This is a genomic window from Streptomyces sp. NPDC002144, from assembly GCF_053593695.1.
The window spans coordinates 1-56,811 of record NZ_JBSFDB010000041.1 but is presented as its reverse complement, the minus strand read 5'-3'; the positions used below and the strand labels follow the sequence as shown (position 1 = coordinate 56,811).

The 56,811-nt window shown below is 69.3% G+C and carries 50 protein-coding genes and 5 pseudogenes (1 of these 55 only partly in view); 29 read left to right on the top strand and 26 right to left on the bottom strand.

Features of this window, described 5'->3' with window-relative positions; all coding sequences use genetic code 11:
• Positions 1–833, bottom strand: the beginning of a protein-coding gene (locus ACWCQ1_RS40265; RefSeq protein WP_451028644.1) for a BTAD domain-containing putative transcriptional regulator. Its footprint begins 2,569 nt before the window's first position; only the first 833 of its 3,402 coding nucleotides appear in the window; its start codon is at positions 831–833; its stop codon lies beyond the left edge, outside the window.
• A gap of 19 nt (positions 834–852) precedes the next feature.
• Entirely contained in the window at positions 853–1,245 is a 393-nt protein-coding gene (locus tag ACWCQ1_RS40260; RefSeq protein WP_451028643.1) for a DUF6424 family protein, read from the bottom strand.
• Positions 1,246–1,283: 38 nt separating this feature from the next.
• Here ACWCQ1_RS40260 and ACWCQ1_RS40255 point away from each other — a divergent pair, with 38 nt between their 5' ends.
• From ACWCQ1_RS40255 to ACWCQ1_RS40240, 4 genes are all read left to right on the top strand, one after another.
• Entirely contained in the window at positions 1,284–1,535 is a 252-nt protein-coding gene (locus ACWCQ1_RS40255) for a lamin tail domain-containing protein (protein WP_451028650.1), read from the top strand.
• A gap of 210 nt (positions 1,536–1,745) precedes the next feature.
• Positions 1,746–2,219 carry a MarR family winged helix-turn-helix transcriptional regulator gene (locus ACWCQ1_RS40250; protein ID WP_451028642.1) on the top strand — a complete coding sequence of 158 codons (474 nt, stop codon included), beginning with the start codon at positions 1,746–1,748 and terminating at the stop codon, positions 2,217–2,219.
• Between the two features lie 49 nt (positions 2,220–2,268).
• Complete coding sequence (locus tag ACWCQ1_RS40245) at positions 2,269–3,690, top strand: MFS transporter (protein ID WP_451028641.1); 1,422 nt, start codon at positions 2,269–2,271, stop codon at positions 3,688–3,690.
• Positions 3,691–3,780: 90 nt separating this feature from the next.
• Positions 3,781–4,236 (top strand): cysteine hydrolase family protein, encoded by a 456-nt coding sequence (locus ACWCQ1_RS40240; RefSeq protein WP_451028640.1) that lies wholly within the window; start codon positions 3,781–3,783, stop codon positions 4,234–4,236.
• Between the two features lie 114 nt (positions 4,237–4,350).
• Here ACWCQ1_RS40240 and ACWCQ1_RS40235 read toward each other — a convergent pair whose 3' ends face one another.
• From ACWCQ1_RS40235 to ACWCQ1_RS40225, 3 genes are all read right to left on the bottom strand, one after another.
• On the bottom strand, positions 4,351–4,542 hold the full coding sequence (locus tag ACWCQ1_RS40235; protein WP_451028639.1) for a hypothetical protein: 192 nt from the start codon (positions 4,540–4,542) through the stop codon (positions 4,351–4,353).
• A 430-nt stretch (positions 4,543–4,972) separates the two neighbouring features.
• Positions 4,973–5,152 carry a hypothetical protein gene (locus ACWCQ1_RS40230; RefSeq protein WP_451028638.1) on the bottom strand — a complete coding sequence of 60 codons (180 nt, stop codon included), beginning with the start codon at positions 5,150–5,152 and terminating at the stop codon, positions 4,973–4,975.
• 96 nt (positions 5,153–5,248) lie between these two features.
• Positions 5,249–6,310, bottom strand: coding sequence for a YihY/virulence factor BrkB family protein (locus ACWCQ1_RS40225; protein ID WP_451028637.1), 1,062 nt, complete (start codon positions 6,308–6,310; stop codon positions 5,249–5,251).
• 658 nt (positions 6,311–6,968) lie between these two features.
• Here ACWCQ1_RS40225 and ACWCQ1_RS40220 point away from each other — a divergent pair.
• Positions 6,969–7,220: an antitoxin MazE7 gene (locus tag ACWCQ1_RS40220; RefSeq protein WP_358610569.1), complete on the top strand. Its 252-nt coding sequence runs from the start codon at positions 6,969–6,971 to the stop codon at positions 7,218–7,220.
• Positions 7,221–7,222: 2 nt separating this feature from the next.
• Positions 7,223–7,603: a toxin Doc gene (locus ACWCQ1_RS40215; protein WP_358610566.1), complete on the top strand. Its 381-nt coding sequence runs from the start codon at positions 7,223–7,225 to the stop codon at positions 7,601–7,603.
• A 186-nt stretch (positions 7,604–7,789) separates the two neighbouring features.
• On the opposite strand, the gene mscL is transcribed toward ACWCQ1_RS40215, so the two are convergent.
• From mscL to ACWCQ1_RS40185, 6 genes are all read right to left on the bottom strand, one after another.
• A complete protein-coding gene (gene mscL / locus ACWCQ1_RS40210; RefSeq protein ID WP_133042266.1) occupies positions 7,790–8,233 on the bottom strand; it encodes a large conductance mechanosensitive channel protein MscL in 444 nt (147 codons plus the stop codon).
• 555 nt (positions 8,234–8,788) lie between these two features.
• Complete coding sequence (locus ACWCQ1_RS40205) at positions 8,789–9,256, bottom strand: phosphatase PAP2 family protein (RefSeq protein ID WP_451028636.1); 468 nt, start codon at positions 9,254–9,256, stop codon at positions 8,789–8,791.
• 374 nt (positions 9,257–9,630) lie between these two features.
• A complete protein-coding gene (locus ACWCQ1_RS40200) occupies positions 9,631–10,635 on the bottom strand; it encodes a response regulator transcription factor (RefSeq protein ID WP_451028635.1) in 1,005 nt (334 codons plus the stop codon).
• A gap of 58 nt (positions 10,636–10,693) precedes the next feature.
• Positions 10,694–14,335, bottom strand: coding sequence for a S8 family peptidase (locus ACWCQ1_RS40195; protein ID WP_451028634.1), 3,642 nt, complete (start codon positions 14,333–14,335; stop codon positions 10,694–10,696).
• 968 nt (positions 14,336–15,303) lie between these two features.
• Entirely contained in the window at positions 15,304–15,426 is a 123-nt protein-coding gene (locus ACWCQ1_RS40190) for a hypothetical protein (protein WP_451028633.1), read from the bottom strand.
• Between the two features lie 85 nt (positions 15,427–15,511).
• Positions 15,512–16,180 (bottom strand): winged helix-turn-helix transcriptional regulator, encoded by a 669-nt coding sequence (locus ACWCQ1_RS40185; RefSeq protein ID WP_358607059.1) that lies wholly within the window; start codon positions 16,178–16,180, stop codon positions 15,512–15,514.
• A gap of 77 nt (positions 16,181–16,257) precedes the next feature.
• Here ACWCQ1_RS40185 and ACWCQ1_RS40180 point away from each other — a divergent pair, with 77 nt between their 5' ends.
• Both ACWCQ1_RS40180 and ACWCQ1_RS40175 read left to right on the top strand, forming a co-directional pair.
• A complete protein-coding gene (locus tag ACWCQ1_RS40180) occupies positions 16,258–17,853 on the top strand; it encodes a DHA2 family efflux MFS transporter permease subunit (RefSeq protein WP_451028632.1) in 1,596 nt (531 codons plus the stop codon).
• Positions 17,854–18,064: 211 nt separating this feature from the next.
• On the top strand, positions 18,065–18,652 hold the full coding sequence (locus tag ACWCQ1_RS40175; RefSeq protein WP_451028631.1) for a hypothetical protein: 588 nt from the start codon (positions 18,065–18,067) through the stop codon (positions 18,650–18,652).
• Positions 18,653–18,788: 136 nt separating this feature from the next.
• Here the strand turns inward: ACWCQ1_RS40175 and ACWCQ1_RS40170 are convergent, their stop codons facing one another.
• Both ACWCQ1_RS40170 and ACWCQ1_RS40165 read right to left on the bottom strand, forming a co-directional pair.
• On the bottom strand, positions 18,789–21,095 hold the full coding sequence (locus ACWCQ1_RS40170) for a beta-xylosidase/alpha-l-arabinosidase (protein WP_451028630.1): 2,307 nt from the start codon (positions 21,093–21,095) through the stop codon (positions 18,789–18,791).
• A gap of 64 nt (positions 21,096–21,159) precedes the next feature.
• Positions 21,160–22,185, bottom strand: coding sequence for a LacI family DNA-binding transcriptional regulator (locus ACWCQ1_RS40165; protein ID WP_451028629.1), 1,026 nt, complete (start codon positions 22,183–22,185; stop codon positions 21,160–21,162).
• Between the two features lie 241 nt (positions 22,186–22,426).
• Here ACWCQ1_RS40165 and ACWCQ1_RS40160 point away from each other — a divergent pair, with 241 nt between their 5' ends.
• The 10 genes and pseudogenes from ACWCQ1_RS40160 to ACWCQ1_RS40115 all read left to right on the top strand — a co-directional run bounded on the left by ACWCQ1_RS40160 (position 22,427) and on the right by ACWCQ1_RS40115 (position 32,687).
• Positions 22,427–23,746, top strand: a complete 1,320-nt coding sequence (locus ACWCQ1_RS40160) for an extracellular solute-binding protein (RefSeq protein WP_451028628.1) — start codon at positions 22,427–22,429, stop codon at positions 23,744–23,746.
• Positions 23,743–24,642 carry a carbohydrate ABC transporter permease gene (locus ACWCQ1_RS40155; RefSeq protein ID WP_451028627.1) on the top strand — a complete coding sequence of 300 codons (900 nt, stop codon included), beginning with the start codon at positions 23,743–23,745 and terminating at the stop codon, positions 24,640–24,642. The genes ACWCQ1_RS40160 and ACWCQ1_RS40155 overlap by 4 nt, the downstream gene beginning before the upstream one ends.
• Positions 24,642–25,544: a carbohydrate ABC transporter permease gene (locus tag ACWCQ1_RS40150; RefSeq protein ID WP_451028626.1), complete on the top strand. Its 903-nt coding sequence runs from the start codon at positions 24,642–24,644 to the stop codon at positions 25,542–25,544. Before ACWCQ1_RS40155 ends, ACWCQ1_RS40150 begins: the two co-directional genes overlap by 1 nt.
• A gap of 406 nt (positions 25,545–25,950) precedes the next feature.
• Positions 25,951–26,328 (top strand): YciI family protein, encoded by a 378-nt coding sequence (locus ACWCQ1_RS40145; protein ID WP_133042258.1) that lies wholly within the window; start codon positions 25,951–25,953, stop codon positions 26,326–26,328.
• A complete protein-coding gene (locus tag ACWCQ1_RS40140) occupies positions 26,265–27,602 on the top strand; it encodes an RNA polymerase sigma factor (protein ID WP_451028625.1) in 1,338 nt (445 codons plus the stop codon). The genes ACWCQ1_RS40145 and ACWCQ1_RS40140 overlap by 64 nt, the downstream gene beginning before the upstream one ends.
• Before the next feature lie 71 nt (positions 27,603–27,673).
• Positions 27,674–29,170, top strand: a complete 1,497-nt coding sequence (locus tag ACWCQ1_RS40135; protein WP_451028624.1) for an MFS transporter — start codon at positions 27,674–27,676, stop codon at positions 29,168–29,170.
• Positions 29,171–29,227: 57 nt separating this feature from the next.
• Positions 29,228–29,761 (top strand): dihydrofolate reductase family protein, encoded by a 534-nt coding sequence (locus ACWCQ1_RS40130; protein WP_451028623.1) that lies wholly within the window; start codon positions 29,228–29,230, stop codon positions 29,759–29,761.
• A gap of 187 nt (positions 29,762–29,948) precedes the next feature.
• Positions 29,949–31,502 (top strand): COG1470 family protein, encoded by a 1,554-nt coding sequence (locus ACWCQ1_RS40125; protein WP_451028622.1) that lies wholly within the window; start codon positions 29,949–29,951, stop codon positions 31,500–31,502.
• Between the two features lie 76 nt (positions 31,503–31,578).
• Positions 31,579–31,761 (top strand): annotated as a pseudogene (locus ACWCQ1_RS40120) (hypothetical protein); the annotation flags it as partial.
• Between the two features lie 110 nt (positions 31,762–31,871).
• Positions 31,872–32,687: a hypothetical protein gene (locus ACWCQ1_RS40115; RefSeq protein WP_451028621.1), complete on the top strand. Its 816-nt coding sequence runs from the start codon at positions 31,872–31,874 to the stop codon at positions 32,685–32,687.
• 11 nt (positions 32,688–32,698) lie between these two features.
• On the opposite strand, the pseudogene ACWCQ1_RS40110 reads toward ACWCQ1_RS40115, so the two are convergent.
• Together ACWCQ1_RS40110 and ACWCQ1_RS40105 are read right to left on the bottom strand one after the other, a co-directional pair.
• A pseudogene (locus tag ACWCQ1_RS40110) lies at positions 32,699–32,800 on the bottom strand (methyltransferase); the annotation flags it as partial.
• Positions 32,797–33,005, bottom strand: a pseudogene (locus ACWCQ1_RS40105) (IS5/IS1182 family transposase); the annotation flags it as partial. The pseudogenes ACWCQ1_RS40105 and ACWCQ1_RS40110, both read right to left, overlap by 4 nt.
• Before the next feature lie 74 nt (positions 33,006–33,079).
• On the opposite strand from ACWCQ1_RS40105, the gene ACWCQ1_RS40100 reads away from it, so the two are divergent.
• Both ACWCQ1_RS40100 and ACWCQ1_RS40095 read left to right on the top strand, forming a co-directional pair.
• Positions 33,080–33,439, top strand: coding sequence for a hypothetical protein (locus ACWCQ1_RS40100; RefSeq protein ID WP_451028620.1), 360 nt, complete (start codon positions 33,080–33,082; stop codon positions 33,437–33,439).
• A gap of 48 nt (positions 33,440–33,487) precedes the next feature.
• Positions 33,488–33,577, top strand: a pseudogene (locus ACWCQ1_RS40095) (IS5/IS1182 family transposase); the annotation flags it as partial.
• A gap of 110 nt (positions 33,578–33,687) precedes the next feature.
• Here the strand turns inward: ACWCQ1_RS40095 and ACWCQ1_RS40090 are convergent.
• The 5 genes from ACWCQ1_RS40090 to ACWCQ1_RS40070 all read right to left on the bottom strand — a co-directional run bounded on the left by ACWCQ1_RS40090 (position 33,688) and on the right by ACWCQ1_RS40070 (position 39,198).
• Positions 33,688–34,776: a catalase family protein gene (locus tag ACWCQ1_RS40090; RefSeq protein WP_451028619.1), complete on the bottom strand. Its 1,089-nt coding sequence runs from the start codon at positions 34,774–34,776 to the stop codon at positions 33,688–33,690.
• 25 nt (positions 34,777–34,801) lie between these two features.
• Positions 34,802–36,142: a Dyp-type peroxidase gene (locus ACWCQ1_RS40085; protein WP_451028618.1), complete on the bottom strand. Its 1,341-nt coding sequence runs from the start codon at positions 36,140–36,142 to the stop codon at positions 34,802–34,804.
• Between the two features lie 13 nt (positions 36,143–36,155).
• Positions 36,156–36,764, bottom strand: coding sequence for a hypothetical protein (locus ACWCQ1_RS40080; protein ID WP_451028617.1), 609 nt, complete (start codon positions 36,762–36,764; stop codon positions 36,156–36,158).
• A 768-nt stretch (positions 36,765–37,532) separates the two neighbouring features.
• A complete protein-coding gene (locus ACWCQ1_RS40075; protein WP_451028616.1) occupies positions 37,533–38,525 on the bottom strand; it encodes a 4,5-dihydroxyphthalate decarboxylase in 993 nt (330 codons plus the stop codon).
• A gap of 64 nt (positions 38,526–38,589) precedes the next feature.
• Positions 38,590–39,198, bottom strand: coding sequence for a TetR/AcrR family transcriptional regulator (locus ACWCQ1_RS40070; RefSeq protein ID WP_451028615.1), 609 nt, complete (start codon positions 39,196–39,198; stop codon positions 38,590–38,592).
• A 106-nt stretch (positions 39,199–39,304) separates the two neighbouring features.
• Here ACWCQ1_RS40070 and ACWCQ1_RS40065 point away from each other — a divergent pair, with 106 nt between their 5' ends.
• Positions 39,305–40,126 (top strand): SDR family NAD(P)-dependent oxidoreductase, encoded by an 822-nt coding sequence (locus ACWCQ1_RS40065; protein WP_451028614.1) that lies wholly within the window; start codon positions 39,305–39,307, stop codon positions 40,124–40,126.
• Between the two features lie 40 nt (positions 40,127–40,166).
• Here ACWCQ1_RS40065 and ACWCQ1_RS40060 read toward each other — a convergent pair whose 3' ends face one another.
• Genes ACWCQ1_RS40060 through ACWCQ1_RS40050 form a run of 3 tightly spaced genes read right to left on the bottom strand, consistent with a single transcriptional unit; the run spans position 40,167 to position 40,948 of the window.
• Positions 40,167–40,472 (bottom strand): hypothetical protein, encoded by a 306-nt coding sequence (locus ACWCQ1_RS40060; protein ID WP_451028613.1) that lies wholly within the window; start codon positions 40,470–40,472, stop codon positions 40,167–40,169.
• Positions 40,473–40,478: 6 nt separating this feature from the next.
• Complete coding sequence (locus tag ACWCQ1_RS40055) at positions 40,479–40,805, bottom strand: MFS transporter (protein ID WP_451028612.1); 327 nt, start codon at positions 40,803–40,805, stop codon at positions 40,479–40,481.
• Positions 40,802–40,948 (bottom strand): hypothetical protein, encoded by a 147-nt coding sequence (locus ACWCQ1_RS40050; protein WP_358606964.1) that lies wholly within the window; start codon positions 40,946–40,948, stop codon positions 40,802–40,804. Before ACWCQ1_RS40050 ends, ACWCQ1_RS40055 begins: the two co-directional genes overlap by 4 nt.
• Before the next feature lie 211 nt (positions 40,949–41,159).
• On the opposite strand from ACWCQ1_RS40050, the gene ACWCQ1_RS40045 reads away from it, so the two are divergent.
• From ACWCQ1_RS40045 to ACWCQ1_RS40030, 4 genes are all read left to right on the top strand, one after another.
• Positions 41,160–44,387 (top strand): ATP-binding protein, encoded by a 3,228-nt coding sequence (locus ACWCQ1_RS40045; protein ID WP_451028611.1) that lies wholly within the window; start codon positions 41,160–41,162, stop codon positions 44,385–44,387.
• Positions 44,388–44,601: 214 nt separating this feature from the next.
• A complete protein-coding gene (locus tag ACWCQ1_RS40040) occupies positions 44,602–45,393 on the top strand; it encodes an alpha/beta hydrolase (protein ID WP_451028610.1) in 792 nt (263 codons plus the stop codon).
• Between the two features lie 229 nt (positions 45,394–45,622).
• On the top strand, positions 45,623–45,985 hold the full coding sequence (locus tag ACWCQ1_RS40035; protein ID WP_451028609.1) for a hypothetical protein: 363 nt from the start codon (positions 45,623–45,625) through the stop codon (positions 45,983–45,985).
• Between the two features lie 71 nt (positions 45,986–46,056).
• Complete coding sequence (locus tag ACWCQ1_RS40030) at positions 46,057–46,881, top strand: alpha/beta fold hydrolase (protein ID WP_451028608.1); 825 nt, start codon at positions 46,057–46,059, stop codon at positions 46,879–46,881.
• Positions 46,882–47,031: 150 nt separating this feature from the next.
• Here ACWCQ1_RS40030 and ACWCQ1_RS40025 read toward each other — a convergent pair whose 3' ends face one another.
• Positions 47,032–48,810, bottom strand: coding sequence for a sigma-70 family RNA polymerase sigma factor (locus ACWCQ1_RS40025; RefSeq protein WP_451028607.1), 1,779 nt, complete (start codon positions 48,808–48,810; stop codon positions 47,032–47,034).
• 175 nt (positions 48,811–48,985) lie between these two features.
• Entirely contained in the window at positions 48,986–50,923 is a 1,938-nt protein-coding gene (locus tag ACWCQ1_RS40020) for an autotransporter (protein WP_451028606.1), read from the bottom strand.
• Positions 50,924–51,150: 227 nt separating this feature from the next.
• Here ACWCQ1_RS40020 and ACWCQ1_RS40015 point away from each other — a divergent pair.
• A pseudogene (locus tag ACWCQ1_RS40015) lies at positions 51,151–51,279 on the top strand (4-hydroxy-2-oxovalerate aldolase); the annotation flags it as partial.
• 581 nt (positions 51,280–51,860) lie between these two features.
• Here ACWCQ1_RS40015 and ACWCQ1_RS40010 read toward each other — a convergent pair.
• Positions 51,861–52,628 carry a hypothetical protein gene (locus ACWCQ1_RS40010; protein ID WP_451028605.1) on the bottom strand — a complete coding sequence of 256 codons (768 nt, stop codon included), beginning with the start codon at positions 52,626–52,628 and terminating at the stop codon, positions 51,861–51,863.
• Positions 52,629–53,033: 405 nt separating this feature from the next.
• Between ACWCQ1_RS40010 and ACWCQ1_RS40005 the strand changes: the two genes are divergently transcribed.
• From ACWCQ1_RS40005 to ACWCQ1_RS39995, 3 genes are all read left to right on the top strand, one after another.
• The gene (locus ACWCQ1_RS40005; RefSeq protein ID WP_451028604.1) at positions 53,034–53,408 is read left to right on the top strand and encodes an nSTAND1 domain-containing NTPase; all 375 of its coding nucleotides are present in this window, start codon (positions 53,034–53,036) and stop codon (positions 53,406–53,408) included.
• A gap of 14 nt (positions 53,409–53,422) precedes the next feature.
• Positions 53,423–53,944 (top strand): nSTAND1 domain-containing NTPase, encoded by a 522-nt coding sequence (locus tag ACWCQ1_RS40000; protein ID WP_451028603.1) that lies wholly within the window; start codon positions 53,423–53,425, stop codon positions 53,942–53,944.
• 384 nt (positions 53,945–54,328) lie between these two features.
• The gene (locus ACWCQ1_RS39995) at positions 54,329–56,479 is read left to right on the top strand and encodes an MMPL family transporter (protein ID WP_451028602.1); all 2,151 of its coding nucleotides are present in this window, start codon (positions 54,329–54,331) and stop codon (positions 56,477–56,479) included.
• Positions 56,480–56,811 lie beyond the last annotated feature (332 nt).

Below are 56,811 nucleotides of genomic sequence, written 5' to 3'. Positions count from 1 at the left end.
ACGGCCGGGCTCGGGGCATGGGACAGGATCTCGGCTTCCAGGCGTCGCAGGGCGGGGCCTGGATCTATGCCCAGTTCGTCGGCGAGTGTGCGGCGGGCGCGGCGCAGTACGGAGAGAGCCTGGGCGTGGTCGTGCGCCTGGTGGCGGGCGAGGGCCAGCAGCAACCAACGTTCCTCGCGGAGGGGTCGTTCGGCGACGAGTTCCTCGGCCTCGTGGAGCAGTGACTCGCCCTGTTCGCCTTGTTCCAGGCGGGCTGCCAGCAGCCGTTCTCGTACCACTTCACGCAGCTCCGCCAGGCGTGCCGCCTCTGACCGTGCCCAGGGCTGGCCCTCGAACCCGGCCAGAGCCGGGCCCCGCCAGAGGCCCAGTGCCTCGGTGAGCAGGGCTGCCTTGTCCGGAGCCGACGGCACGTCCTGGCCGGCCGCCTCGATGAGCGCTTCGAACTGCCAGGCGTCGACCTCCTGACGCGTGAGGCAGATCGCGTAACCGGCGCCCTCCCGCACGAGAATGCTGCTGCGGGCGTCGGCCGTCAGAGCCGGTCGCAGTTCCCGCCGCAGCCGCGAGACGTACGCCTGCAGAGCACCGACCGCGCTCGGCGGCGGCTCCTCGCCCCACACGGCGTCGATCAACCGGTCGCAGGTGACCACAGCGCCCCGGGCCAGGACCAGCAGTGCGAACAGTGCACGGGGCCGGGGCCCGCCAAGGTGCAAGGGCCGTCCGTCGTGTGTCACGGTCAGCTCACCGAGAACCCCGACCCGCAGCCCGGCGGCGCTCTCACGGGGGTCGGATCCCGGGGCGCTCGGTCTCTGCCCCGCTTTGTCGGCGTGCTGCATGCGCCTCATAGTGCCCGGCTCATGCCCTGCCGACCAGAACGGTACGCACTGGCGCCGGGCTCGACGACCGCGAAGTCCCGGGCGGTGGCGCTGATCCGCTCGGTGGTGCCTCCTCGCCGCCGTCGTGGCGCGCGCACACGCTCGCCAGCCGCTTCGCGGGATTCCCGCAACTGATCACCTGTCGCACTCGATCCCCCCGTTGCCCCCTGCCCGGGGCACAGCGGGGATGCAGCCGGGGAGGGCGGACAGGGGGTGAGACGCGACCGGCAGGCGGTTCGGCAACCTGTCGTCGCGAGTGGTGGGCCTGGGCATGGTCACCGCGGACGGCACTGCTCCACTCGATGCCGACGCGGGCCCGGTACATGCGCCAGCACCCGGACCCCTTGACCCACAGGCTGCCCCCGTGGTGCATCTCCCAGTGCTCGGGAGCGCCCGAGCGAAACCGTCACCCTGATCAACACCTCCCGCACCCCCGTCAGTCTCACGAACTGGCAGCTCGCGGATCAGGAGAAGTGCAGGCTCCCCCTGCCCGACGTCAGCCTTGAGCCGGGCGAGACCCTGACCGTCCCCGGTTCCGGTGACTTCCACCTGGGCGACGCCGGAGGGGCCATCACCCTGCTCGGCCCTGACGGCCTCAAGGTCCACGGCGTTTCCTACACCGCCGAGCGAGCCGAGCCGAAGGGTGAAGCGGTCACCTTCTGACGGGGGACCGGCGGCCGTCTGCAGCCGCCTGGCACCGAACACAAGCCGACCGGCGGACCCGGCAGGTGGCTGACCGCACGTCAGCGGCCCGCCGAGAAATCGGACTCGGCATCATGAGCGGGATCCTCGCTGTGCGGCAGAAGCCTGCGCTCCACCACATATTGGAAGGCTAGCCTTGCAAACCAAAATTTGCAAGGCTAGCATTCTGACATGACTTCACGGGCGTCGGACGACCGCGCCGAAAACCTTGAGCCGGACCCCGCGCTGATCGGGGTGGCAACGCGGCTGCGGATCAGCATCGGCGCGTTCAGGCGCCGCAGTCATGAAGCATTGAGCGAGGGCGACTTGACGGGCCCGCAGCTGACGGCACTCTCGCGGCTCGAACGGCTGGGTGCGGTCACCACCGCGGAACTGGCCAGGCGTGAGCAGATCACGCCCCAGGCGATGGGCGCCACCGTCGCGGTCCTGGAAGGCCGTGGGCTGGTGGCCCGTACCGCCGATCCCTCTGACGGGCGCCGTCAGCTGCTCACGGTCACCGAGGGCGGCCGGGCCGTGCTGAGTTCCGAGCGCAGCGTCGTCGCCGCCACGATGGCCGCGGCGATGGCGACGTCCTTCACTGCCGAGGAGATCGCGACTCTCGACGCGGCGGCGCTGCTGATCGAGCGGCTGGCCGACCTGTTCTGACCGGCGACCGTGATCATCGAGCCCTACCCCGAGGAACGGAGGGCGTGCCGTGAATGAGCCGGAGTCCGAGGTCGTCGCAAGCGCCCGGAGCGAGGCGGGCGGGGCCACGCGTCCGTTCTCCTGGCGGTTCACCGCGCCGTTGTTGATCGGCTCGGCGCTGAATCCGATCAACAGCTCACTGATCGCTACCGCGCTGGTGCCGATCGCCGCCGGCCTGCACGTCCGGGTCGGGCAGACCGCAGCCCTGGTGACCGCACTGTATCTGGCCAGCGCCATCGCCCAGCCCACGGCCGGCAAGGCCGCCCAGGTGTTCGGTCCGCGACGGGTCTTTCTGACCGGGAGCGTGCTGGTGGCAGTGGGCGGCACGGTGGGCGGCCTCGCGCAGGATCTGATCACCCTGCTCATCAGCAGAGTCCTGATCGGTCTCGGCACCTCCTGCGCCTACCCGACCGCGATGCTGCTGATCCGCCGTCGAGCCCACGACGCCGGCCTCGACGAACCGCCAGGCAACGTCCTGGGCGCACTGCAGATAGCCGGCACCGCCACGGCGTCGCTGGGACTGCCCGTCGGCGGTCTCCTGGTCGGCGCCCTGACCTGGCGGTCGGTGTTCTTCCTCAACGTGCCGGTAGCACTGATCGCCCTGGCCGCGACACTGGCCTGGATCCCCCGTGACAGCCCCACCGGCCGCGACCACACCCTGCGTGGCGTCGCCTCCGCCCTCGACGTGCCGGGCATCCTCGGTTTCGGCGCGACGATGACCGCACTGCTGGTGTTCCTGTACGACCTGCCCGCCGCGCACTGGTATCTGCTGGGCATCGCGGTGGCAGCGGGAGCCGCGCTCGCGCTCTGGGAGTTGCGTGCCGCCAACCCGTTCCTCGACGTGCGCCTGCTCGCGGCCGACCGGGCTCTGACCCGGACCTATCTGCGTTTCGGCCTGGCGATGCTGTGCGTGTACATCGTGCTCTACGGGCTCACGCAATGGGCCGAGGCCGTACGTGGCCTGTCCGAGAGCGCGGCCGGGCTGCTCCTGCTGCCCATGACCCTGGTGTCCGCGGTGGTCATCTCGCCGGTGTCGCGACGCAATCTCATACGAGGACCGCTGATCGCCGCCGCGCTGATGTGCGCGGCGGGGTCGGCGGGCGTTCTTCTGCTGACCTCCTCCACCTGGATCGGCCTGTTCGTTGCCATCACCGTTGCGTTCGGCATCTCGATGGGCGCCGCATCAGCCGGCAACCAGACCGCCCTGTACGACCAGGCTCCCGCTCAACAACTCGGCAGCGCCTCGGGTCTGCTGCGCACCTTTGCCTACATGGGCTCGATCGCCTCCTCGGCCATCACCGGCATCGTGTTCCACACGCACGTCACCGACCACGGCCTCCACCAGATCGCCTGGATCATGGTCGGCATCAGTGCCGCCCTGATCGTCATGACGATTGCCGATCGCTCGCTGTCCCCGCGCCCCCGACGCTGACAGCGGTCACGTACAACGCCCGCCTCACGGAATCCAGCAAATCGCGGAGAACCAGTGCCTGTCACGGTCCATGACCCCACCACCGCACTCATGGTCGTCGACCTGCAAGCAGGGCTGACCGGCCTGCCGACCGTGCATCCGCTCGGCGACGTCGTCGCGAACACCGTGGCGCTGGCCGACGCCTTCCGTGCCAAGGGACTGCCGATTGTGCTGGTCAACGTCGCCGGCACCGCCCCCGGCCGCACCGAGCAAGGCGACGACGCCCGCGACCTGCCCGACGGCTTCAGCGACCTGCTCCCCATGCTCAACCAGCAGTCCGGCGACAAGACCGTCACCAAATACACCTGGGGCGCATTCCACAACACCGACCCTGCCGACCATCTCGACGGGCTCGGCGTCACTCAGGTCGTCATCGCGGGCGTCGCAACCAGCTTCGGCGTCGACTCTGCGGTTGCGCCTGCTCGCCGTGGCCGGACGTCTCATCGGCATCGGCCGCCGCCGCAGCGGGGTTCTACGGCCGGGCGATGCCGCTCAGGACGAGCATGAGCATCCAGGCCAGCGCCTGACCGCTCTTGCCGACTGCGACCGACACCATCCCTCCGTCTGGCTGACCTCGAGTTCCTTGTGGCAGCTCGCCCGCATGCCGTCCTCGCCCTTGTGTCAGTGCTCCCACGCCAGCGGGCCCGGGCCGGTCCATTCGATCAGGGGTGAGGCGGCGATCTCGTCTTCCTCGCCCAGGTTCAGTCCGGCCCGCCGCAGGAAGACGATCATGTCCCACAGGCCGTAGGCGCGGCCGACGGGGACCCCGTGGATGCAGACCAGTCGGCCGCCCTCGGTATCGGGCGGCCCCACTCTCACGGGACACCAACTCGGCACGCGTGAACGGGTACCCCCGTGCGCCCGGAACATGGCCGCGGTGGCCTGTTCATCCGGCCAGGTCGTGGTGGGTGCGGAGCGGGCCCGGTTGATGTTGATGTGGGCGCCCTGGGGCCTGCCTCTGGGGCATTCTCGTCTTCCTCGTGACCGGTTGTGCCGCTCAGGGGCTGGCTAGAGCCGGTGGCGCGGCGGCGGGGCGGGGTGGCGTGTGAGTCAGGCGCTGGCCAGGTTGATGGCGGCGTCGGCGGTGGGGTCGCTGGGGGAGTGGGCGCCGGACTCGTTCGACGGTCGCCATGGCGGCCGGCACCGCACACAGCGCGCCGGGCCGCGGCCGGCCAGGTGGCGGTGAAGGCGGCCGCGGCCGCGGTGGGCCCGGAAGGGAACGTGGACGAGTGGGGGCGGTCGGTCACCTCGGCGTGGGGATCGACTCCGTAGGCGGCCGGGGGCGTCCGGAGATCTGCTCGCACACGCCGTTCGACGTCGGCTGCGCCACCGGCAGGGCGTCCACACCGGCGGTGGCCGCGGTGCCGTCCCGCCGCGCCGTGACGGCGGCGGCGCCGCACCCGGTTCCGTGTTCTGCGCACACTCCTGCACCGCCGGCAGCACCCTGGCCCAAGCCGACGGGATACGGGAAGCTGCCCGCTGCGTCACACGCCGGTCGGCTTCCTACAGGTCCGTCAGCTCACGACCTGTCCAGGCGGCGCAGGTCCTCCTCGGTCCATTTCCGGGTGTCGCGGGGCTGGGTGTAGGGCTCCTTGTGGGGCGGCATGCCCCCGGCGATCGCCCGTTGCCGTACGGTCTCCGCGTCGAACTCGAGGCCGAGCAGGATCGCGAGGTTGCTGATCCACAGCCAGATGAGGAAGACGATGACGCCGGCCATGGTGCCGTAGGTCTTGTTGTAGGAGGCGAAGTTGGCGACGTAGAACGCGAAGCCGGCGGAGGCGAGCAGCCAGATCAGCAGGGCCAGGAAGCTGCCCGGAGTGATCCACTTGAACCCCTTCACCCGCGCGTTCGGGGTGGCCCAGTACAACAGCGCGATCATGACCGAGACGAGGACCGCCAGCACGGGCCACTTGGCGATCGACCACACCGTCAGGGCGGTGTCGCCGACCCCGAGCGCTGTGCCCGCCTTGCGGGCCAGCGCGCCGGTGAAGACCACGATCAGGGCGCTGATCACGGCGAGCACCATCAGGACTGCTGTCAGTGCGACCCGCACCGGCAGGATCTTCCACACCGGGCGGCCTTCGGGCATGTCGTACACGGCGTTGGCCGCGCGGATGAACGCGGCGATGTATCCGGAAGCCGACCACACAGCCAGGACGATGCCGACGATCGCCATGACCGATCCGAGACCGGCGTTGTTCTGCAGCTGCGAGACGGCCCCGGTGATGACGGTGCGGGCGGAGCCCGGGGTGAACTGCTGCATATTCTTCAGCACCGCGTCCGTCGCCGACTTGCCGGCCAGGCCGAGCAGCGACACCAGGACCAGCAGAGCCGGGAACAGGGACAGCAGACCGTAGTACGTCAGCGCCGCGGCCCGGTCGGTCAGCTCGTCGTCCTTGAACTCCCGCAGGCTTCCCTTCAGCACTGCACCCCAGGCCGTCCTCGGCAGCTGTGTCGGCGCGTTCGGCGCGCGCTGCTCCACCGCGGGCCCGGGGCCGGCCTCCTCCGGCGGTGGGGCCTCACGCTCGGGAGCGTCATCGTGTGCGTAATGTTCTTTCCGTCCTGGAATATGCAATTTCATGCCCAGTGGGTACCCCCGCAGGCCCACCTAATCGGGGCGTGGTCCCCGGTTCGGCGAGGGGTGTAGGTGGGGGTGAGGTGGGGGGGCGCGGCTGAGCACGTTGATGGGTGGGGCGCGGCCCGGTTGGTGTGCGCGGCGTTGGTGCCGGCCGCAGCCGCAGCCGCCTCGGCGGCCGTCCCCACCCTGCTCGCCGTCCTCCCGGCCACAGGTCTGCGTGCCGCTCTTCGGAGTTCCGGTCTTTTCATCGACAGCCTCGATCCGGGTATCGATTTCATTCCCCAGTGGGCCGTGGAACCTGGGTCGTCCGAACTCGTAATTTTCGAGGCGGCAGCTTTTCCGACCTGCGGAGGGGAGTAATGGATATGCCCGGTTGGCCGTCTGTGCGCAGGAGATGAACGGCCTTTCGGGCATCGTGGCCATGGGGGAAGTTGCCCCACGGGGCGGCATCGAGGTCCAAGTCCTGCCGGGATTCGGGCAGGATGCCGGCCACCACCGCCCGCACGTCGAATGGGCCGCCCGAGAACAAGGCCAGGTCCGCTCCGTCCGCTATTTCGCGGCACATCGAAAACGTCGGATCGGTCCGCCAGTATCTAGAGCGCTCAGTCGCACTTCACCTGAGAGGTATTCGCAAAGGTATCCACAGGTGTATACTCGGGGTATGGCTGACACCACCGTAAAGGTCGACTCCGAGACCAGGGACCGGTTCGCTGCGGTCGCCGCAGCCCGCGGGCAGAGCGTGCGCGCCTACCTGGCCGAGCTGGCCATACAGGAAGAGAACCAGATCAAGCTGAGCAAGGCGACCGCCGTGTTCCGCGAGATCATCGCGCAGCCCGGGCTGGCCGAGGCCTTCGACGACGCCTTCCCCGGTGACGCTCCGCCCCGTCGGGACGCCGCGGGCCGGGCGGCCTGACCTTGGACCTGCACATCGACATCCGGTGGCTTCTGGACCGGCAGGAGGAGCTACTCGGCAAGGAACTCGGGGTTCGGGATTACTCGGGGCTGGTAGCCGCCGTGGCCCGGCACCGGGTGAACACCCCGCAGTTGGACGTGGGCACGCCCGACGCCTACTGGCGTGCCGCCGCACTGCTGGAACAGCTGGTGCTGTTGCGCCCGCTGCCGGCCCGCAACGCGTACTTCGCGTACGGCGTCGCGGTGGCATACATCCGGGCTTCTGGGGAGGAGGTCGACGACTCCTTCGAGCTGTGGCGGGACCTGATCACCGACATCCGCGCGCTGCGGCTCACCGTCTACGACATCGCCGACCGCCTGCGCTCCTGGAGCGGCAACGGCTGATCCGATCCCGTCCGGCCAGAACACTCGCGCCCCGAGAGGGCGCTCGTCAGTTCTGGCCGGACGGTGTCTCTTCCCAGAACCAGGCGACGAGAGGAAAGCGGTCGCTACGAGTCGGCTGCAGGGACAATCCGGTCAAGCGTCGAGTACCGAGGTTGTCCGACTGTCACTGGTCGATCAGGGGCCCGGTCACCCGGCCCGCTGGGTTGTCTCCCCGGCCTGAGCGGGTACGGCGGGCAGGGGGACGGTGCAGGAGGCGCAGCGGCGGGCCTGGGCCGGGACGGGGCTGAGGCACTCGGGGCAGTCCCGCTTGGGGGCTTGGACGTCGTTGTGGGGTGCGAGGCGCTCGTGCAGCTTGTTGATCGGAAGTACGACGAGGAAGTACAGGGCGCTGGCGAGGAGGAGGAAGCTGATCGCCGCGTTGATGAAGGCTCCGTAGGGGAACTTGGTGGCGCCTACTGTGAAGGTCTTGTGGGTCATGTCGCCGGTGGCACCGGTGGCCAGCCCCACGAGCGGGGTCAAGAAGGCGCTGACGAAGCCGTTGACGACGGCGGTGAACGCCGCTCCGATGACGATGCCGACCGCCAGGTCGACCACATTGCCGCGCAGGATGAAGCTGCGGAAGCCCTTCACCTTTTCACTCCTTCAAGGCCCATGACATCGACGGGCGGCACCACGGCCCCTCACCGCGGATGCCCTGCCACGCCTCACTCATACCTACTGGGCGGCGGCACCACGGCTCGCCGCCGCCTCGCCGAGGCCATGGTCAGGTGGCCACGCTGGCTATCTCTTGGTCTCGCTCCGGTCATTCGGGCGGGTCCGACCCGTGTTTGGAGTTGCTGCCAGCAGTGGCGGACGTGCTGCTCAGCTTCTCGTACGGCGGGGGAGGTGTCGTCGGGAAGCGCGGCTGGAGACGATGGGGCCTGGTACTTGTCGGCGTGGGGTGCGCTGCGGCGACGCGGCCGTTGAACAGCGCGAGCGCCTTGTGTTCGGCCGTCCTGGGGGAGGACCGCTGCTCAGGCGACCAGGAATGCGGCGATCACTGCTGCGGCTGTCAGCGCGACAGCTGCTTGCTGATCGGACATGGCTGTGAGCGTCCTTCGTACGGGTACTGGTCCGGTAGGGCCGGTACCCGTGTCGTACCGACCCTCCCGTCTCTTTGTCCGCGTCAGGCCGGGCCAGGTTCCGTTAAGGCGGCGAACGACGGTGGCGCGGCGCGGTCGACGGCCGCCTTGACGACGAGGCGCATGCTGGCGCGCTTTCTGATGGCCGTCTGCTGATCGTGGCAAGGCGGCCGCTCCCGTCAGCTTTCAGAGCCAGTAGCGCATGATCAGGCGTGAGGTGTGCCAGGTGAGCCAGGCGCCGGCCTGCCAGGCCGATGGCGGCGCCGGCAGCGACGTCGCTGGGGTGGTGAGCGCCGCTTTGCACGAGCTCGAGCGCCACCATGGCGGCGGGTACTGCGCACGCCGCTCCTGCGGCCGGCCACGTGGGTGCGAAAGCGGCGGTGAATGCAACCGCGGCGGCGGTGTGTCCGGAGGGGAATGAGGAGGGGCCGGGGCGGGCGTCGACCTCGTCGCGGGGGAACCACCCTTTCGGTGGCCGAGGCTGGTCAGCAAAATCCTGGCCTCGATCGGCCGCCAGCTGCGGCTGGACCACTCGACCGTACGGCGCTTCGCCCCGCCCGGAGTCTCGACGAACTGCTGGTCAAAGGCCACCAACCGGGCACCGATCCTGGACGAACACAAGCCCTGCCTGCGCAGGCGCCGGCGCTGCCACGACATCCCGCAACTGCACCGCGAACCGCGCGCACGTGGGTTCACCGGAGGCATCCAGTGCGTCCGCCGCTGCTTTCCCCGCTTCAAAAGGCCGCACAGCCCCAAGCCGAAGAACCCACCCGCGCCTTATCCGAAGCCTGCAGACGGAAGTCGTCACAAGATCACCGACAGAGCCGAATTGGCTGACCGTCGACAGGAGTGGGGGCCGCGCTCCCGGCCAGGGCGCGGCCCGTCGCCTCACACGGTTCGCAACGGCTACACCCAGCCGCGTTGAGAAGCCCGCATCCCCAGCTGGAACCGGCTCGCCGCTCCCAGCCGTTCCTGCAACTCGCTGACCCGCCGCCGCACGGTCCGCAGACTCACCCCCAGATGGCGAGCCACCGCCTCGTCCTTCATTCCGGCCGCCAGCAGCCGGGTCAACGTCCTCTCGCTCTCGGAGAGTTCACTGTCGCCGGCCGCCTGGCCCAGTGGAGTCGCCTGCTGCCAGGCCAGCTCGAAGAGCTTCTGCAGGGCCTCGGTCACCGCCGAGTGCCACACCACGACGGCACAGTAGCCGCCGGCCGCGGTGGCGGTCAGCGGCAGCAGCGCCCGGCAGCCGTCGACCACCAGCAGCTTGAGCGGCACGGTCGGCAATACCCGTGCCTGTTCGCCGAGTGCGACCATCCTCAAGGCGCGGGACAGGACCTTCGGATCCTCCAGGCCGGTGGCCGCGTAGATCCCGCGGGAGACGATGCCGCGGCTGAGCAGATCGGCCTGGAGATCCACCTGCGGAGCAGGCGGGGCGAGATACGGCGGTGTGTCGAAAAGGCACACCTCGTGTTCCGCGCGCGCGTACATCTCCTCCAGGCGTGCCGCGATGGCGCCCTCGCCGGAGGCCACTTCGACCAGCCGGGAGGGCTCCTCGCGCAGCAGCCCCGCCTCGTACGCGGTCGCCATCTCCTCGGCGGTGGAGGCCAGCAGTTCGGACTCCGTCTCGCGCCGTCGGATCAGAGCGCGGATCGCCACCCGAGGGTCGACCGCCCGTAACCCGCCCATGGAGTCCGGTGGTTGCAGCAGCCCGACCTGGAGGAGCCGGTTGCAGGCCTCGCGGACGCGGGCCGGGGAGGCGCCGGTCAGCAGCGCCCAGCCGGCCGCGCCGGCGTCGGGCTGGTTGAGGATGGCCTTGTACAGCAGTTCGTCGAACGCGGAGACCCCCACCGCGGCCCAGGGGCTCGGGGCAGGGGTCTCCTCCCTAGCCGTGTCGTGTGCCGTGTTCACCATGGCCCGGCACGGTAGACGATCTTTGTTAAGGATTTTCGCAACGTTTGACTGCGGTCGTCTACTTCAGGCCGAACGCCCGTACGATCGTCTGGTCGACGATGTTGCCGCCCGCGTCGGCGGCCCGCACGCGCAGCGACACGAACCGGGCGGCCTTCTTCGGGTGCTTCAGCTCCGCCTCGCCGTGCTTGACCTTCACCTCCTTCCAGGAGGCACCGTCGTCGTACGAGACCCAGGCCTTCAGGGAAGTGGCGGTGACGCCGCCGGACTGGTTCCGGACGGAGAGATGGAGCTTCGACGTGTGGCCGGCCTCAGCACGGTTGAGAGGGCTGAGCCCGGTCACGTCGTAGTCGACCGAGAGCAGTCCGAGCGCCGTCTGTTGGTCCGTGTGCGCCGAGGCGAAGGACCATTCGGTGTGGGTGGCGGTGGAGTACGCCGCCCAGTCGGCCTTGCGCTGTGCGTCGAGCACGAGGCGGTACGAGGACTTCGCCGCCGGGACGGTGAAGGTGCCGTAGCCGCCGAGCGCGGTGTCGCCGACCAGTTGCCCGTCCGCGTACAGCTTGCCCTTCGCGGTGTCCAGGACGTTGTCCACGGATCCATAGTGGCCCGGCGTGGAATCGCTCAACTCCGGTACGCGGAAGGTGAGTTTGTCGCCGGTGCGCTGGGAGAGGCCGTACTGCTGAGCGGTCGCCGGGCGGACGACCTGGCCCAGCCAGTCCTCGGCGGGCTGCTTGCCCGCCTTGTCGAAGGTCCGCAGGGGACCCCACTGAGGCCGGTTCGCCTGCCAGTTGGGATAGACGGCATGCCAGATCCGGCTGTCGGAGACGTTGTAGTACTCGGTGCGCTCGGTGGCGAGCTGCACATTGGTGGTGGTCGCGATGTCGGTCTTCTGCCAGGGGCGGTACCAGTACACGGCGTCCTTGCCGACGTCACCGGCCTGGGCCCCGCGGTAGCGAACCTTCTGCTTCACGGTGTTGGAGCTGTCCAGGTTGTATGTCTGGTTGGCTGAGACGGCTCCGACCTGCGGGAACATCACGTTGTACACATACGGACTGACCGGAGTGCCGGCCAGCTTCAGCTTGACCTTCTTCCCGCTCTTGAGCAGTGTCCCGAGCTTCGCGCCGTCCTCGCCGGTCGCGACCATCAGAGGGATGGTCGTGCTCTTCGCCCAGGCGATCCAGTACCCGGGCGTCTCGCGGTAGGCGAGGACGTAACCGGCCCCGGCCGCGGTTGCGTTGGCCAGTGCCTCGTCCGGCGCCCCATTGGCGCCCACCCGGACGACCGCCACCTTGCCCTTGACGTCGAGTCCCGCGAAGTCGGCCGCTGTTCCGGTGCCCGCGTCCACCGCGCGCACCGTGTGGTCGCCGCTGATCTTCACCGGGAGACCGCTGTCGGTCTGCGCGTAATCAAGGGGCAGGGCGTAATTCTCCGGGCCGGTGACTCTCGCCGTCAGCTCCTTGGCGTAGAGACGGAACTTCGGGGAGAACTCGAACGTGCCCTGGGTGACCTTCTCGGTGGGCGCCACATAGACGTGGTCGGTCCACCACCCCTGGCTGTAGACCACCCCGAAGTCGGTGCCGGGGCCTTCCCGGTGCCAGCTGGTGGTGAAGCCCTGGAACTCGGAGTCCTCCTTGGTCTTCGGCTTGATCTCCACCGCCTTGCGGGCGTCGAGCACGACCTCGGTGTCCTTGTCGACCTTGATCTCCGGATCACCGACGACCGAGGTGGTGGCCTCGAGTCCGGCCGCGTCCCGCTGCGAGATCCAGGACGCCGTGGAGTACGTACCCGCCGGCACCTTGAAGGTGTAAGTATTGCCGATGAACCCGTAGGTGTCCGGGTAGGCGCCGTTCAGTTCCTGCAGCACGAAGATCGACGACCAGGTGGTCGGCTTGCCGTCGCGGCCCAGCAGCGACACCTTCAGGTCGTAGGTCTTCGGCAGCTTCTCGAAGCCGACGGCCGTGGTGACGAGGACGCCGTCGGCGCTGGCGGTGATGTGGCCGGAGTACCGGCCCGTCGCCGCCTTCGCCGGGTCGACCGTGACGGCGACGGTGGCGGTGCCCTTCGCCGGGACGGTGACCGTGTCCGCGTTCAGTGTGGCGACGCGAAGCGACGAGGACACCTTCAACTCCACCGCTTTGTCCGTGGTGTTGGTGTACGTGATGTCCTTGTCGGCGGCCGCGGTGTCGGTCTCCTCGTACTTGCCGAAGCTCAGTGTCGGGGTCGCGAAGACGCCCTGATTGACGGCTCGAACGGCGTCGACCCGGCCGTCGCCCTGTTCGAAGACGTCGGCGTCCGGCATGGTCTTCGCCGTGGTCGCCAGCGCCTGCTTGATCTGCTGGCCCGTCCAGTCGGGGTGGGCCTGCGCGACCAGCGCCGCGGCGCCCGCGACATGCGGGGTCGCCATCGACGTACCGCTCGCCGTCGCGTAGTAGTCGTCGACCGGCGTGCTGCCGGCCATGCTGGTGCCCGCGGCGCGGGCCGCGGTGATTCCCACGCCCGGCGCGGTGATCTCCGGCTTGACCGCGTAGTCGCCGGCGCGCGGACCGCGGCTGGAGAACGAGGCCAGCTTGTCGGACTTGTCCACGGCGCCCACTGTCAGCGCGGAGTCGGCGATGCCCGGGGTGCCGACGGTCTGCTCGGACGGCCCGGAGTTGCCCGCCGCGATCACGAAGAGGGTGCCGGTGGAGGCGGACAGCTCGTCGACGGTCTCGCTCAGGATGTCCGAGGAACCGGTGGCGTCACCGCCGAGCGACATCGACACGATCTTCGCGCCGGATGTGGCCGCCCACTCCATGCCCGCGATGATCCAGGAGTCCTGGCCCTGGCCGGTGTTGTCGAGCACCTTGCCCACGAAGAGGTCAGCGCCCGGTGCCACGCCCTTGCGCCTGCCGTCCGAGGCCGCGCCCGAGCCGACGATCGTGGACGCCACATGGGTGCCGTGACCATGGCCGTCCTGCACGGTCTCGTCGGGTACGAAGCTCTGCGTCTTGGCGATCTTCCCCGCCAGATCCGGGTGTCCGGTGTCCACGCCGGTGTCCAGGACCGCGACATCGACGCCCTTGCCGTCGTAGCCCGCCTTCCACACCTCGGGCGCGCCGATCTGCGGCACGCTGACGTCGAGGGACGCCTGTACCTTGCCGTCGAGCCAGATCTTGTCGATGCCGTCGCCGAGCTGCCTTGCGGCCTTGGAGGTCGGTTCGGTGCCGAGTGCGGGGGCGATGTCGCTCCAGAAGGCGGTCGACTTCTTCGCGCTCAGCGCGGCCCCGTCTATCGCGGGCAGCTTGAGCGTCCGGCGAGCGCCGTCGGGAGTCGCGCTGCCGCTCGTGTACGTCGCGATCACCGGGGTGGTCCCGGTCTTGGAGTCCGCGTACCCCTGCTTCACGAGCTGGGTGACGTTGAACAGGGCCGGGTCGAGACGGCCCGCCTTCACCAGTGGGATCGCGTCCACCGGCATGACACTGACCTCGCCGTCGCGCTCCGTCGACAGAAAGGTGGCGGCCGCACGGCCCTTGCCGCGCTCGATGTCGACGGCGGACTTGCCGTCGGGCCCGGTGGTGACCGAAACCGTGTCGCCCGTGATGAGGGTGACGGTCTGGGTGTCAGTGTGTGGTGCCTGTGTGGTGCCCGGCTGGTCGAGCGGAGACGCGGGACCGGCCGCCGCAGGCGTGACCGCCCCGGCGAGCAGCCCGGCAGCTCCTGCCACGGCCCAAAGGGCGTGGAGTCTTCGCATGTGTGGACGTCCTCCCCTGAACGCTGAAACGCCTCCGCCCTTGGAGCGGAAGCCAGTACTCAGAGTGGGTGCCGCGTGCAAAGCGACTCAAGGAATTGCTGTGGCCGGGGAGTGCCAATGCCTTTCTCGGCCACGAGGGTTGACGGGGCGACAGGGCGTCGGTGGGGCTCGTCCTGTGAGGGTGACGCGGTGCGTGACGCCGAAGGTGGTCCCGGTCCACGGGGCGTTCGCCGACTCCTCCAGCTGGAACGGCGAGATCAGCTACCTGCGGGGGCACCGCTACCAGGCTCGTCGTGCCTGGTTCGTCGCCGTGCTCCTGAGCTCGCTCTTCGCCGTAATCCGCGGCTTCCGCTACGGCGGCCTCGCCGTCCTTCGGCACTGGACGATCCGCGCGGTCCTGGGCTTACCGGGGCTACACCCCCTACCCCTACCGGAGCTTCCTGCACCGCGCCGAAAGGCACGTCCTGTTCCTGCGAACCGACAGCGGGTTCTTCTTCCCCCACCGTCTGCTCCAGCTGAACGTGAACAGCACACAGGGCGTACTGATGTCCCGCCTAGTGCCGGATGAGGCGGCTGCGTGATCACCGCTGGACATGTGTGAGTAGAGTGCAGGCAACTCAGTCAGCATCCAAGCGTCTACTCGTCCACGGCGTCCAGCCTGCCCATCGTGTTCGAGCTGGCCGTCGACCGTGCCACGCCCGGCCGGGCCTCCGTCGTCGCTCTGGTGGTGAACATCTGACGGGAGTCCCTCGAGCGGGCCTACGACGATGACGGCACCGAGATCGACCACTACCCGCCGACGGGCTGCGCGCAGACCGCTGCCTTCCTGCGCGCACGGGGCATGGAGTTCGCCGAACTCGCCCGCGACTCCGACCCTAACGTGCGCCTGGCCGCGATCCCCGGGCTGGGGCCGTTCCTTGCCTGCTGCGCTGGAGATCGCCTCACTCCAAGCCCAGGCGCGACAGGAACAACGCCGAGTGCAGGCTCACGATCGCCTGGGCGCTGACGCAGCGGCCCGTCGGCAGGCTGGTCTGGATGAGTGGCGGGAAGACCTGCCACGACACGATCGCGAGCCTCCCGGGCTGAGGAACCGTGGGCGGGGCTTGCGGGGTCGTGCGCGGGCTTGCCGTCAGGCTCGGGCCTTGCTCGTCACGCGTTGGCCTGCTGGCCCGCGCGCGTGGTGTCCCGGCCCTCGGGCCGGAGGCGGTTCAGCAGGTCGGTCCTGCCGGTGGCTGTGAGGCCGATCCGGGTGGCGCGGTCGAGATCGATCAGGCCGTTGACCAGTCCGAGGACGGCGCGCGGCGGCCCTTCGAGGAGGAGGTCCGGATCCGCGACGCGGCCGAGCCGGGTGTGTACCCGGCCGTCGCCCAGTTCGACGACGGCCGACTCGCCGTCGGCGACGAGCTGGATGACTGCCGCAGGGGCGTCGGGGTCGGCGTCGGTGGTGAACCACTGAGGGGCGTAGGCCAGCCACCGCGCTTGGAACGCGTCGTCGGGCCGCTCCTCGGCCATGAACCGCAGCCCCCACAGCCCGAGCGCCTTGAGTACCGGCTCCAGCGCCCTGCCGGTCTCGCTCAGCGTGTAGAGGGTGGTCGCGATCGGCGGTGGCGCGTCCTCGCGTGTGATCAGCCCGGCCTCTTCGAGCTCCTTGAGGCGGGTGGACAGGAGGTTCGTCGCGATGCCGGGCAGCCCCTTCTTGAGGTCCGTGAACCGGCACGAGCCCTGCAGGAGCAGCTCGCGCGCGATCAGCAGCGTCCAGCGATCCCCCACGACGTCGAGTCCACGGGCTATCGAGCAGTACTGACCATAACTCCGCATGCACTGAGGGTACGCCAGCGAGCATCGATTCAATCAGTCGGTAGAAAAAATCAATCAGTCGTGCCTATTATTCAACCATGCGTACGACATCCAAGCCTCTTCTGCTCGTCGCCCTCCTGCTGGCCTCGTTCCTGATCAACCTCGACACCACCCTGGTGAACGTCGCTCTGCCGACGCTGACCCGGGAGCTGGGCGCCTCGAACGCGCAGTTGCAGTGGGTCGTGGACGCGTACAACCTCGTCTTCGCCGCGCTGCTGCTGACGTCGGGAAGCCTGTCGGACCGGTTCGGCCGCAAGGGCATGCTCATGGCCGGTCTGCTGGTCTTCGGCCTCGCGAGTTTCGCCGGCGGCTTCGCCGGCTCCCCGGCGGCGCTGATCGCTGCCCGGGCCGTGATGGGCCTGGGCGCCGCCATGACGTTCCCGGCCACGCTCGCCCTGCTCACCGGTGTCTTCACCAGCCGCAAGGAACGCGCCCTGTCCATCGGCCTGTGGGGTGCGACGGCGGGCATCGCCATCGCGCTCGGGCCGATCGTGGGCGGCTTCCTGCTGGAGCACCACAGCTGGTCGAGCATCTTCTACGTGCTCGGCCCGGTGTCCGCGGTGGTCATCACGCTGGTGGCGGTGTGCGTCCCCAGGTCCCGGAACCCGGTCCCTCACCGCCTGGACTACCCGGGCCTGCTCCTGTCCGGCGCCTTCATGGGGCTGCTCGTCTACACCATCATCGAGGCCCCGAACCGCGGCTGGTCCTCGCCGGCCTCGCTCGCGGGCTTCGCCGGCGCCCTCGCGCTGCTGATCGGATTCGTCGTCGGCGAGCGCAGGGCCGCGGAACCGATGCTCGACGTGCGGCTCTTCAAGGACATGCGCTTCAGCGCCGCCAGCCTCTCGGTCACCGTCGCGTTCTTCACGCTGCTCGGATTCATCTTCCTGATCACGCAGTTCTTCCAGTTCGTCCGCGCGTACAGCCCGCTGTCCGCAGGCGTCCATCTGCTCCCGGTGGCGGCCTCCGTCGCGATCGGATCGACCCTCGGCACGCGGCTGGCGGTCCGCATCGGTACCAAGGCGGTCGTCACGGCCGGACTGGTGCTCCAGGCGGTCTTCTACTTCTGGGTCGCGAGCGACATCTCCCCGACGCTCAGCTACGGGGTCATCGCCGTGCAGATGGTCGTGTACGGCCTGGGCATGGGCCTGACCTCCGCGCCGGCGACCGAATCCATCATGGGAGCCGTCGCGGCCGACCAGGCCGGCGTCGGGTCCGCCGTCAACGACTCCACGCGCCTGCTCGGCGGAACCCTCGGAGTCGCCGTCATCGGCAGCGTCTACGCCACGCTCTATGATTCGCGGCTCGACAGCGCCCTCCCCGCGGCGCTCTCTCCACAACAGGCCGATCTCGCCCACCAGTCGGTCGGCGCGGCCTCCGGGCTCTCCGGGCAGCTCGCCGCGCACGGCCAGCCGGCCCTGGCCGAAGCCGTCCGCCAGGCCGCCGTCGGCGCATTCGACCACGGCCTCAGCATCGGGTGCGTCGTCGCGGGCCTCGTCGCCCTCGCCGGAGCATTGCTGGCGGCCGCCTTCCTTCCGGCCCAGCCGCCGCAGCAGCCGGGTGCCGAGGGCCCATCGGGGCCTCGGACCGACGACAAGGCTCCGCGATCCGCAGCCGGTGTGAGCCCGTCCGTGTGACCCGTCCCCGCCGACCTCAGTGCAGGTCACACCTATTTTGAGATGGCCTTCACCATCCGGTCTGAAGGCCGGAGCACTGGCCAAGATCAAGGTAGCCGGTGATACGACACCTTGACTGCGGCCATGACGACGTCTCGCCGATGCATGCCTGGGGGATGGGCAGTTGGGCCGGTTCTCCGGCACAGTGAACCTGCTCGGTCGAGGGGGAATCATGGCGGAGGACGAAGTACGGATGACGGAGCCTGGTCTGTTCGACCTGGATGCCGTCGTGGTCGGGCAGCCGAAGCGCTCGCGGTGGCGCAGATACCTGGGCCCCGCCCTGGCCGTGTCCACCCGGGAGGGAACCACGCTCGCCTGGGTCACGTGCACCGACGACACGCACTACGTCCTCACTCACACGTCCGGCGAGGTCATCGTCCGCATCGAGCAGTACGGGCCGGCTGAGTTCCGTTTCACCGACGCCGCGCACCGGGAGATCGGCCACGCAGACGCCCCCGGACTCTTCAAGTCCCTACAGCTCAAGCTCCGGACGGACCAGGGACGCCACCTCTTCCTCACCCGGCCCGGGCTGCCGTACACCCAATGGCATCTCACCGAGACCGCCCCGGAGGGAGTGCCCACGCAGGGGCTTCTCGGTCGGGTCTCGGTGAGCACCATCGACCCGTGGATCGGATTGCAGCAGTACGTCGTCGACATGGACCCCCGCCTGGGGGCAGGTGATCGGCGGACCGTCGTCGCCGCCGTCATCTGTCTGCACCTGCTGCGCCGGCCTCCGGGTGACAGCGCCGCGCCAGGCTGACTGGAGGGTGGCTGCGGCGCCCGGGGACTTTGGTCGGAGCACCTGGGCGAGCTCGTTCGGGAGGGGAGTCGAAAAGAGGCGCCTGCGTCCGGGCGTTGACAGCCCTGACGCAGGCTGGTGGGGAGGTGGCGACGGCTCAGTCGGCGTGTGCCGGCGTGTGCAGCACTCTGGCGTGTCCGACCCGGCGGGTTGGACCGGTGAGCCGGATGGCGCCGCTCCACCGGATGTCGGTGCTGGAGGCGCCGAGTTGTACGGTGATTTCCCCCGGTTCGACGATGCGGTGGAGGTCGGGGCCGGTGTAGGCGAGGCGGTCGGCATGCAGGCGGAAGACGACCCTGCGTTCTTCGGCAGGCGCCAGATGGACTCGCATGAAGCCGGTCAACTGGGTCACGGGGCGCGGTAGTTGGGCGACCGGATCCGCGGTGTAGAGCTGGACCACTTCGGAGCCGGGGAGGTCACCGGTGTTTCGGACCAGGCAACTGATCTCGACCTCGCCGTCGGTCGCGATCTCCTCGGCGCTCACGCCGAACCCGTCGTAGGCGAACGTCGTGTAGGACCGTCCGTGCCCGAAGGGGTAGGCGGGGGTGGGGTCGAGGTTGCTCACGCCCTGGGTGTTGCCGCCGAGCGGGGCGTGCAGGTAGGTGCCGGGCTGGCCCCCTGCCGTACGCGGGACCTGCACCGGCAACTTGCCCGAGGGGTTGATCCGTCCGCAGAGCACTCCGGCGAGGGCGGGACCGCCTTCCTCGCCGGGGAAGAATGCCTGGACGATGGCGGCCGCGCGGTCGGCGTAGGCACCCAGCGCGTACGGGCGGCCGGAGACGACGAGCAGGACGACCGGCGTGCCGGTGGCCAGCAGGGCCTCGACCAGTTCGCCTTGGACGCCCGGCAGGGAGAGGTCCTCCGCGTCGCAGCCCTCACCGGAGGTGCCGAGGCCGAAGAGGGCGGCGCGGTCGCCGACGACGGCGATGCAGACGTCGGCCTGCCGGGCCGCGTCGACGGCCGGGTCGATGCCGCCGCGGTCGATCTCCTTGACGGGGCAGCCCTGTTCGTACGCGATGCGAGTGCCGGGCAGTTCCGTGGTGAGGGCGTCCAGCAGGGTGCGGGCCTCGATGCCGTTGTCGTGGCCGGGGTGGTGGGGCAGGACGTGGTTGGGGAAGGAGTAGCAGCCGAAGAAGGCGTTGGCGTCGTCGGCGCACGGGCCGATGAGGGCGATGGATCGGGTGTCCGCGGCCAGGGGGAGGCGTCCTTCGCGGTTGTCCAGCAGGACGATGCTCTGCTCGGCCAGTTCGCGGGCGATGGCCCGGTGCGCGGGCGGGTCGAGGTCGATGGGATCGTCGCCGGTCACCTCCGGGGCGAAGTCGGCGTCGAGCAGCCCGAGTTCGACCTTCTGGCGCAGCACGCGCCGCACCGCCCGGTCGACCAGCGCCTCGGAGACGCTTCCCTCGCGGACGAGGTGGGCGAGGGGTTCGCCGTAGCAGAGGGTGTCGGGCAGTTCCACGTCGATGCCGGCGGTGAGCGCTCGGGCGCCGGCCTCGCCCTCGGTGGCGGCGATGCGGTGCATGGTGCGCAGGAAGGCGACGGACCAGTAGTCGGAGACGACCGTGCCCTCGAAACCCCAGTCCTCGCGCAGCAGCTGGGTCAGCAGGCCGGGGTCGGCGCCGGCCGGCATGCCGTCGACGTCGGCGTACGAGTTCATGACCGAACGGGCGCCGCCCTCCCGTATCGCCGTCTCGAACGGCGGCAGGATCACATCGGCGAATTCGCGCGGGCCCATGGAGACGGGGGCGTGGTTGCGGGCGGCCTTCGAGGCCGAGTAGCCGGCGAAGTGCTTGAGGGTGGCGATGATGCCGGCGCTCTCCAGACCGCTGACGTAGGCCGTGCCGGTCGTCGCGACGAGGTACGGGTCCTCGCCCAGGGTCTCCTCGACGCGGCCCCAGCGGTAGTCGCGTACGACGTCGAGGACGGGGGAGAGGCCCTGGTGGACGCCGACCCGGCGCATGCTCGTGCCGATGGCGTTGGCCATGCGTTCGACGAGGCCGGGATTGAAGGTCGCGGCCCAGGCCAGCGGGGTGGGGAAGACGCTGGCGCGGTGCGTGGTGAAGCCGGTCAGGCACTCTTCGTGTGCGATGGCGGGGATGCCGAGCCTGGTGGTGTCCATCAACTCGCGTTGCAGGGAGGCGAGTTGGTGCGCCCCTTTGGCCGGCTCGACAGGCTTGGTGCCGAACGGGCGGGTGAGGTGGCCGAGTCCGTCCTTGCTGGCCTGTCCAAAGTCGGTGTGGCGGGTGAAGACGTCCTGCATGGGGGCGACGTTGCCGCTGACCCGTTCGACGCCGGGCCAGGCGCTGCCGAGCTGGGCGAGCTTCTCCTCCAGGGTCATCTCCGAGAGCAGGGCCTCGACCCTCTCGTCATGCGGGCAGGCCGGATCGGCCCAAGGTGTGGTCATGGTGCGTTCCTCGGGGTGGTGAGCGCGGGGGATTCAGGAGTAGGCGGCTCAGGGGAGCCGGGATTCAGGACTGCGCGGGCGGTGGGGCGGTGGAGCCACGGACCACCAGCTGGGTGGCCAGCTCGACGCGGTGGCTGTCCAGGGGCTCGCCGGCGGCGAGGCGGAGCAGCGTGCGCAGGGCGGCCCGGCCGATCTCGGCGAACGGTTGCCGCACGGTGGTCAGGGGAGGGGCGGAGGTGCCGGCCGCGGCGGTGTCGTCGAAGCCGACGACACTCACGTCGTCCGGTACTCGCAGTCCGTTGACCCGGGCGGCCTCGATGACGCCGAACGCCTCCAGGTCGTTGCCGGCGAAGACGGCGGTGGGCGGCTCGTCGAGGGCGAAGAGCTCCAGGGCGGCCTGGTAGGCGGGTTCGAACCGGAAGGCTCCCCGCTTGATGAGCCGGGGGTCGGGCGTGATGCCGACACCGCTGAGCGCGGCCTGGTAGCCGTGCAGGCGGGCGGTGTTGCAGACGGCGTCGTGCCGGCCCTCGATCATCGCGATCCGGCGGTGGCCGAGCTTGAGCAGGTGCTCGGTGGCCGCCATGCCGCCGCTGAAGTTGGTCGCGCCGATGCTCGGCACGCCCTCGTCCGGCACGTTCATCGGGTCGATGAGGACGAGCGGAATGCCGTGCTGGGCGAACTGTGCCCTTTGCTGGACGGTCAGTTCGGACGTGACCAGGATGACGCCCTCCCGGGCGGCGTTGGTGACCTTCCGGGCCCAGGCGGCACCGAGGGGATCCTGGGGCGCCGTGCCGATGACGACGTCGACCCCGGCCTCTGCCGCGGCCTCCGTGACTCCCTGCGTGATCACCAGGTTGTTGGGGTTGACGAGCTCGTCGAAGGTCAGGTCGACCGTGCGCACCGGGGACTGTGCGCCGCCCGGCCCCCGGGCCACGTAGTCGTGTTCCAGCAGCAGCCGCTCGACGCGTGCCCGGGTCTCGGGCGAGACGTCACTGCGGCCGTTGACCACCTTGGAGACGGTGGCCACGGAGACGCCGGCCGCTTCGGCGATGCCGGTCAGTGTCGTCCGCTCGACGGCTCTCTTCGCCATGGTGGTCCTTTCGCTGCTTTACGGGGACGGTAGCGCAAGCTTTCGCGCCGTTCCAAGGGTTCCCGGCAAGGAAAACTGCGCGTTCCTGACCCCTTGACCGGTCGCAAAGCCGCCCCTACCTTATCGGCCAGAAAACGCAGAGGTTTCGAAAAGTTTCGAGCCGAGCCGCCTCCATCGCATCCGACGCAGCCGACGGGCCGTCCAGCGCGATCGAACCTCTGAAGAGCCGAAGGAGCTCACGATGACCCCGAGAATGCCCTCCCGCGCCCTCATCACCGCCTCGGCGGCCGCGCTCAGCCTCACCCTCGCCGCCTGTGGCAGCAGCGGGCGCACCGCCGGCGGGGCCGGCGGAGACGGAACCCTGGCCTGGGCACTGACACAAGGGTCGGAGGCCACCTTCCGGGCCTCGGCCACGCAGTGGAACAACGACCAGCCCGGTAGCAAGATCACCTACCAGTTCTTCCAGAACGACCCCTACAAGCAGAAGCTGCGTACCGCCGTTGGCGCGGGCAACGGTCCCGTCCTGTTCGAGAACTGGGGCGGCGGCGGGCTGAAGAGTTACGTCGACGCGGGCAAGGTCGCCGACCTCACCGCCGATCTCGACGCCAGCCCCGCCTGGAAGAACCGCATCTTCCCCTCGGTGCTCCAGTCGGCGACCTTCGGCGGCAAGGTCTACGGCGTTCCCGTCAACGGCGTGCAGCCCGTGGTCCTGTACTACAACAAGGACCTCTTCCAGAAGGCGGGCGCGCAGCCGCCGAAGACCTGGGACGACCTGCTCGCCCTGGTGAAGAAGCTCAAGGCGCAGGGCATCGCCGCGATTTCCATGGGCGGCGCGTCCAAGTGGCCGGACCTGATGTGGCTGGAGTACCTCGTCGACCGCGTCGGCGGACCCGACACCTTCGCGAACATCGCCGCCGGCAAGAAGGGCGCCTGGTCCGCCCCCGCCGTCCTCGAAGCCACTCGCATGATCAGGCAGCTGGTCGACGCGGGCGGCTTCGCCAAGGGCTTCACCTCGGTGTCCGCCGACACCGGCCAGGCCGAGGCCCAGCTGTACACCGGCAAGGCCGCGATGCTCCTCCAAGGCAGCTGGGGCTACGGCAGCATCAACACCGGCTCCCCGAAGTTCGTCTCCGAGGGCCGGCTGGGCTGGGCAGGGTTCCCCTCCGTCGCCGGCGGCAAGGGGGACCCGAGCGACATCGTCGGCAACCCGGCCAACTTCTTCTCCCTGTCCGCGCAGGCGAGCGCCAAGGAGAAGAAGACGGCGGTGTCCTACCTCAAGGACGGCGTCTACAACGACGCCTACGTCGACAGCCTCCTCAAGAACGGCGACGTGCCGCCGGTCAAGGACCTCGACGCCAAGATCAAGGCATCGGCCAACGCGGACTGGTCGTCGTACGTCTACAACCTCACCCGCGACGCGAAGAACTTCCAGCTCTCCTGGGACCAGGCGCTCAGCCCCGGACTCGGCGACGCTCTGCTCACCCACCTCGACCAGCTCTTCCTCGGCCAGCTCAGCCCGGAGCAGTTCTGCGCGCAGATGGACAAGGTGGCGGCGAAGTGAGCACCGCCACGGCCCCGGCGGCGACTCGGCAGGGCGGGCCGCCCTTCGTCATGGCCCTGCCCGCCCTGCTGCTCTTCGCCCTCTTCGCGCTCGTACCGATGGCGATCGTCGTCTACCTCAGCTTCACCCACTGGGACGGACTGGGCAGCCCGGCATGGGCGGGCACCGACAACTGGCGCGAGGCACTGACCAGTTCCGTCACCCGCCACGCGCTGTGGCTCACCGTCAAGCTGATGGTGCTGTCCTGGGTGGTGCAGACCCCGCTCAGCCTCCTGCTGGGCGTCTTCGTCGCCGGCCGCCAGCGCTACCGGGCGCTGCTCGCCGTCTTCTACTTCGTCCCGCTGCTGATCTCCACGGCCGCCATCGCCGTCATCTTCAAGAACCTCCTCGACCCCAACTTCGGCCTCGGCGCCGCCCTCGACCTGCCCCTGTTGAACCAGGACTGGCTGGGCGACCCCCAACTCGCCTTCTACGCCGTGGTGTTCGTCATCGCCTGGCAGTTCGTTCCCTTCCACACGCTGCTCTACCAGGCCGGAGCCCGGCAGATCCCGGCCTCCCTGTACGAGGCGGCGTCGATCGACGGCGCGGGCCGCATCGCCCAGTTCTGGCACATCACCCTGCCCCAGCTGCGCTACACGGTCGTCACCTCGTCGACGCTGATGGTGGTCGGCTCGCTCACCTACTTCGACCTGGTCTTCGTCCTCACCGGCGGCGGTCCCGGCTACGCCACCCGCATCCTGCCGCTCGACATGTACATCACCGGCTTCCAGAGCAACGAGATGGGCCTCGCCAGTGCCGTCTCCGTCGTGCTCGTGGTGGCAGGCCTCCTCCTCTCCCTCGCCCTTCTCCGCTTCTCCGGCTTCAACCGGATGCGCAGCCAGCAGGCAGGTATGTGATGTCCGCGCTCTCCCACGCCCCGACCACCGACTCCCAGGCCCGCCCGGCGCCCATGACGGCGGGAACGCCGGGCCGCCTCGCCCGACTGCGGCGCACCAATCCCCTCGGCGCCCTGGGCGGCGCGCTCTGGCTGCTGATCGTCCTGGTCCCGGTCTACTGGGTCCTCGTCACCAGCCTGCGCACCCGCGAGGGCTTCTTCGACGCCAACCCGCTCGCCCTGCCGACCAGTCCCACCCTCGCGAACTACCGCCTGGTCTGGGACAACGGCTTCACCCACTACCTCCTCAACAGCGCCCTCGTCACCGTCGGCGCGACGCTGCTGACCCTCGCGGTGTCCTTCCTGGCCGCCTACGCCATCGTCCGCGGCACCAGCCGGGCCCTGCGCTGGGCGTTCAGCGTCTTCCTGCTGGGCCTCGCCATCCCGCTGCAGGCCACGATCATCCCCGTGTACTACCTGATCGCCAAGGCGCAGATGTACGACACCCTGCTCGCGATCGTGCTGCCCTCGGCGGCGTTCGCCATCCCGCTCACCGTGATCATCCTGGTCAACTTCCTGCGGGACATCCCCGACGAGCTGTACGAGTCCATGCGCGCCGACGGCGCCGGACACTGGCGCATGCTGCTGAACCTGGCGCTGCCGCTCTCACGCCCCGCCCTGATCACCGTCACGATCTACGACGCGCTGAACGTCTGGAACGGTTTCCTCTTCCCGCTGATCCTCACCCAGAGTCCCGACAAGCGGGTCCTGCCCCTGTTCGTATGGAGCTTCCAGGGCGAGTTCACGATCAACATCCCCGCGATCCTGGCCGCGGTGGTCCTGTCCACCTTGCCGATCCTCGCCCTCTACGTCCTCGGCCGCCGTCAGCTCATCGGCGGACTCACCGCGGGCTTCGGCAAATGAGAAACACAACAGATCCACCCCGAGCAGAGCCGCACGCCGCAGGAAGTGGGAAACCACACCCGCCGCCGCCCGGCCCGCGGCAGGGTGATGCGGTCAGCCAGACCCGCCACCCGGACCTCGGCCAACCGTAGCCGGGACCGCCTGGCTCAAGCAGACCGCTGTCGGTGCTGCACCGGGTCGCACCACCCTGCCGGAAGCTGCCCGGCCTCCGGGCCCCGGCTACGGCGGACATCGACCGACCGCTGCACTGTGCTGAGCAGCAAGAGCGCCCCGTCTTGCTCTTGGCCGCGACGTGATTGTGGTATTGCTTTCGGGCTGGATTTGTTGCTGTTGGTGTGGCATTGGGGCAACGCACAGGCGGCCGCTGGGTCTGGGCAGGCCCGGCGAGGGATACGTGGAGGCCGTGATGGCGGAACCTGTGGGCGAGGACCGGGACCCGCGAAGCACGTTCATGTTGATCTTTCGCGGCGGTGCTGTTTCGCGTCCTGACCTGTCGCCGGCCGAGCTTCAGGCTCATGTCGAGAAGTGGTATCGCTGGTCGGAGGAGTTGGCCGGACAGGGCAGGGGTAACGTCGGAACCGCGCTCGATGGTCTGGGGGCGACGGTCCGCGGTCGCGAACTGGTCACCGACGGGCCGTATGCCGAGTCGAAAGATCTGGTGACCGGCAGCATGATCTTCGAGGCGGCCTCTCTGGAAGACGCCATCGAGGTCGCGCGCGGGTGCCCGACGTACGAGTTCGGCGGGTCCGTCGAGGTGCGGCCAGTCCAGGATCATCGGATCTGACACTCGTGAACGAAGGGCCGGAGGTGCACCCGTCTGCGGAACTGGTCGAGGACCTGTTCCGCAGGGAGTATGCGCACCTGGTCAGCGCGTTGATCAGGGTCCTGGGCCCCTCGAACGTCCAGCTGGCCGAGGACGTCGTCCATGATGCGCTGGTGAGCGCGATGCAGGCGTGGCGTTTCGGGCTACCACAGGACCCGAAGGCGTGGATCATCCGGGCCGCTCACAACCGGGCGATCGACATCATCCGCCGGGAACAGCGGCGCCGCTCCTTGCTGCCCGAACTGGCAACGACGACCGCGCTGACCGACACCATCGAGGCGGCCCTGGCTCCGGCTGCCGAGGCAGCCGGCCAGCTGGCGATGATGTTCGCTCTTTGTGACCCCGGGCTGAGTCGCGAGACGCACGTGACGCTGATCCTTCGGTGGCTGTGCGGTCTGTCGCCCAGGGAGATCGGTCAAGCGTTCCTGGTGGACACGCAGACCATCGATCGGCGCTTGCATCGCGGGCGCGGACGCCTACGTGAGCTGGGCCGGTTGCCCGACGTGGACGACCTGCCCGACCTCGAGACCCGGCGGGGTTCGGTCGTGCGATCGCTGTATCTGCTGTTCAACGAGGGTTATCACGGCAGCAATCAGCACAACCCGGTACGTCCCTTTCTGTGCGAGGACGCCCTGCGTCTCACCGAGCTGCTGCTGGACGCCAGGGCGACCGCGCATCCGGACGTGCACGCTCTGGCCGCCTTGTTCTCCTTCGGCACCGCCCGTCTGTCCACACGCCTGGACGAGCACGGCGTGTTCGTCCCCCTCGAGGAACAGGACCGAAGCCGTTGGGATCGGGCGCGTATCGAGCGCGGTCTGATCCACCTCGCCCACGCGGCCACCGGCGATCACATGTCCCGTTGGCATCTGGAGGCCGGCATCGCCTGCGAGCACGCGATCGCGCCTTCGGTCCAGGAGACGAACTGGGACCGGATCATCGGCTTCTACCAGCTCCTCGCCGAGCAGTCCCCCAACCCCGTCGTGGCGCTCAACCGTGCGCTGGCCGTGGCCGAACGAGACGGCGTCGAAGAGGGCCGCCGCGAGCTTGTCGCCCTCGCGGACGAGCCCAAGCTGTCTCGTTACCCCTTCTACTGGGCAGCCCTTGCCGACCTGGAACGGCGGGCCGGCCGCCACGCCGCAGCCCGGGAGCAGTACGAGCACGCGATCGCGCTGGCCCGCAGCACCGCCGAGCGTGCTGCCTTCGAGCGGCGGATCGAGAGCCTGAAAATCTCCTAGAGGCGTGTCCGGTTTCGGCGGCCGCCGTTCGTCCTTCTCCTGAGATCGCCCGATCAGACCAGGAGGCAGCAATGACCACGGTAGACGCCGACAACCCCTTCGCCGGAGGCAAGGCCGCGCCATCGGTCCACGTGCACCAGTGGCGGGCGTTCTCCCTGCTCGCCGTGGCGTACTTCATGACGGCGGCCGACATGCTGATCGTCAACGTCGCGTTGCCGACGATCGGCCGCGAGCTGCATTTCGCACAGGCGGACCTGCAGTGGGTGGTGACCGCCTACGCCCTCACCTTCGGCGGGTTCCTGCTGCTCGGCGGCCGCGCTGCCGACCTGCTCGGGCGCAGGCGCGTGTTCACAACCGGGCTGGCGCTGTTCACCGCGGCCTCGCTGGCCTGCGCCCTGGCAACCAGCGGCATCTTCCTGGTCATCATGCGGGGCATTCAGGGCCTGGGCGCCGCCATGGTGCTGCCCGCCGCGCTGTCGATCGTGATGAACATGTTTCCCGAGGGCGCCGAGCGCAACAAGGCACTCGGCCTGTGGGGCGCCACCGGCGCCAGCGGCGCGACCGTCGGCGTGCTGGCCGGCGGCGCCATCACCCGCTACGCCGGCTGGCCGTACATCTTCTACCTGAACGTGATCGTCGGCGGGGCCGCGCTGCTCCTGCCCCGGGGAGTGGTGCCGGAAAGCAGGCTGCGCACCGCACACCGCCGCTACGACCCGATCGGCGCCATCGCCGTGACCACCGCTCTAGTGATCATGGTGTATGCCATCTCGCAGGCGCCGACCGCCGGGTGGACAGCCACCCGGACCCTGGTCCTGCTCGCGACGTCGGCGGCCCTGCTGGCCGCGTTCGTGGCCCTCGAGGCCAGAGCGCAAGCGCCACTGCTGGCACTGCGGCTGTTCCGGCTGAGCACCCTCGCGGGCTCCAACGCCGTCGGGTTCCTGCTCGGCGCCGGCTTCTACGGCTACATCTTCATCGGCACCCTCTACATGCAGCAGGTGCTCGGCTACTCCGCGTTGAACACCGGCCTCGCCTGGCTCACCGTCGGCCTGACCGGAGTAGCACTCGCCGGTCCCGCGCAAGTGCTCGTCACCCGCACCTCGGTCACGCTGGTGATGGCGGCCGGACTGACCCTGACCGGCGCCGGGATCCTGTGGGCGACCCAGGCGCCCGCCCACGGCCGTTTCTGGGCGGACCTGGCCGGGCCCTTCTTCCTCACCGGCGCCGTCACCTGGATCTTCATCCCGGTCTCCATCGGAGCCCTGGTCGGCGTCACCGAACGGGACGCCGGAGTCGCCTCCGGCCTCATCGACTCATCCCAACAACTCGGCGGCGCGATCGGGATCGCCATCGCCTCCACCGTGGCGGCCACCCGCACCCGCGGCCTCCGCACCCAGGGCCACGCCATCGTCGGCGCGCTCACCGGCGGATTCCACACCGCCCTCTGGGTCTGCGGTCTCATCGCCCTGGCCGGCATCCCCATCGCCCTCCTCCTCATCCGGCGCACCGGCATCACCCAGGCCACCGCCGTCTCACAAAGCCAAGTCCAGGAACCCGCCCCCGCCGACTGACCCACGCGGCCATCGCAGAGGCGTACCCCCCACCCCACTCAAACCAGGAGAACCACCATGCGCAAACTCGTCGAGTCGACGCTCGTCACGTTGGACGGCGTCATCGAAGCCCCCGAACGCTGGGCCCTTTTCGACGCCGAGTCCTCGGCGTACTCGCTCGAACAGCTCGACCACTACGAGGCATTCGTCATGGGCCGGACGACCTACGAAACGTTCCACGCGAATTGGGGCCACGTCACCGACAACCCTTACATCGACCGCATCAACGCCATGCCCAAGTACGTCGCGTCTCGATCACTGGCCAAGACAGCATGGAATGCCACCCTGCTGGGGCCCGACCCGTCCGGCGCGATCGCGAAGCTGAAGAGCCGGCCCGGCAAGGACCTCATCAAGTACGGCACCACTCGTTTCGACGCCACACTCATCCACCACCACCTGATCGACGAGTTCCGCTTCTGGTACATGCCCGTCGTGGCCGGCTCGGGGCAACGGCTCTTCGAACACGTGGACACCGCAGGGCTGCACCTCATGCTCACCGACGAAAAACGACTGCAGAACGGGTCGGTCATCCTCACCTACGTGCCTCGCTGACGCCACGAGGCTGCCCGGATCCAGCGACGCCCACAGAGTGACGCGCAGTGATCTGCACGAAGTCACCCGCCCGCGGAACGCGGACACCTGAGCCCGGCCGGCCGCAACCATTTCCGCACCTCGCGGGTCACACCTGTGAAGCACGGCGGGCCGGGACCCTCCCGGCGCGCGGGGAAGGTTCGGGCGGATGGCAAGACGATCACGGGTAGGCGCGGTCGCGACGGCGGCGGCGGGCGCGCTGGCACTGGTGGCGGGGGTGTTCGGCACGGGTCCGGCCCGCGCCGACACGGCGGACGCCGCACGAGGGATGACGGTCCAGTTCGCCGAGCACGAGCTCTTCATCGGGACGGAGCCGGCGAGCGTGAACCTGTCCTACCGGTGGAAGGTGGCCGGCGGGGGCACGGCACACCACGTCCACCTGACCGTCGACCTGACCGGAGTGGCCGACTTCGCCGAGCCGGTACCGTCGGAGCACTGCAAGGGCAACCTCTGCACGCTGGACCTGGCGTCCGCCACCTCGGACTTCCACGTAGTCACGCTGGTGCCGAAGCCCGGTGCCGCCATCGGCAGCAGCGGCACCGTGACCGTCTCCGGCACGGCGTCGGATGCCACCGTCACCGGCGACCACCTCACCCTGACCAACGGCGCGACGCAGCTGAAGGTGAGCGCGTCCGCCGAGCAGCTGAACCAGGTGCCGGGCGACACGCTGACCTTTCCGCTCGACGTGTGGAACAACGGCCAACTCCCGGCGGCCAAGGGGGTGGAGCTGCGGATCGACACCACCGCCGGGCTGCACCTCCAGGGCTCCTGGGCCAACTGCCGCGACGTGCCCGCGGGCGGCCGCGGGGGGCACATCGTGCGCGAGACCCTGTGCGACTTCCCCACTCCGGTGGAGCCCGGCCGGCGGTACGCATTGTCGTCGCCGCTGCGCCTCAAGGTCGGCGACGAGGCCCTGCGCGACAAGATCTTCTACGAATTCACCCCGCTGACCAGCGCCGCCCCGGCGAACGGCCCCGGAACCCCGCTGACCCTGGTCCCGAGGGGCGCGATGCCGTCCGACGGGAACACCACCCGGTACTTCACCACCTACGTCAACAGCGTCAACCACGCCGACTTCGACGTCACCGGGGACACCGTCACCGGGCGGCGCGGCGGTCACGCCACGCTGCACGCCACCGTGATCGACCGGGGGCCGGCGGTGGTGGAGGACCTCCTCGACGAGGATGCCTGGCTCCCGGTTCTCGTCAAGCTGCCGCCGGGCACGAAGGCCACGAAGATCCCGGACAACTGCCAGCCGCCGCCCACGGACGACGGGTCGGACCCCGGCCCCCGGATGGGCCGGTCCTCCTACCAGTGCGACTTCGGCGACCCCGCCCCGGGGGACAGACACGTCCTGTCATTCACCGTCGCTATCGGCCCCCGCACCCCGGCCGTCTCCACAGGCCAGGTCCGCACGCTGGAGGTCATGAAGGGGCTCGACCCCGACGCCTCCAACGACAGCGCGGCGCTGACCCTGCGGCTGGCACAGGGCGGCTCCGCGGGCGGCGGTACGCCCGGCGGGTCCGGCTCCGGCGGCGCGGCCGGAGCGTCCGGCTCCGTTTCGGGCGACCCTTCCGCAGGGTCCGGACCGCTGGCCGACACCGGATTCGGCGGCGGCTGGATCGCCTGGGCGGCCGGCGCGCTGCTGCTGGCTGGTGGTATGGCCGCAGCGCTCTCCCGACGGTCCCGCGGTGGGAACTGACACGTCGTCCGGGTGCCAGAAACCAGTGCGGGGCGCATTGCCCGACTCCCACGGAGAGCCGGCGGTGGTGTGACACCACCGCCGCCTGGCCCGCGACTACGAAGCCCTCCTGGCCCGCTCCGCCGCCATGATCTACCTAGCGATGATCGCCCCGATGGCCCGCCGACCCACCAGAGAATCCACCCCAACCTGGCGAGGGCTCCACCGCTCAACAAAGCCGCACCTCGGGACGCAACAGCGGAAGAAATGCGCTCTCTGATGACCCGCCGACCGCTTCGAACCCCGCGAAACGTGAGTTATCCGTCATGGCCGACGGGCAACTTCCCCTGGGAGCATGACTGTCCATCGGGTGGACGGGGGGAAAGCGGGATGACCACGCACAGAAGGGTTCGTGCGGCCATGATCGTTGCGGCGGTGCTGGCGGCCGCCGGCTGTTCCGGCGGGGGCGGTGACGACGTCGCTTCCAGCCCCTCCGCGACGACGACCGCGGCGGCCCCGGCCACTACTCCTTCGACTGCCTCGCCCACCCCTACGGTCAAACCGTCGGACATCTACCCCACGAACGCGGACGGCTGCCATCCGAACGCGAAGTGGAGTACGGCGAAGGCGGTGGACTGGGTCGACTGGGGGCAGGTCGGCACGCGCGCCCTGGGCCCGGGAGAGGTCCGGTTCCCCAAGTCCATGCCCGGCTTCGACGGGCCCCTGTGCGACCGGGTGACCGTCCAGGTCCAGTACTGGCGCGTCAACTACCGGCCGTCCAGCGCCACTTCGGCCGCCGACCCGCTTTCACGGGAGGTGAACTACGACTACGCCCTGCAGTCCCTCAAGCGCACCGAACTGCACATCGACGGCCGCAAGGTCCACGACGTGAAGCCGCCGAAGGGCTTCGCCTCGGCCAAGGCCAGCCCCTGTGACGGCTTCCTGGAGGCGATCTACGTCGGCGCACCGCTCAAGAACCGCGAACTGCCGACCAAGATCAGCACGGGCAACACGGTCGTCGGCGACGACGTCACCTTCCCGACCAAGCGCGTGGTCGATTACCACGTGTTCGCGCCGTCCGCGCCCCAGCTCTGCGACGACAACGGCATTCCCACTGCATCCCCCGCACCGTCCGGCTACCCGTCGTCCGGCTTCGGGCTGTCCACGCCGTCCTACCCCGCCTTCGACCTCACCCCGAAGAGCTGAGTGGCAGGGGGCTACGACGCCAGCACGCGCGCCAGCGCGAAGCCGTCGTGGCCCTTGCTGCCCACCGGCCGCAGCGCCGTGCCGGCCAACCTCGGGTGGCTGCCGATCAGTTCGTGTTGCCGGCCGAGAGGCCGACGGGAGGGGCAGTCCGTTCGCGTCCGACGGGATGTGCATCGTGGAACCCGGCTGGCCCGGTCCACGGGTGTGCGCAGTCGACTTCGATATCCCGCAGCACGGTGTCAGTGACCGCCAGGCGCAGCCGCTGACCAGGACGTAAACGTTGGCCGCGAACAGGGTTTCATGGTGCGGAAACTGCGTGGCTGATGAGTTCGCGGTGCCGGTATCGTCCGCTGTCCCGACCCGCCGCACCAGCGGCCTACGTTCAGAGAGCGATGCAGATGACCAGCCATCAAGCAACGACGACCTTGTGGCGCCCCACCGGCCCCAAGGAGCTGGATCTGGTTCGGGAGCTGAACTGGTGTGCCTGGCCGCCCCGGTTGCCCGAGCAGCCGATCTTCTACCCGGTCCTGAACGAGGACTACGCGGTCAGGATCGCGCGGGAATGGAACGTGAAGCACGATGGCGCCGGCTTCGTTACTCGTTTTGAGGTCGAGTCGGAGTTCTTGAGCCGGTATCCCATCCAGCAGGCCGGTGGGCAGACGATCCTCGAGCTCTGGGTTCCGGCCGAGGAGCTGGACGACTTCAACGCCCACATCGTCGGTGAGATCCAGGTGGTCCACGAGTTCCGCTGAGGCGGGGAGGCCTGCTGGCGGGGCACGCTGCGGTGCGATGATCCCGGCGTGGCTGGTGTGATCAGGGTGTCGGAGCTGTCCTGGACAGCGCCGTTCACCGGGCTGAGCCCGCGTGCCTTCGGGAAGCTGGTGACGATGAGGGGCAGCGCCTGCTGCGGATCGTCCGCAGGGGCACCGGGTCTGTGGTGACCTGGCGGCGGGCCGCGCTGGTGCGTGCGCACGGGGCGGGATTGATCGGCACGCCGTGATCAGGCGGGAAGCTCCTTGATGTCGGACGGCTCCTGCCCCGGGATGCCGTTGTAGTGGTGGCGGAAGTCGCTGGAGGCGGGGTATGCGGCGCGGCGCGAGCGCATGATGGAGCCAAGCGGGCGGTGGGCCTCCAGGGCGTGCCAGGGGCTGAAGGAGAGGACGTCGTCGGCGTAGCGGCGGCGGGCGTCGCTGTAGGCATCCTGGGCGGGCAGGTGCAGCACGGCCACGGTCTGGTGCGGTGACAGTTCCTCGGGCCACAGGACCGAGGCGTCCTCCACCGGCATCCGGTCGATGTCCGCGCACAGCTGGGCGCGGATGTCGTACTCGGCGCTGTTGTCTGCGAAGAAGTCGACGACGAGGTCGCGCAGGGCCGATTCGCCGGCCTTCTTGTCGACGTGGCTGCCGGTGAGGGCCTTGACGTTCGCCGAGCGGGGCGCGGCGGACATCTTGGCGACGTGGTCGCCGTAGCGCAGGGCGGCCATGGAGTGGAAGGTCTCGCCGAGGATGTGGTCGTTGGCGGCGGCCAGGGTCTCGACGGCGGGCGGAAGCGGGCGTCCGACGCGGGTGAGGGCCTTGGCGGCCACGCGGGCGGCCGCGCCGGTGAGCTGGAGTTGCTGGTCGCTCTGGCCGGGCTGTTTCTCCAGGATGCCCTGGAGTTTGGCGTATTCGGCGATGTTGCCGAAGGGCAGGGTGGGGTGGTTGACGAGGAGGAAGTCCTGGGTGGTGAAGCCGTCGTCCAGGGCGCGAGACCCGGGGGCGCCGATCACCTTCATCGCGAGGCCGCGCTGGACGGGCACCTGGTCGGAGCGCAGGTCGCCGGGAGCTGAGGAGAAGCGGACGATCACCGGGTAGGTGGCCGGTACGGTGAAGAGGCCCTGGGCGAGGTGGGCCGGGAGGCCGGACTGGATGCGCAGCTCGCCGGCGAGGACGCCGTGGCTCTTGGCGTGGGCGTCGCGCAGGCCGTGGCGGTGTTTGTCCGCGACCTGCTGATTGGCCTTGCCCATGGCGGCGACGACCTGGCGGACGAGTTCGTCCTCGTCCGGAAAGGGCTGTTCGAGGTCGGGGCTGTAGCGGACGTACGAGGTCATGGGGGATCTCCGCGCGAGGTGTGGGTCAGTTGCTGCCGAGCCAGCGGATGGCGGACAGACTCGGCATGAAGAAGTACTCGCCGCCGAGCAGGGTGTTGAAGGACTGGATGTTCTGCACCCGGCGCGGCGGGGTCCCCGGCACGGTGAAGTAGGCGCCCTTGTCCTGGAGCGAGATCATCGGGTCCTTCTCCTTGCCCAGGCCCATGAAGTTGCCGGAGCCGACCCATTCACTCTGCAGGAACTCCACGTTGTCGATCGCCCGGGCGCCGAGGGCGATGAAGTCCAGGCCGCGCGGTGTGCCGTCGTCCTTGAGGCGGTCCGCGGGCAGCGGGGTGCCGTAGGAGGTGCCGCGCCGGATGATCCGGCGGATGTTGACGTCGGTGAGGACGGTGAGCTTGGTGTCGCGCGGATTCATCCGGCGGATGTGGGAGCCGAGCGGGGTGCGCAGTCCGCGCGGGTCGGCGGAGTAGTCGAAGTCGTTGATCCGGTTCGGATCCTCACCGATCGCGGGCGTGTCGCGCTCCGGGGCCAGGGCGAGAGGTGCGCCGCTGCGCCAGCGGCCGACGAGCTTGGCGGCCAGCAGCTCGCGTTCGGCCTCGGTGGAGGCGTTGTCGTGCAGCCACTTGTTGAAGGCCGCGACGTGGGAGTGGTACTTGCGGAAGACGACGTACGTGCCGTTGCGGCCCAGGACGTCCGGAGCCGGCACGGGCAGCGGCACACCGGTCTCGCTCGGGTAGCCGAGGACGAACTCGCCGGCCTTGATGGGCCGTCCGTCGCCAGGCAGCGGTTCGGCACCGCTGCCCTCCACCACCGGCTGGCTGAAGCCGTCCCGGTAGCCGAAGACGTTGAACCCGTCGGCCGCGAAGTCCTGGTGCGACAGCAGCCGCACACCCGGGACCTCGCCCAACTCCTTTTCGTAGGTGGCGACTTCGGCCCGCCAGTCGTCCTCGCTCGCGGCGTAGGCCGTGACGGCCACGTGCACGCGCGGGGTGCCGAAGGGGAACTCCCAGCGGTCCGGTGCGTTCACGCCGGTGTCGCGCAGCCGCTCGGCGCGGGCGGCCATCCCGGCGCGGAAGTTGGCGGGGAAGGAGGCCAGTGAGGTCTCCGGCAGCCCCAGTGCGACCAGTCCCCGGTAGCTGAGGGCGAGGGCCAGCCAGGACGGCTGCGGCTCGTCCCAGCGGGCCGCCGAGGTCACCCGGGGGGCCAGCCGGCGCAGCAGTTCCCTGCCGGCGGCCGGTTCGGTGATCTCCAGGATCGCGTGGGTGCCGAAGTAGGGCTCGGGCCGGGCCCGCAGCAGGGTCGCCTGGATGTCGTCGAGGTCCAGGGTGGGTGGGCGGCGCAGCCGCCGGAACAGCGGGGAAGGCATGGTGAGCCTGCCTTCAGTTGAGGTCGGCGAGGAACCGCTGTACGGCGGCCTCCTGCCGCTTGAGCCGGTGGCCTTCCGCGACGGTGAGGTTGGGGTGGGCGACGAACCATGCCTCCGCCGGGATCTGGTACTTGACGATGAAGTCCTTCACATCTGGCGAAGTGATGCCGGGCCAGCCCTCGACGTTGCTGAACAGGTAGTCCATGAACTCAGGGATCTTGGTGGCGAAGTCGTCGATGTAGGGGTCCCACTCACCGTCGAAGGCGGTCGCGAACAGCAGCTTCGTGTCGTTGTCGAGGAACACGAACCGCATGTTGTGCAGCGTTCCGACCTGGCCTGCGCCCGCCAGGTTCCCGCCGACCAGGCCGAAGAACTTCCGCAGCCGCGCGGCGCCGTCCGGCTTCAGCGGCAGGATCGTCGTCAGTTCCGACACCTCACCGCTCTTGGCGCCGATCCGGCCGGCGGTGGTGACCGCGTGCTCGGCCATCTCCGCCTTGTCGGCAAGGATCTCGGCGGCCTTGAGCTTGAGGGCGATCTTCGCGTCTGAGAGCGCAGTGTCCACCTTCTCGCGGACGACCTCGGGGAACTGCTGGAACTTCGCATGCAGGGTGTGTTCGCTCACGGCGCCTCTCCTTGGGGTCGTGCGGCAATACTCCGGATACCGCCACAAAAAGCCTTCGCGAGACAGTGCGCAAGCGAGAAGGGATCCGCTCTCTGACCGTCTCCGCATAACTGATCACATCATCAGTTCACTACTTCGGTTTGTCAACGCGCCATCCGCATGACCCACGCCACTGTGAGACGCGTTGATTCACAACCTCTCTGTGAGTCGCTCTGCCTCACGGATGGCCTCTCGGCGTGCTCCCGGCCGCCGCGCCCACGGCGTTTCCTCGAACTTGGCCTGGCGCACATGGGACATGCTCGGCAGCCTCAGATCGACCTCACCGTCAGCGGCGCCGACCGCTGGAAGTAGGTCGCGCTCACCCCCAAGAGGCGGACGAACTGCGGGCCAGGCTAAACGAGTTCATCACAGCCGGAGGCGGTTGCCTCGTTGCAGGAGCTATCGACTACTGCAGTGTGCGGGTGGCCGAGTGCGAGCGGGCCCCGAAGGGGTTCTATGGGCAGGCGGTCGGCGACACCCGCCAGAGCGGCCCGGTCGCCGGGTGACTGCGCCCAGGGGCATCGCCCGTCCGCGCCTGGAGGAACCGGTGACCTCTCTGCTTGCGGAACTCCACGAGGGAGCCGAAGTTGCTGATCGCCCACGACGGGACCGACGCGTACGCCGTGGCCCCGCTCCGGCCATAGCGGGTGCCCGGCCGGCCTGGCGGGCTCGTCCGCGGTGGCGCCAGGGAAGCCTCGCGAGGGGACCCTAGACGTGACCTCGGGTCCCTTAGGTGTCGAGGAACTCGGGGATGAAGATGTCGCGGCTGGTCAGCAGGCGCTTGGAGAGGCCCTGCTCGTGGTGGTAGCGCAGGAAGGTGTCGACCGCCTTGCGGTTGGCGCGCAGGCCGTAGGGCCACCAGTCCTCGCCGAGCAGGGTGCGGTTGTGTTCGAACAGGCTGCTGAACCAGGGGGTCACCAGGCTCATGTGGTGCTTCGGGGCGTCCTCGATGTATGTGCGTTCGGCCAGGTCCTTGGCCTTGAGGAAGGCGCGGTAGACCGCGCGCAGATCCTCGGAGCGGTGCACCAGGTCCTTGCGGACCGCGACGATGTGCATCGGGGGGAAGATCCCGGTGCGCCGGTAGTAGTCGCGCTCGACGTTCTCATAGTCGGGGAAGAGCCGGACGATCTTGGCCGATCCCCGCAACATGGCCTGGGGCACGTCGACGGAGATGAGCGCGTCGATCTCTCCGGACTCGAGCATGGCGCCGAGGGTCTGGCCGTCGCCGGCGTGCCGCACGTGCACGCCGTCCGGCACCGGCTGCGGGAGCCAGTCGAACGCGGGGATGGGATGGTTGGTGCCGCCGATGACCCAGCGGCACTGGTCGACGGTCACGCCGAACTCGTCCGACAGGATGCCCTTGGGCCAGACACCGGCGTCGTGTCCGAAGAGGGCGAACTCGCCGACTGTCTTGCCGGCGAGGTCCTGCGGCTTCTCTATCCCCGCCTCGGTGTTCACGAAGATGGCGGAATGCCGGAAGTTGCGGTTCGGGAAGATCGGGAGCGCCATGAATGGCGCGTCCTCCAGGTCGAGGGTACGCAGAAAGTAGGTCAAGCCGAGTTCCGCTATGTCGTAGCGGCCTTCGATCATGTGCCGGAAGAGGTCCGAGACCAGGGGCTCCGTCTCAAGGGCGGCGTCCACCCCGTCGATCTTCACGCGGCCGTCGAAGAGCGCCTCGGTGTGCTCGTACCGGTAGGTGCCGATGGTCAGCTTGATGCTCATAAGGATCCTGCTTCCCTGAACGCCCGCCGCCCGAACGGGAATCGTCGCCCAGGGGCCGGCCCGCTCAGGGGGCGGTACGGATGATGTCGAGGGCTCGTTCGTACAGGGCGGTGAGGTCCTCACGGCCCTCGCTGGCGATCCAGCTGCCGGTGGCGGCATCCGTACAGGCGAAGGTGACGGCAATGATGGTCCGCGCCTCGTGGTCGGCGACCGGGCCCTCGCGGCCGGCGGCCCGCAGCCGCTCCCGCATGACGGGCATCAGGTCGTACTGCCAGCGGATGCGCTTCTCTTCGTAGCGGGCGCGCAGGGCGGGGGTGCGGAAGATGAGGGTGGAGATCTTCAGCATGTGCTCTGGGGACTGGGTCCCCGCCACGAGCCTGGTGAAGCCCACCTTGAGGGCATCCCAGGGGGACATGTCCAAGGGCTGCTCTTCGACTGTCTTCTTGAACAACGCTCCCAGAGCGTCCTGGTCGCCGCAGATCAGGTCCTCTTTGGTGCCGAAGTAGCGGAAGAGCGTGCGTTGGGAGAGCCCGACCTCTTGGGCGATCTGCTCGGTGGTCGTCTCGTCGTAGCCCTGCGTGGTGAACAACCGGACGGCTGTGTCGACGATCTCCTGGCTGGCCAACTGCCGTGATCGTTCCCAGACCGAGGATGCCTTGCCGTCACGCTTCATGCAGCCAGCCTATCGCACTGCCAATCAGTCGATCATGGCCATCTTGTCAATGACTGACAGCTTGTCTTACGCTGACTCACGGAGTTCCGACGAAAGGAGCACGGCCATGACCGCCGTCGACTACCGGGGTCAGCTGATCCTGATCACCGGCGCCAGTTCGGGGATCGGCGCGGAGTTCGCCCGCCAGCTCGCCCGGCGCGGCTCTGGCCTCGTCCTCGTCGCCCGCCGCGAAGACCGCCTCAGGACCCTTGCCGGCGAGCTCGAGAATCAGCACTGCATCACCGCCACCGCACTGGCCTGCGACCTGACGCGGCCTGGCGCAGCCGCCTACCTGGCCGAGCAACTGAGCGAGCGCGGCCTGCGCCTGACGGGACTGGTCAACAACGCGGGCTTTGGCACCCATGGGCGCTTCGAGACGGAGGAGCCGGAACGGATCCGCTCCGAGATCACCCTCGATGTGCACGCCCTCGTGGACCTGACCCGGACCTTCATCACGGACTTGCAGGACGCCGGCCGCGGCGTGCTGATCAACGTGGCCAGCATGGCCGCCTACACCCCGGTGCCGAACATGGCGGTCTACGGCGCCTCCAAAGCCTTCGTGCTCAGTTTCACCGAGGCACTGTGGTACGAGAACCAGGGCAACGGCCTGCAGGTACTGGCCCTGTCCCCTTCCGCGACGGAGACTGAGTTCTTCGACGTCGCCGGGCAGGAGGCCGCCTCCGGTGCACAACGGCTGCAGACCCCCCAGGAGGTCGTGGCCACCGCATTGGAGACCCTCGACCGCCGAAACCCGCCGCCGAGCATCGCCGTCGGCCGGATGAACCGCGCGATGCTGACCATGACTGGGCTCGCCAGCCGCCGCCGCGCGGTGTCCTTCATGGGCGCGATGACCGATCGCGCCTCCGGGGCACCGGGGGGCTCCCGGTGACCAAGGCGGTGGCACTCGGGGAGTCTTGAACCGCGGGGAGTCACCCCGCGGCCCCGCCGTGATGACGATCGACATGGGCTTTTGCCGCTGCTCGACGGCCAGGTGCAGCTTCGTGGGGCGGGGCGCAGACGACGGCTGCGGCCAGACCGTACAGGTGGAAGAAAACAATGAAGGCGTACACGGCGAAGATGCCGGAGATGCCCGAAGCCGCGACCGCGAACATCAGCCATACGGCGATCCGGCGGAGGACGCCGAGCTCGCGGGCGACAGTGCCGCCCCGGAGGTCGTCAGTGCGGGGAACCCAGGCGAACAGCGCCCCGGTAGCCAGCACACCGATCCCTGCCACCTCCCATTACATGGCGCGCCAGCCGGCCGTCTGCGCGATGTAGGTACCCATCGGCGCCCCGACGATCGTCGCGGCGGTCGGCCCGCCGATCACCGCCGCGAACGCCTTGCCACCCCTGCCCTTGCCGTACACATAGGCGGTGACCACCGCGCCCGCCCCGGAGTACGGCCCTTGCACGCGCCCGGTGAGGAAGCGGCAGACGATGAGCAGCGCGATGTTCGGCGCCAGGGCCGAGAGCAGGTTGTCCGTCAGGAACAGCCCCATCAGGCCGAGCAGGAGGGTACGCCGGTCGACCCGCGCGGTCAGGAGGGTGAACGCGGGTGAGCCGATCACGACGAGAACAGCCGGATGATGCCGTTGCTGCCGAACTCACACGTACCGATGGCGAACGTGCCCAGGGCCAGCCCGGAAACGGTGCGGCCGCTTTGCCGGAACCGTGTGGTGGCAGCGGTGTGGCGGCCTTCCCGGCCCTGCATTGTTGTTCGTACGCCTTTTCATGCATAAACGGAATCGTCGCCACCGAGATTGGACGGACAGGTGACGAACAAAGCGGCTTTACTTGCCACCGGCCCACCGGGTGCACGAATCCCCGGAATCGATCGCCGTGTGTAAACTCTTGGCTGCGCATGCCGTGAGCAGACGCGATCCACGCAGTAAACAACCTGGACCGGATGTATTCGGGGGGCCATGAGCGTGGCTGAGTCGATGCGTCGTGCCCCGTCCGGGGAACAGGCTCGGCCGGACGACGGCCTCCCCCTGCGTCTGCAGATCCTCGGCCCGTTGCGGCTCTGGCGAGACGGTGTCGAAGTGCAGGCGGGACCACGGCAGCAGGCCTTTCTGCTCGCCCTCCTCCTCGCCCGTGAGGGACAGCCGATCAGCACATCGGAGCTGATCGACCTGATGTGGGAAGAAGACGTACCGGCCAGCGCCCTGAACGTCCTCCACAAGTACGTCGGCGCGCTGCGGCGCCTGCTCGAACCAGAACTCCCGGCCCGCGACAGCGGCTCGTTCCTCCATCGCAGCGGCGGCGGGTATCTGTTCTCAGCGGGACCCGGCATGCTCGACCTGGTCACCTTTCGCGAGCATGCCGCGATGGCCAGGACGGCTTCTGCGCAGCAGCACCACGAGGCCGCGCTGGCCGACTACGTGGAGGCACTCGCCCTGTGGCACGGTTCCGCCGGTGACGGGCTGAGCAGCGGCCCCACTGCGCTATCCGTCTTCGCAGCCCTCGATGCCGAGTTCTACGAGGTCTGCACGGCAGCGGCCGAACTGGCGACGGCACTGGCCCGCCCCCAGCGAGTGCTGCCCGCGCTGCACCTGGCCGCCTCGATGGCGCCCCTGCACGAACCCGTCCAAGCCGGCCTCATCACCACCCTCGCCGCCGCCGGACAGCAAGCAGAAGCACTGTCGGTGTTCGCTACGGTCCGTGCCCGTCTCGCCGAGGACCTGGGCATCGACCCCGGGCCACTGCTGCAGGCCGCACACCAGCGGGTGCTCACGCAGACGCCGTCGCCGACCGCGACGGATACGCACAGCGACGTCAGCCGCCCACAGCCGAGCACGGTCGGCACCTTGGTCGGGCGGTCCAAGGAGCTCGCCTTGCTGCGCCAGAGCGGGGACGCGGCACTTACCCGGGGCACCGCGATCGGCATCATCGAGGGCGAACCGGGTGTGGGCAAGACCCGGCTGCTGGAGGAGGCCACCGCCGAGGCGGCCCGGCGCGGAGCGCTGATCGTGTGGGGCCGCTGTCTGGAGGGCGACGGTGCGCCCTCGATGTGGCCGTGGGTGCAGGCCATCGGCGCGATGCTCGACGGCCTGTCCCCGCCTGCCCGGGCGCAATGGCTCGCCGGTGAGCTCGGGCATCTGATCGAGCCTCGCGGCGGTGTGCTGGCCGCACCGGTGCTGCCGGACAGTGGTTTCCGCTTCCGGCTTTTCGAACGGGTGGTCGCCGTCATCGGTCAGGTCTCGGCCCAGCGACCGGTGGTGCTGGTGATCGACGATCTGCAGTGGGCGGACGGCACGTCGCTGGAGCTGTTCGGGCACCTGGCCGCCCGGCTGCCGGCCGGCACCGTCGTTCTCGGCGCCCTGCGCGACCGTGCTCCCTTACCCGGCTCGGAACTGTCCCGTCTGCTGGCCGCGGTCAGCAGGGTGCCCGGCCACCGCCGGTTCCGGCTCGGCCCGCTCGCCCTGGACGACGTGGCCGAACTGGTCCGACGCGAGATCGGCCATGATCCCGGGGCGGGCGTGGCCCGCAGCATCCACACGCGGACCGCGGGCAACCCCTTCTTCGTGCGGGAACTGTCCCGGCTGCTCGCCGACGGCGGTGTGCTCACCGACGACGCCGCGGCCCGGGCGGGGGTTCCGGCCACGGTACGGGACGTCGTCCTCGACCGGATGGCCGACCTGGACGGCGATGCCAGAGATCTGTTGCAGATCGCCGCACTCATCGGCCGCGATGTCGACCTCGACCTGCTCGTCCGGGTGGAGGGACTCGACGTCGAGAGCTGCCTCGAACAACTCGAGCCCGTCAAGGCCCTGGGCATGATCGAGCCGACACCGGAGAATCCCTTCCTGTTCCGGTTCGCCCACGACGTGGTCCGTGAGTCGGTCTCCGCGACAACGCCGCCGTCGCGGGCGAGCCGGCTGCATCTGCGGGTCTCAGACGCTCTGGAAGCGACCGACCCCGAGGGCGAGCTGATCGCCGAACGTCTGGCGCACCACTTGTGGGCGGCCGGTCCGCTGGCCGATCCGGCGCGGACGGCTGCCGCCCTGGTGCGCGCGGGGCGGCGGGCGGCGGGCAAGTCCGCCCTCGACGTCGCCGAGCGTCAGCTGCGCCAGGCCGCGCACGTGGCGCGGACGGCCGGCCTCGAGGACCTGGAGCTGACGGCTCTGTCGCAGCTCACCGCCGTGGTCGGGATGCGGTCGATGTACGGCTTCTCGTCGCGGGACCTGCTCGAGCGCGCCGAGCATCTGGCGCGCCGCCTCGGCCGTGAGGTCGAGGCGGCCGGTTTCCTGTTCTCCCGCTGGTCCTCGCACGTACAGGCCATCGAGCTCGACCGCAGCGGGCCACTCGCGCGTCAGCTGCTGGAACAGGCCGAGGCGTCCACCGACCCGTTCGTGATCGGGTGCGGTCTGCAGGCCTGGGGCATTCACCAGTGGGACGTCGGCAACATCGGCGAGTCGTTCCGGTACCTCAGCCGGTCCCGGGACATCGTCCTCAACCTCACCCAGCGCGAGAAGGATCCGGTCCAGCACGACCTCCAGTTGCTCATGACCGGGACGCTCGCAGAGGTGACCGCGCTGCACGGTGACGTAGCGTCGGCGCGGGCCCTGCTCGACGGGCTGGAGGAGGTGGCAGGCGCCGACCCGTACATGATCACGATCTGGGCCACCATGTCGGCGCGGACCGCAGCGATCATCGGTGACCCGGTGCAGGCACTGCGCGCGACGCAGCGGGGGATCGCGGTGGATCCGGACTTCTCGTTCGTCTTTCTCGGCACCTATCAGCGGCTGGCCCGCTGCTGGGCCCGGGCCATGACCGGCGAGGACCCGGCCGGCGCCGCGGTGGAGGCCCAGCGGCTCATCGCGGCGAACCTGCTGAATCCGACACGTTCCAGTGTGGCCACGTTTTACGGGCTGCTCGGTGAAATGTGGTTGGCGGACGGAGCGTTGACCGAGGCGGCCGCCGCTCTCGACCGGGCCGACTTCTACCTGGACACCTGTGGCCAGCGCCACCCGGAGGGCCTGATCCTGCTGCTGCGAGCACAGCTGCTGCAAGCCAGTGGGGAGCCCGTTGCCGTGGTTCGCGCGGCCGCCGAAAGGGCGCGGGCCGTGTCCACCGAGCGCGAGGCCCACCTGTTCGCCCACCGCGCCGAACGGTTCCTGGCGGACCTTGAGGACACCGCCGGCACATGACGGCACCCGCCTCTGCTCTGCTCAGGCGGTCTGGACACCGTCAGTGAGTGTCCACTCGTCGTCAACAAGACCCCCCTATGGTCAGCGGAGCGTCTGCGGGTGCGGGCGGCCGTGGGCCATGGCCGCCGGGCGCTGCCGTACCGGCACGGCTCAGGCCGCGGCGATGCGCGGATCATGCGTCACCTGCGTCAATCTCTGAAGGCGAGGTCGCACGATGAACACTCCGGTCGTCTTCATTCACGGCCTGTGGATCCATGCGCTTTCCTGGCAGCCCTGGCAGGACCTGTTCGGCGAGCGAGGCCATGAGACCCTTGCGCCCGGCTGGCCCGGCGAGGCCGATTCCGCCGAGGCCACCCGGGCCGATCCCGACGCCACGGCCGGGTTCGGCGTCGACGACATCACCGAGGCCTACGCAAAGACCCTGGCGACTCTGGGGACGCCGCCCATCGTGGTGGGTCATTCCTTCGGCGGGCTGATCGCGCAGAAGTTACTCAGCCGCGGCCAGGCCGCCGCAGCGGTGGCGATCTCCCCTGCGCCGATCAAAGGGATCCGCGTCCTGCCGCCCAGCCTGCTGCGCTCCAGCCTGCCGGTCCTGTCCCGGCCAACCAACAAACGCAAAGCCGTCGCCCTGACCGAGAAACAGTTCGCCTACGCGTTCGGCAACGCGCTGCCGCGGTCGGAGTCCGACGAGCTGTATCGCCGCTGGGCCATCCCGAGTCCGGGCCGTCCGCTCTTCGAGGCCTCGTCGGCCAACTTCACCAGGAACGCGCCCACCGCCATCGACACGGGCCGCGGTGACCGCGGTCCGCTGCTGCTGGTCGCGGCAGGCAAGGACCACACCGTGCCCGCCGTCGTCGTGCGGGCGGCCCACCGGCTCTACGCCGGCTCCGGCTCCGTCACCGAGATCGTCACCTACGCCGATCGCGGGCACAGCGCGCCGTTCGACCACGGCTGGCGCGAACTCGCCGACGACACCCTCGCCTGGCTTGCCCGCCAAGGCCTCTAACCGGACGGAGGCAGAGGTTCCGCCGGTCGCCCGCGCCGAGCGAAGCCGTTGAGGCGCCGGACTTGCGTCCTCGCACTCGCCCTGAACCGGAATCCACAACGTGTCCACTTTTCATCAATCGGCGCTCCGTAACTTCGGTCGGGACAAGGAGGACAAGGCCACCACAGATCGCAAGCACTGCGGTTCATTCCGCGCCCGGGAAGGCAAGGACGCACGGAAGGAGTCGGACATGGCAACGGTGAAGGCGGCAGTCGTCCGTGAGGCCAACGCTCCTTGGGTGCTGCACACCGCTCCGACACACGACTCCGCCATCGACTCGATGCAGGGCCTGCGACCGTGGGCGAAGATCATCCTCATGGGGATCTCCGCCGACGACACCTTCCCCGTCCCTGCTCTCGCCGTGACGAGCCACGGTTACGAGATCATCGGCTCCGCCGACAACGGGCTGGAGTATTTCGTCGAGGCACGGGAGATCGTCGCCGGCGGACAGGTGTGGCCCATGATCCAGGTCTTCCCGAAGGAAGACGTCGGCGAAGCCTGCAACCGCCTGATCAAGGGACAGCTTCGGTTCCGAGCTGTCGTGACGTACTGAGCTGTCCTGCGAGGCAGTGACCCCATCCATCCCAAGGCCGTCCAAAGGGGCGTCCGCGAGGGAGGTACACCATGAACGCGATCACAGTCACGGACGGTACAGAGATCTTCTTCAAGGACTGGGGCTCAGGCCAGCCGATCGTCTTCAGCCACGGGTGGCCGCTGTCGGCCGACGACTGGGACACCCAGATGCTGTTCTTCCTGCACCACGGCTATCGCGTCATCGCCCACGACCGGCGCGGACACGGCAGGTCCACGCAGGCCGGCAGCGGTCACGACATGGACCACTACGCCGACGATCTGGCCGCGCTGAGCGAGCACCTGGACCTGCGGGACGCCATCCATGTCGGCCACTCCGCCGGCGGCGGCGAGGTGACGCGCTACGTCGGCCGCCACGGCGAGGGCCGGGTGGCGAAGGTGGTGCTGATCAGCTCGGTGACGCCGTCTCAGTTCCTGTCGGACGCCAACCCCGACGGTCTGGCACCAGGTGCCTTCGCCGGTCTGCAGGCCGGCGTCGCGGGCAACCGCTCCGAGTTCTTCCGGGATCTCGCGTCCGGCCCGTTCTACGGCTTCAACCGGCCAGGCGTCGAGCCGTCCGAGGCGGTCATCCAGAACTGGTGGCGCCAGGGCATGATGGGCGCCGCGAACGCCCAGTACGACTGCGTCTTCGCCTTCGCGCGGGAGGACTACACCGAGGACCTCAAGAAGATCAGCGTGCCGGTCCTGGTGATGCACGGCGACGACGACCAGATCGTCCCCTACGCCGCCACCGCGCCCCGGGCAGCCGAGCTGCTGAAGAACGGAACGCTCAAGACGTACGCCGGCTTCCCGCACGGTATGCCGACCACGAAGGCCGACACGATCAACGCCGATCTGCTGGAGTTCATCCGGTCCTGACCGCCGTCGGCGCCCCACGGGACACGACCCACGAGGGGTGGTAGACCACCCGCCCTCGCCTCACCGAAGGGCGGGCGCCCGCCCCTGGATTCCAAGAGCAACGAGCCGCAGTTCCAGACCGACCAGCCCGCCGGTTCGAGGTGTTCATGGTCAGGACACGACGGAGCGCTGGGGCACGGTGCCCGCGTCGGTCGGCGTGGAGCGGGTGGTGTACTGCGGTACGGGGGCGTCGTCGCGGCCGGTGTCGCGCACGAGTCCGTACCGTTCGCGGTCGGCGGAGTGCGGTGCCGGGGGACTGGCGATGTCGTCGGCTGTCTCCTGCCAGGAGGAGGGCAGGACGTCGAGGTTGTAGTCGGCCTGGGTTTCGTTGAGGTGGAGTGTGACGCTGCCGTCGAGGTAGTAGTACTCGTTCTGCCACATCTGCTGGGCTCCCGGCGGCAGGGTGATCAGTCCTTGCTGCCGGTTGCCCATCCAGGTGCCGCCGGCGGTCGCGCCCGGCTGACGGTCGTCCATGCGGTGGCCGCCGCCCGAGGCCACGTGGAACAGCCTTCCTCGCAGTCCGGTCCACGAGGGCATGGTCAGCAGCCCGGGGCGCAGCCCGTACATCACGTCCCAGTGGACGGTGAAGTAGCCCTTCCCGCGCAGTACCACCGTGTCCCCGCGGTGGACGAGCTGGTAGCCGTCCAGGTGTCTCTTCAGCCCCGTCATCGTCACCGTGGTCTGCGGGCGGTGGGGCAATGCGGCGGGCGGCCGGTCCGGCGGTGGCGCGCTGTCCACGGTGTCGACGACGGACCCGTACCGCGGCCGGGGCGAGGGATGCGAGACGGCCGAGCCCAGGACCGGTGCCGGCCGTGACGGTGATGCGGATACGGATGCGGTGGGCGAGGGCGAGGGCGAGGGTGCCGGGCCGGAAGCCGTCGGGGCGGTGGCCGGACGTGCCGGCGGGCTGGACCATGGGGCCGCGTACACGAGCACGCCACCGCCCACGGCGAGCAGCGCACTCGCCGCCACCACGGCCTTCGCGGTGAGGCTCGTCCCTGCGGTCCCTGCCATCCCCGCCGTCGCGGAACCCGCGCTGCCGGAAGGGGCCGTGGTGCCGGCCTGGCCGGCCGCCGCGGCGTGCGTTCCCGCGGACAGCCACGGGCGCCAGGCCAGCAGTGCCGCCGGCAGGGGCAGGAGGGCCAGGGGCGCGAGCAGTCCTTCCGGGGCCAGCAGGCCTTCCTCGTGGCGCACGCACCGCGGGCACTGCCGTACATGGCGGCCGAGGCGTTTGCGCCACAGGCCGCTGGGGGCCCCGTTCCAGTCCAGGGTCAGCCGGGTGAGTTCCCCGCATGCGGGCCTGGCCGCGAGGGCTCGGACGATGACGCGGGAGGTGTGCAGGCGCTCCTTCATGCGTTGCACCCGTACAGCCGCTTGATGGCCGGTCAGCTCCAGAGCGGAGGCGAGCTCGGCCCGGGCGAGCCGGCCGGCCGTCTCCAGCCACCACAGTGACAGCAGTTCCCGGTCGTCCTCGTCGAGCCAACGGGTCGCGCGCACGGACTCCTCGCGCTGCCCGGACAGCCGCAGGTCGAGGATGACCCCCTCGGCGAAGTCGGCGGCCGGGTCGGGCCGGTGCTCGGCCGCGTCGAACGCCGCTCCCGTCGTCTCCCTCCTGCCGCGCCTGCGGATGTGGTCGCGGACCTCGTTCACGGTGATGGTGATCACCCAGGACCGGAACGCCTCCGGGCGCTCCAGTCCCTCGATGCCGCGCAGGATGCGCATCATCGTCTCCTGGACGATGTCGTCGACGTCGTCGCGGTACGGGTGCGCGCGCGCCGCGACACTGTAGACCAGCGGAAGCGTCCGGGAGCTGAGCTCTTCCAGGGCGCCGCGATCGCCGGCCCGAGCCGCGGCTATCACGTCGGCCTTGGGCGCGGCATGCCTTGGCATCGGGTCTCCCTTTCGACCTGACGCGGGTACGAAGCCCCGCTCGCGCGGACCGAGCCGGGTTGCGGGGGTCCTCGGGCAATCGCCGTCGGCATCACGCACCGTGGCAGCGAAGTCATCGTAAGGGGTGAGCGCTGACAGCGATGGGCGGGCCGGTGGAATCCGTGGCGGCCGGGGATCAGCGGGAGTGACGCGGGGACGTACGCGGACGCGAGCGGACGCGCACGAGGACGAAGACCGCGGCGAGGCCGGCGAGAACGACGCCCGCCAGTCCTGTGACGGCCCACGGAGCACCGACGTTGCTGCCGGTGTCCGCCCTGGTGCCGGTGTCCGCTGTGGTGCCGGTGGAGGCGCCGACCAGGGGGGTGGCCGCTCGGCCGGTCCGGGCCGGGGAGGGCGCCGGTGTTGTCGCGGCGGAGGAGGGGAGAGCGGTGAGCACGGTGTGGGCGCCGGCCCGGCTGACGGAGAAGCGCGCCCCGCCGATGGCGAGAGCGGTACCGGAGACTTTTGCGGTCGTCGAACCGACGGTCAGTTCACGGGAGTTCCGGGAAAGAAGGATCTTGGCGCCTGTGACGACCTTCAGCCTGCGCAGGGTCGTGTCGCGTGCCTTGCTGAGATCCAGGACGGCCGAGGAACCGGTCAGAGCGACCGCGCTGGATGAGCGCAGAGAGGTCCCGGAGACGATCAGGCGGCCTTTGGCCACGGTCGTGGCGCCGGTGTAGGCGGCGCTGGTGACGGTGGTGGCCGCGGCTCCGCTCTGCGTCACCGATCCGGCGCCGGTCACCGCCGGGAGGGTGGTGGGTGTCCCGGTGTTGCGGAGCACGAGTGAACCGTTGTCGATCACTTTGTCGAGGGCTCCGCCGGTGTGGAGGCTCCCGTCGCCGCCCGCGGTCCCGGAGCCGAGACGCAGGGTCGCGTTCCTGTCGATGGTGGTGGATCCGTCGTAGTACTGCGCTGCTGCGAAGGTCACGTCGTTGCCCTTGGTGCCGGCGACGACGACGTCCCCGGCGCCGGGAGCGTTGAGGGTGTCGTGATACATGCCGCCGCCGATGGGCGCGCCCAGGGTCACCGGGCCGTTGTAGTCGAAGGTGAGCCGGGAGCGCTGCCGTCTGGCGTGCAGGTTGATGTAGACCGTCTGCGCCGTGCCGGGCATGAAGATCTGGTGCGTGGTCCCGTCGCCCCACTGGACGTCGGCGCCCTCGATGTTGGTGCCGCGCTTGTTCAGTTGGTGGGCCACGGGCCGCCAGTTCAGTCCGGGGTCGCTCAGCGACGGCGCCGCTCCGTCGCCGCTGTCGCTCCAGCTGTAGACGCCGGTGAGGATCACCTTGCTGCCCGGGCGGGAGTGCACGTTGACGTCGTTGCCGTACTCATGGCTGTAGAAGTTCTGCCGCTCTACGACCGTGTGGTTGAGCGGGGTGTCGATGATCCATGAACCGCGGTTGACGACGGAGCGGGCGCCTGGCAGTTCGGCGGCACAGGTGGTGCTCGCGAAGTTGACGCCCGTGCCGTTGTCGAAGATGCCGGAGAACGGGTTGGTGCCGCAGATCTGGAGCGTTCCCCACATGTTCCGGGGCTGGGTGACAAGGCCGGAGCCGCTGATGATGCCCAGGTTGAACAGCCGGGTCAGCGACAGACGCAGGGTGCCGTCCACCCGGATGTTGTCCTGGTTCTGCTGGTAACCGGGCGTGTTGTACGGGAAGGACCCGATCAGACCGGTCGTACCGCCGGTGCCGTACTGGAGGGTCGCCCCCGCGTCCACGGTGACCGCGGGCTCGTCGGGACTGGCGACCACGACGTACGGGTGGTTGCCGCCCGGGATCCGGACCCTTTGGTGCTGCCGGGAGTGCGGCAGGGTGAAGGTGCTGTCCTTGGCGAGGACCAGCGTGCCGGTGCCGGACACGCGAAGGGCTCCTTCACCGCTGATCACGCCGGTGTACGTGTGCGTTCCCTGCGGCACGCGCACGACCGCGTCGCCGGTCAGAACGACATCACGGTTCGCCAGGACGGCCGAGGTGATGTCGCCGTCCGCGGCGACCGCGCTGCCCGCCGCAACCACCGGTGTGACGGCTCCCGCGAGGAGAGCCGACGCCAGGACAAGGTGCCAAGATCGATTCATCGAGTCAGGGTGCTTCCTGAAGTGCTGGTGATCCTTACGGACGTGAAGACCGGTGGCCGGCCACCGGGATCTCAAAAACCCGGAGAAGTTCTCCATTCCGCCTACGTCGCCTGTTGGGGAGGACGAGGTGCCAGGGGCATTGAGGACGTGCCGCCCACCTGGCACATGGAAGGCATCGGGTCCTGGGGAACGGTCCCGACGACAAACCGTCAAGGAAGTCCTGAGACGTTACACCGGCAGGGCCCACCACACTGCTGCTGCCGGGCATCGGCACGGTCCACGACCTCAAGCAGGCCCACTTCCTCGGTATCCGCTCGGTGCGTATCGCCACCCACTGCACCGAGGCCTCTTGGAGTCCTACGGCGCCCCCTGTGTGTGTCACCGACTCCGGCGGACGGCTCGCGACCCCCGCACGTCCTCCGGCAGGTGCCGAGACGGGCCCTTACGGCGATGGGGTCGACCGGCGTGGCGGTGATCAAGGGGGCATTGAGTGGATGTCACTGTCTCCCGCTGGGAGCCGGATGTGGTCGCCGCTGTCCATTCGGCTCGCGGACGGCCGTGAAGCGATGCTCGGTCTCGTCGAGGGCAGTCAGCTGAGCGCGGATTTCTTTTGAGCGGAGACATTGTTTCTGAGTGTCGGCGGGATCAGCTTCATACGCGAGGCAGACCGGTGGATCGTGAGCGAGGTCAGCCATCAGTCCACCGGGTGCTCCCCAGACGTCACCTCCTGGGCGGAGGCCGCCCGCGCTCTGGACGCTGTAAAGCTCCGGCGGCCCTCCGGGCGTTGAGAGAAGTGCCTGAACCACAGAGAGTCGCCTTCGCTCGTATGGCAGCCGTCCGCAGCTACCCCGCCGCGTGCGTCACCTGGGAGGCGGCGGCGAAGCTTATGGTCGGGGAAGTGAGGTGACGCCCCTCGCCGGCCGACCCGCCCCAGCGATCAGTGTGCCGCGAAAGCCTCCGCGGTCACGTCCCTCTCGAACGACGCTCGCTGAAATCCGTACGTCGCGATGTCGGAAACTTTGATCACGACGCAGAAGCGATCGACCGTGCCGAGCGATGCGGCGACCTCACGATGGTTGCGTTTGAGGAAGTGGATCGCCGCCTGATTCGTCAAAGACGTGTGGCCGCATACCAGAAAGACGGGCCGCGTGGATTCCGGTGGCCTGAACTTGGCCACCACGGCGTACTCCACGTCGCCGCGGTCGAAGCCGTAACGCTGGCCGCCGACGACGAACGCCACGGAATCCGGGCCGGTGCCGTACGGGAGAATGGTGACACCCGGCACGTGGGCCCTCAGATGCCCGCCGGTGCGCACATTGGCATCGCCCATAGGGCCGCCGATACAGAACTCGGTCTTGTCGTCGTTGCTCCCGCGGAAGTCGTCGCTGGACTCGGTAACGACATCGCAGCCGACATGGCTCGCCAGGGTCGCCACCTCGATCAGGGCACGGATCTCCTTGTGGGGCGCGACCCCCGGCACATGGTGCTTGTTGCCGATGACGATCAGGCAGCTCTCGCCCGGCACCATGCCGAAGAACTTTGCAGTGCGCCACAGCGTGCGCCTGCGCTTGCCACGTTCCCACAGCCACACGAACGCACCGCCGACAAGACTGGTCACCAGCCCGACGAGCACATTGACGACCAGCGCGTAGATAGCCGCCCCCTTTTTTTGTCCTTCCCCTCCGGCGGGGGCTCGACCGACCACGCTGATCCTCCACCACGGCACGGAACCATGACAAGAAGCCTGCGGCTACCACGTGGCGGCTTCTCAACACCGTGGCCTACGCCCGCAGTTGGGCGGCAGGGCACGCTCGCTGAGCTGGAGGAACCCTCGTCCGGTCGCACCGCACGGCGTTGAGTGGACCGCAAAGGACGGACTGGGGGAGTGGTGTACCCGGCCGCCCGCGTCCCAGCGAGATAGCCTCAGCGGTTCATGAGGTCCCGGACGAGCACGTCGGCCTCCGCCAACTTCCGTGAATTCTCGGCTAGTTCATCGTTGAGCCGGGTGATCTCCTTCGAGAGGGTGCCGCGGACCGCCTCCAGCTCCGCATCGACTTGCTCCCGCCTACGTGTCTCGAAGCGACCCCATTCGTATGCGCTGCTAGGAGATGTGCCCCTACCGGGGGGCTGGAGTCGTTGGAACCTTGCCCGCCAGCGGCGGCTGACCCTGCTGCTCGGCCCCTCCGGCTCGGGCAAGTCTTCTCTGATCCAGGCCGGTGTGCTGCGTGCGCTGGCCGCAGGGGAGCTGCCGGGCAGCGACCGGTGGTTGCCGGTGCTCGCCCGGCCGCGGCAAGACTTGTTGGCAGAGATCGAGCGCGCGGGACTGCCCGGGGCCATCACCGGGGGGATCGGCGCCGCGGTCACCCGTCGACTCGCAGCTGAACCCTCCCATGACCGCATTCTGCTGGTCTTGGACCAGTTCGAAGAACTCTTCACACAGACCGCCAACGGCTATCAGCAGAATCGCACGGCGTCGCCGAACTGAGCGTGATCCTGGTCATGCGAGACGACTTGTACCCTCAACTGGCCGCTCTGGCACCGAGGCTGCTGGACAAGGCAACGCCAGGGCTCCTCAACGTACCGGGGACGGTGAATCGGCAGGACCTGCACGACATCATCGTCCTGCCCGCCCAGGACGGGGGACTCCATTTCCAGCCGGGACTGCCGGAACAGATCATCGCTGACATCCTGGCCGCCCATCCGGAAGAGGCGACAGCCCAGCAGGCACCGGTGACCGTACTCCCCCTGCTGGAGCTGACGCTCACCCAGCTATGGCTCCGGCGCCACGACGGATACCTCACCCAGGCCTACCGTCGCATCGGAGCGGTCAGTGGAAGCCTGACCACCTGGTGCGACAGCGCCCTCAACGACCTGGATCCCGGCCGACGGCGCACCACCCGGCGCATCCTGACCCCTCTGGTGCACCCCGCCGACCGCAGCCGCCACACACCGCCGTCCGCGCACAAGTCCCTACAAGATCGTGAACAGACCGGCTCGTTGGCACCCTGTCCCCGAGCATGAAGTTGTCGCTGGAGCGGCCCGACCCGGACGTCGTCACTGCGGTGACTCGGTCGGCGGACCTGCTGTGTGAGAGGCGTGGGCTCCTGCTCGACCTCGTCGACCGCGCGGAGGTTCGCGACACCGCGGCCGTGTGGACGGACGGGCCAACACCGTCACCACCCGCACGAACCGGGTGGACGTCGACGCGTTGCTCATCCGGCCCGACGGCTGAGTCGCCTGGGCCTTGCCTACCGGGCAGGACCTCGACGCCACCACGCTGGTGCGTGCGCTGGGCACATGGTCCGGCCAACCGGCCTGAGCAGCGTATTAACGGTCGTCCAAGGTTCGCTCGGTAGGAAGCAGGCATCCAGACAAGCGAAGCAACTCGTATGTAGGAGGCTAGTGATGGCAGTCAACACAGCGCCGTCCGGGGAAGCGCCGGCCGGCCGGTTGGCAGGCCGGTGGGTGCCCTGGTTGGTGATTGGCTTATGGCTGGTGCTGGCGGCGGGCATGGTGCCGCTGAGCGGAAAGTTGAGCTCGGTCACCACCGACAGCGCCGTAGACACCCTGCCGGCGAGTGCCGAGTCCACCAAGGTGGCGGCGCTGGACGACAGTCTCCCCGGCGGTGACAACAACACGTTCGTCTTCGTTTACCACCGCACCGGCGGCATGACCGACGCCGACCGCGCGACGGTCGAGCGCCACTACAACACCCTTGCCAAGCGGTACCCGCCGAAGACGACAGCGGCGGCCGGCGAGGACGACGCGGGCTCACCGACGAGACCCTCCACCGACGGCAAGGCGATGATGTTCACCCTCGAGGTGAGCACGGCCTACGGTGCACCAGAGGCCATCGTCGGCCCGTTGCGTGACGCCACGAAGGACCGCCCCGCCGGCCTGGAACTCGACGTGACCGGCCCGGGCGCGATCGACGGCGACATGGACGCCGTCTTCAACGGCATCGACGTGCAGGTCCTCCTCACCACCATCGTCATCGTCACACTCCTGCTCATCCTCACCTACCGCAGCCCGGTGTTGTGGATCATCCCGCTCATGGCCGTGGGCGCGGCCGCACTGACCGCGATGGCGACCGTCTACCTGCTCGTCAAGGGCTTCGGCATCGTGGTCAACGACCAGAACTCGGCGCTGCTGACGATCCTGGTATTCGGCGTCGGCACGGACTACGCGCTGTTGCTCATTGCTCGATACCGGGAGGCACTGCACCACCATGAGAACGTCCGGGTCGCGATGGTCCACGCGCTACGCGGCGCGGCGCCGGCCATCGTCGCGTCCGCGGCCACCGTGGTCGCCGGCCTGCTCTGCCTGCTCGTCGCGGACCTGAACAGCACCAGCGGGCTGGGCCCGATCGGTGCGGCCGGCATCCTGTGCGCGCTGGTGGCCATGCTGACGCTGTTCCCGGCGGTGCTCGTGGTGCTCGGCAGGCGGATCTTCTGGCCGGCCATCCCGCGGTACAGCACGGCCGTGGAGGAGAAGCCGGGGCTGTGGGGACGGCTCGGCACCGCCATCAGCCGCCGCCGGTGGGTGGCGACGCTCGGCTCGCTCGGAGTCCTCGGCGTACTCGCCCTCGGGCTGGCGGGCAACACCGGCGCCCTGCGGGAGCAGGACCAGTTCCTGTCCGCGCCGGAGTCGGTCACCGGTTTCACCGTTCTCCGCCAGCACTTCCCGGAGCTCGGCGGCCAGCCGATGACGATCTTCACGCGGCCGGCGTACCAGAAGCGGGTGCTCGACATCGTCAAGGACACTCGCGGTGTGGCCCTGGCCATCCCGGAGCAGACCAACGGTGGCTGGGCCAACATCTCCGTGTTCCCGAAGGACGCGCCGGACACCGCCGCGGAGTACGACACGATCAAGCGGGTACGCACCGCCGTGCACGCGGTGAGCGGGGCGCGGGCGATCGTCGGCGGGCCGAGTGCGGAGAACCTCGACACCGAGGTGACCACCAAGCGCGACGAGAAGCTGGTGATCCCGCTGGTGCTCGCCGTCGTCCTGATCATCCTCGGGCTGCTGCTGCGCGCGATCGCGGCCCCGCTGGTCCTGATGGCCACCGTGTGCGTCTCATTCGCCGCAGCCTTCGGCGGCAGCGTGTTCGTCTTCGACACGATCCTCGGGTTCAAGGGTGTCGACTATTCGGTGCCGCTGCTGGCATTCCTGTTCCTGGTGGCGCTCGGCGTCGACTACAACATCTTCCTGGCCAGCCGGGCCCGGGAGGAGACCGTGCCTCTCGGCACCAGAGAGGGCATGCTCAAAGCCCTCTCCGCCACCGGTGGCGTCATCACCTCGGCAGGCCTGGTCCTGGCGGCCACGTTCGCGGTCCTCGCCACACTTCCGCTGGTGATGCTGGTCGAGGTCGGGTTCCTGGTCGCCTTCGGCGTGCTGCTCGACGCCCTGCTGGTGCGGTCGGTCCTGGTGCCCGCCCTCACCCTGCTGATCGGCCGGCGGATCTGGTGGCCGAGCCGACTGTCCCGTCCCGCGGCGGAGGTGCCGGACGGTCAACAGTCGCTCGCCGACGGTGAGGAGCCCGCGCTGCAACGGTGAGCGCGGCGGCACGGACGAGATCCGGGACGGGGCCCCAGGCCCCTCCCGGATTCTTTCATGGACCCGATCGGTCGCCGCCCTTTGGTTCTGCCGCCGTGCGCCGGGGTTGAATTCGACGCATCGCGGTGTCCTGCCCCGGCGGTGGGCCGCGCGGGGCCATGCCCGAGGACCGCCGCCCTTTGGTTCTGCGCCGTGCGGCCGGGGCTGGGGTCGGCGCATCGCGGTGTTATCCCCGGCGTTGACTTCTCCCCCAGCTGAAGCAGGGAGATTCTTCCCTCGCGGGTTGAGCTTTCTGCTTTTCAGACAGCAGCTGCCCCGAACCAACGGCAAGG

Coding starts and splice junctions, on each gene's coding strand:
- ACWCQ1_RS40260 (WP_451028643.1), bottom strand. CDS start 1,245: ATGCACCACGGGGGCAGCCTGTGGGTCAAGGGGTCCGGGTGCTGGCGC.
- ACWCQ1_RS40250 (WP_451028642.1), top strand. CDS start 1,746: ATGACTTCACGGGCGTCGGACGACCGCGCCGAAAACCTTGAGCCGGAC.
- ACWCQ1_RS40240 (WP_451028640.1), top strand. CDS start 3,781: ATGGTCGTCGACCTGCAAGCAGGGCTGACCGGCCTGCCGACCGTGCAT.
- ACWCQ1_RS40225 (WP_451028637.1), bottom strand. CDS start 6,310: ATGAAATTGCATATTCCAGGACGGAAAGAACATTACGCACACGATGAC.
- ACWCQ1_RS40220 (WP_358610569.1), top strand. CDS start 6,969: ATGGCTGACACCACCGTAAAGGTCGACTCCGAGACCAGGGACCGGTTC.
- ACWCQ1_RS40200 (WP_451028635.1), bottom strand. CDS start 10,635: ATGGTGAACACGGCACACGACACGGCTAGGGAGGAGACCCCTGCCCCG.
- ACWCQ1_RS40185 (WP_358607059.1), bottom strand. CDS start 16,180: ATGCGGAGTTATGGTCAGTACTGCTCGATAGCCCGTGGACTCGACGTC.
- ACWCQ1_RS40180 (WP_451028632.1), top strand. CDS start 16,258: ATGCGTACGACATCCAAGCCTCTTCTGCTCGTCGCCCTCCTGCTGGCC.
- ACWCQ1_RS40175 (WP_451028631.1), top strand. CDS start 18,065: ATGGCGGAGGACGAAGTACGGATGACGGAGCCTGGTCTGTTCGACCTG.
- ACWCQ1_RS40170 (WP_451028630.1), bottom strand. CDS start 21,095: ATGACCACACCTTGGGCCGATCCGGCCTGCCCGCATGACGAGAGGGTC.
- ACWCQ1_RS40165 (WP_451028629.1), bottom strand. CDS start 22,185: ATGGCGAAGAGAGCCGTCGAGCGGACGACACTGACCGGCATCGCCGAA.
- ACWCQ1_RS40160 (WP_451028628.1), top strand. CDS start 22,427: ATGACCCCGAGAATGCCCTCCCGCGCCCTCATCACCGCCTCGGCGGCC.
- ACWCQ1_RS40150 (WP_451028626.1), top strand. CDS start 24,642: ATGTCCGCGCTCTCCCACGCCCCGACCACCGACTCCCAGGCCCGCCCG.
- ACWCQ1_RS40145 (WP_133042258.1), top strand. CDS start 25,951: ATGGCGGAACCTGTGGGCGAGGACCGGGACCCGCGAAGCACGTTCATG.
- ACWCQ1_RS40135 (WP_451028624.1), top strand. CDS start 27,674: ATGACCACGGTAGACGCCGACAACCCCTTCGCCGGAGGCAAGGCCGCG.
- ACWCQ1_RS40130 (WP_451028623.1), top strand. CDS start 29,228: ATGCGCAAACTCGTCGAGTCGACGCTCGTCACGTTGGACGGCGTCATC.
- ACWCQ1_RS40125 (WP_451028622.1), top strand. CDS start 29,949: ATGGCAAGACGATCACGGGTAGGCGCGGTCGCGACGGCGGCGGCGGGC.
- ACWCQ1_RS40115 (WP_451028621.1), top strand. CDS start 31,872: ATGACCACGCACAGAAGGGTTCGTGCGGCCATGATCGTTGCGGCGGTG.
- ACWCQ1_RS40100 (WP_451028620.1), top strand. CDS start 33,080: ATGCAGATGACCAGCCATCAAGCAACGACGACCTTGTGGCGCCCCACC.
- ACWCQ1_RS40090 (WP_451028619.1), bottom strand. CDS start 34,776: ATGACCTCGTACGTCCGCTACAGCCCCGACCTCGAACAGCCCTTTCCG.
- ACWCQ1_RS40085 (WP_451028618.1), bottom strand. CDS start 36,142: ATGCCTTCCCCGCTGTTCCGGCGGCTGCGCCGCCCACCCACCCTGGAC.
- ACWCQ1_RS40075 (WP_451028616.1), bottom strand. CDS start 38,525: ATGAGCATCAAGCTGACCATCGGCACCTACCGGTACGAGCACACCGAG.
- ACWCQ1_RS40070 (WP_451028615.1), bottom strand. CDS start 39,198: ATGAAGCGTGACGGCAAGGCATCCTCGGTCTGGGAACGATCACGGCAG.
- ACWCQ1_RS40065 (WP_451028614.1), top strand. CDS start 39,305: ATGACCGCCGTCGACTACCGGGGTCAGCTGATCCTGATCACCGGCGCC.
- ACWCQ1_RS40050 (WP_358606964.1), bottom strand. CDS start 40,948: ATGCAGGGCCGGGAAGGCCGCCACACCGCTGCCACCACACGGTTCCGG.
- ACWCQ1_RS40045 (WP_451028611.1), top strand. CDS start 41,160: ATGAGCGTGGCTGAGTCGATGCGTCGTGCCCCGTCCGGGGAACAGGCT.
- ACWCQ1_RS40040 (WP_451028610.1), top strand. CDS start 44,602: ATGAACACTCCGGTCGTCTTCATTCACGGCCTGTGGATCCATGCGCTT.
- ACWCQ1_RS40035 (WP_451028609.1), top strand. CDS start 45,623: ATGGCAACGGTGAAGGCGGCAGTCGTCCGTGAGGCCAACGCTCCTTGG.
- ACWCQ1_RS40030 (WP_451028608.1), top strand. CDS start 46,057: ATGAACGCGATCACAGTCACGGACGGTACAGAGATCTTCTTCAAGGAC.
- ACWCQ1_RS40025 (WP_451028607.1), bottom strand. CDS start 48,810: ATGCCAAGGCATGCCGCGCCCAAGGCCGACGTGATAGCCGCGGCTCGG.
- ACWCQ1_RS40020 (WP_451028606.1), bottom strand. CDS start 50,923: ATGAATCGATCTTGGCACCTTGTCCTGGCGTCGGCTCTCCTCGCGGGA.
- ACWCQ1_RS40000 (WP_451028603.1), top strand. CDS start 53,423: ATGCGAGACGACTTGTACCCTCAACTGGCCGCTCTGGCACCGAGGCTG.
- ACWCQ1_RS39995 (WP_451028602.1), top strand. CDS start 54,329: ATGGCAGTCAACACAGCGCCGTCCGGGGAAGCGCCGGCCGGCCGGTTG.